This window comes from Stagnimonas sp. FW305-C-60 (genome assembly GCF_058782965.1).
Map to the genome: position 1 here is coordinate 1 of NZ_JBYSYF010000005.1, position 55,671 is coordinate 55,671.

The 55,671-nt window shown below is 66.3% G+C and carries 50 protein-coding genes and 3 tRNA genes (1 of these 53 only partly in view); 23 read left to right on the top strand and 30 right to left on the bottom strand.

Annotated elements, in window-relative coordinates; all coding sequences use genetic code 11:
- Positions 1 to 168: 168 nt before the first annotated feature.
- Both AC3WT6_RS13905 and AC3WT6_RS13910 read right to left on the bottom strand, forming a co-directional pair.
- On the bottom strand, positions 169 to 1,074 hold the full coding sequence (locus AC3WT6_RS13905; protein ID WP_492654204.1) for a DnaJ C-terminal domain-containing protein: 906 nt from the start codon (positions 1,072 to 1,074) through the stop codon (positions 169 to 171).
- An 85-nt stretch (positions 1,075 to 1,159) separates the two neighbouring features.
- Entirely contained in the window at positions 1,160 to 1,594 is a 435-nt protein-coding gene (locus AC3WT6_RS13910) for an Hsp20/alpha crystallin family protein (RefSeq protein ID WP_492654205.1), read from the bottom strand.
- 155 nt (positions 1,595 to 1,749) lie between these two features.
- Between AC3WT6_RS13910 and AC3WT6_RS13915 the strand changes: the two genes are divergently transcribed.
- Positions 1,750 to 2,070, top strand: a complete 321-nt coding sequence (locus AC3WT6_RS13915) for a hypothetical protein (RefSeq protein ID WP_492654206.1) — start codon at positions 1,750 to 1,752, stop codon at positions 2,068 to 2,070.
- A gap of 48 nt (positions 2,071 to 2,118) precedes the next feature.
- On the opposite strand, the gene AC3WT6_RS13920 is transcribed toward AC3WT6_RS13915, so the two are convergent.
- Complete coding sequence (locus tag AC3WT6_RS13920) at positions 2,119 to 2,913, bottom strand: tryptophan 2,3-dioxygenase (RefSeq protein WP_492654207.1); 795 nt, start codon at positions 2,911 to 2,913, stop codon at positions 2,119 to 2,121.
- 39 nt (positions 2,914 to 2,952) lie between these two features.
- Between AC3WT6_RS13920 and AC3WT6_RS13925 the strand changes: the two genes are divergently transcribed.
- Positions 2,953 to 3,537: a lysophospholipid acyltransferase family protein gene (locus tag AC3WT6_RS13925; protein ID WP_492654208.1), complete on the top strand. Its 585-nt coding sequence runs from the start codon at positions 2,953 to 2,955 to the stop codon at positions 3,535 to 3,537.
- Positions 3,538 to 3,551: 14 nt separating this feature from the next.
- On the opposite strand, the gene AC3WT6_RS13930 is transcribed toward AC3WT6_RS13925, so the two are convergent.
- The 9 genes from AC3WT6_RS13930 to AC3WT6_RS13970 form a co-directional block, all read right to left on the bottom strand.
- Positions 3,552 to 4,787 carry an MFS transporter gene (locus tag AC3WT6_RS13930; RefSeq protein WP_492654209.1) on the bottom strand — a complete coding sequence of 412 codons (1,236 nt, stop codon included), beginning with the start codon at positions 4,785 to 4,787 and terminating at the stop codon, positions 3,552 to 3,554.
- 13 nt (positions 4,788 to 4,800) lie between these two features.
- The gene (gene rimI / locus AC3WT6_RS13935) at positions 4,801 to 5,262 is read right to left on the bottom strand and encodes a ribosomal protein S18-alanine N-acetyltransferase (protein ID WP_492654210.1); all 462 of its coding nucleotides are present in this window, start codon (positions 5,260 to 5,262) and stop codon (positions 4,801 to 4,803) included.
- Complete coding sequence (locus tag AC3WT6_RS13940) at positions 5,259 to 6,065, bottom strand: uracil-DNA glycosylase (protein WP_492654211.1); 807 nt, start codon at positions 6,063 to 6,065, stop codon at positions 5,259 to 5,261. The genes rimI and AC3WT6_RS13940 overlap by 4 nt, the downstream gene beginning before the upstream one ends.
- A gap of 80 nt (positions 6,066 to 6,145) precedes the next feature.
- Positions 6,146 to 7,816 carry a 2-isopropylmalate synthase gene (gene leuA / locus AC3WT6_RS13945; protein WP_492654381.1) on the bottom strand — a complete coding sequence of 557 codons (1,671 nt, stop codon included), beginning with the start codon at positions 7,814 to 7,816 and terminating at the stop codon, positions 6,146 to 6,148.
- 249 nt (positions 7,817 to 8,065) lie between these two features.
- A complete protein-coding gene (pssA, locus tag AC3WT6_RS13950; RefSeq protein WP_492654212.1) occupies positions 8,066 to 8,848 on the bottom strand; it encodes a CDP-diacylglycerol--serine O-phosphatidyltransferase in 783 nt (260 codons plus the stop codon).
- Positions 8,845 to 9,462: a phosphatidylserine decarboxylase gene (locus AC3WT6_RS13955; RefSeq protein ID WP_492654213.1), complete on the bottom strand. Its 618-nt coding sequence runs from the start codon at positions 9,460 to 9,462 to the stop codon at positions 8,845 to 8,847. Before AC3WT6_RS13955 ends, pssA begins: the two co-directional genes overlap by 4 nt.
- Before the next feature lie 77 nt (positions 9,463 to 9,539).
- A complete protein-coding gene (ilvC, locus tag AC3WT6_RS13960) occupies positions 9,540 to 10,556 on the bottom strand; it encodes a ketol-acid reductoisomerase (protein WP_492654382.1) in 1,017 nt (338 codons plus the stop codon).
- A 60-nt stretch (positions 10,557 to 10,616) separates the two neighbouring features.
- The gene (gene ilvN / locus AC3WT6_RS13965; protein ID WP_492654214.1) at positions 10,617 to 11,114 is read right to left on the bottom strand and encodes an acetolactate synthase small subunit; all 498 of its coding nucleotides are present in this window, start codon (positions 11,112 to 11,114) and stop codon (positions 10,617 to 10,619) included.
- A gap of 109 nt (positions 11,115 to 11,223) precedes the next feature.
- Positions 11,224 to 12,036: a helix-turn-helix transcriptional regulator gene (locus AC3WT6_RS13970; protein WP_492654215.1), complete on the bottom strand. Its 813-nt coding sequence runs from the start codon at positions 12,034 to 12,036 to the stop codon at positions 11,224 to 11,226.
- A gap of 258 nt (positions 12,037 to 12,294) precedes the next feature.
- Here AC3WT6_RS13970 and AC3WT6_RS13975 point away from each other — a divergent pair, with 258 nt between their 5' ends.
- From AC3WT6_RS13975 to AC3WT6_RS13990, 4 genes are all read left to right on the top strand, one after another.
- Positions 12,295 to 13,791: a ShlB/FhaC/HecB family hemolysin secretion/activation protein gene (locus AC3WT6_RS13975; protein WP_492654216.1), complete on the top strand. Its 1,497-nt coding sequence runs from the start codon at positions 12,295 to 12,297 to the stop codon at positions 13,789 to 13,791.
- Positions 13,792 to 13,962: 171 nt separating this feature from the next.
- A complete protein-coding gene (gene ilvB / locus AC3WT6_RS13980; RefSeq protein ID WP_492654217.1) occupies positions 13,963 to 15,807 on the top strand; it encodes a biosynthetic-type acetolactate synthase large subunit in 1,845 nt (614 codons plus the stop codon).
- Between the two features lie 117 nt (positions 15,808 to 15,924).
- Positions 15,925 to 16,698 carry an enoyl-CoA hydratase gene (locus tag AC3WT6_RS13985; RefSeq protein ID WP_492654218.1) on the top strand — a complete coding sequence of 258 codons (774 nt, stop codon included), beginning with the start codon at positions 15,925 to 15,927 and terminating at the stop codon, positions 16,696 to 16,698.
- A 283-nt stretch (positions 16,699 to 16,981) separates the two neighbouring features.
- Positions 16,982 to 17,692, top strand: a complete 711-nt coding sequence (locus tag AC3WT6_RS13990) for a TetR/AcrR family transcriptional regulator (RefSeq protein ID WP_492654219.1) — start codon at positions 16,982 to 16,984, stop codon at positions 17,690 to 17,692.
- A 74-nt stretch (positions 17,693 to 17,766) separates the two neighbouring features.
- On the opposite strand, the gene fadA is transcribed toward AC3WT6_RS13990, so the two are convergent.
- A complete protein-coding gene (gene fadA, locus AC3WT6_RS13995; RefSeq protein ID WP_492654220.1) occupies positions 17,767 to 18,927 on the bottom strand; it encodes an acetyl-CoA C-acyltransferase FadA in 1,161 nt (386 codons plus the stop codon).
- Positions 18,928 to 18,969: 42 nt separating this feature from the next.
- Positions 18,970 to 21,120 (bottom strand): fatty acid oxidation complex subunit alpha FadB, encoded by a 2,151-nt coding sequence (gene fadB / locus AC3WT6_RS14000; protein WP_492654383.1) that lies wholly within the window; start codon positions 21,118 to 21,120, stop codon positions 18,970 to 18,972.
- A gap of 247 nt (positions 21,121 to 21,367) precedes the next feature.
- On the opposite strand from fadB, the gene AC3WT6_RS14005 reads away from it, so the two are divergent.
- Both AC3WT6_RS14005 and AC3WT6_RS14010 read left to right on the top strand, forming a co-directional pair.
- Positions 21,368 to 22,072: a phasin family protein gene (locus AC3WT6_RS14005; RefSeq protein ID WP_492654221.1), complete on the top strand. Its 705-nt coding sequence runs from the start codon at positions 21,368 to 21,370 to the stop codon at positions 22,070 to 22,072.
- A gap of 74 nt (positions 22,073 to 22,146) precedes the next feature.
- The gene (locus AC3WT6_RS14010) at positions 22,147 to 23,082 is read left to right on the top strand and encodes a methyltransferase domain-containing protein (RefSeq protein ID WP_492654222.1); all 936 of its coding nucleotides are present in this window, start codon (positions 22,147 to 22,149) and stop codon (positions 23,080 to 23,082) included.
- A gap of 9 nt (positions 23,083 to 23,091) precedes the next feature.
- On the opposite strand, the gene dnaQ is transcribed toward AC3WT6_RS14010, so the two are convergent.
- The 3 genes from dnaQ to AC3WT6_RS14025 are packed head-to-tail and all read right to left on the bottom strand — an operon-like array spanning position 23,092 to position 25,018.
- Complete coding sequence (gene dnaQ / locus AC3WT6_RS14015) at positions 23,092 to 23,826, bottom strand: DNA polymerase III subunit epsilon (RefSeq protein WP_492654223.1); 735 nt, start codon at positions 23,824 to 23,826, stop codon at positions 23,092 to 23,094.
- Entirely contained in the window at positions 23,823 to 24,275 is a 453-nt protein-coding gene (rnhA, locus tag AC3WT6_RS14020; RefSeq protein WP_492654224.1) for a ribonuclease HI, read from the bottom strand. Before rnhA ends, dnaQ begins: the two co-directional genes overlap by 4 nt.
- Entirely contained in the window at positions 24,272 to 25,018 is a 747-nt protein-coding gene (locus AC3WT6_RS14025) for a class I SAM-dependent methyltransferase (RefSeq protein ID WP_492654225.1), read from the bottom strand. Before AC3WT6_RS14025 ends, rnhA begins: the two co-directional genes overlap by 4 nt.
- A 39-nt stretch (positions 25,019 to 25,057) precedes the next feature.
- On the opposite strand from AC3WT6_RS14025, the gene gloB reads away from it, so the two are divergent.
- The 11 genes from gloB (at position 25,058) to AC3WT6_RS14080 (ending at position 36,701) form a co-directional block, all read left to right on the top strand.
- Complete coding sequence (gloB, locus tag AC3WT6_RS14030; protein WP_492654226.1) at positions 25,058 to 25,819, top strand: hydroxyacylglutathione hydrolase; 762 nt, start codon at positions 25,058 to 25,060, stop codon at positions 25,817 to 25,819.
- Complete coding sequence (locus AC3WT6_RS14035; protein WP_492654227.1) at positions 25,819 to 26,985, top strand: transglycosylase SLT domain-containing protein; 1,167 nt, start codon at positions 25,819 to 25,821, stop codon at positions 26,983 to 26,985. Before gloB ends, AC3WT6_RS14035 begins: the two co-directional genes overlap by 1 nt.
- Before the next feature lie 70 nt (positions 26,986 to 27,055).
- On the top strand, positions 27,056 to 29,326 hold the full coding sequence (locus AC3WT6_RS14040) for a tetratricopeptide repeat protein (protein ID WP_492654228.1): 2,271 nt from the start codon (positions 27,056 to 27,058) through the stop codon (positions 29,324 to 29,326).
- Positions 29,323 to 32,163, top strand: a complete 2,841-nt coding sequence (locus AC3WT6_RS14045) for a tetratricopeptide repeat protein (RefSeq protein ID WP_492654229.1) — start codon at positions 29,323 to 29,325, stop codon at positions 32,161 to 32,163. The genes AC3WT6_RS14040 and AC3WT6_RS14045 overlap by 4 nt, the downstream gene beginning before the upstream one ends.
- Positions 32,147 to 32,791 (top strand): tetratricopeptide repeat protein, encoded by a 645-nt coding sequence (locus AC3WT6_RS14050; protein ID WP_492654230.1) that lies wholly within the window; start codon positions 32,147 to 32,149, stop codon positions 32,789 to 32,791. The genes AC3WT6_RS14045 and AC3WT6_RS14050 overlap by 17 nt, the downstream gene beginning before the upstream one ends.
- Positions 32,788 to 33,126: a hypothetical protein gene (locus AC3WT6_RS14055; RefSeq protein WP_492654231.1), complete on the top strand. Its 339-nt coding sequence runs from the start codon at positions 32,788 to 32,790 to the stop codon at positions 33,124 to 33,126. The genes AC3WT6_RS14050 and AC3WT6_RS14055 overlap by 4 nt, the downstream gene beginning before the upstream one ends.
- Positions 33,127 to 33,175: 49 nt before the next feature.
- Positions 33,176 to 33,808: a MotA/TolQ/ExbB proton channel family protein gene (locus AC3WT6_RS14060; protein WP_492654232.1), complete on the top strand. Its 633-nt coding sequence runs from the start codon at positions 33,176 to 33,178 to the stop codon at positions 33,806 to 33,808.
- 31 nt (positions 33,809 to 33,839) lie between these two features.
- Complete coding sequence (locus AC3WT6_RS14065; protein ID WP_492654233.1) at positions 33,840 to 34,379, top strand: ExbD/TolR family protein; 540 nt, start codon at positions 33,840 to 33,842, stop codon at positions 34,377 to 34,379.
- Positions 34,376 to 34,897 carry an ExbD/TolR family protein gene (locus AC3WT6_RS14070; RefSeq protein ID WP_492654234.1) on the top strand — a complete coding sequence of 174 codons (522 nt, stop codon included), beginning with the start codon at positions 34,376 to 34,378 and terminating at the stop codon, positions 34,895 to 34,897. The genes AC3WT6_RS14065 and AC3WT6_RS14070 overlap by 4 nt, the downstream gene beginning before the upstream one ends.
- Positions 34,894 to 35,877 (top strand): TonB family protein, encoded by a 984-nt coding sequence (locus AC3WT6_RS14075; RefSeq protein WP_492654235.1) that lies wholly within the window; start codon positions 34,894 to 34,896, stop codon positions 35,875 to 35,877. The genes AC3WT6_RS14070 and AC3WT6_RS14075 overlap by 4 nt, the downstream gene beginning before the upstream one ends.
- 38 nt (positions 35,878 to 35,915) lie before the next feature.
- Complete coding sequence (locus AC3WT6_RS14080) at positions 35,916 to 36,701, top strand: enoyl-ACP reductase FabI (protein WP_492654236.1); 786 nt, start codon at positions 35,916 to 35,918, stop codon at positions 36,699 to 36,701.
- An 18-nt stretch (positions 36,702 to 36,719) separates the two neighbouring features.
- Here AC3WT6_RS14080 and AC3WT6_RS14085 read toward each other — a convergent pair whose 3' ends face one another.
- The 10 genes from AC3WT6_RS14085 to AC3WT6_RS14130 all read right to left on the bottom strand — a co-directional run bounded on the left by AC3WT6_RS14085 (position 36,720) and on the right by AC3WT6_RS14130 (position 46,909).
- The gene (locus tag AC3WT6_RS14085; protein WP_492654237.1) at positions 36,720 to 37,967 is read right to left on the bottom strand and encodes a dicarboxylate/amino acid:cation symporter; all 1,248 of its coding nucleotides are present in this window, start codon (positions 37,965 to 37,967) and stop codon (positions 36,720 to 36,722) included.
- Positions 37,968 to 38,003: 36 nt separating this feature from the next.
- The gene (locus AC3WT6_RS14090; RefSeq protein ID WP_492654238.1) at positions 38,004 to 39,926 is read right to left on the bottom strand and encodes a SurA N-terminal domain-containing protein; all 1,923 of its coding nucleotides are present in this window, start codon (positions 39,924 to 39,926) and stop codon (positions 38,004 to 38,006) included.
- Between the two features lie 95 nt (positions 39,927 to 40,021).
- Positions 40,022 to 40,098, bottom strand: a tRNA-Asp gene (locus AC3WT6_RS14095).
- A gap of 14 nt (positions 40,099 to 40,112) precedes the next feature.
- A tRNA-Val gene (locus AC3WT6_RS14100) sits at positions 40,113 to 40,188 on the bottom strand.
- Between the two features lie 47 nt (positions 40,189 to 40,235).
- On the bottom strand, positions 40,236 to 40,508 hold the full coding sequence (locus tag AC3WT6_RS14105) for an HU family DNA-binding protein (RefSeq protein ID WP_123211606.1): 273 nt from the start codon (positions 40,506 to 40,508) through the stop codon (positions 40,236 to 40,238).
- A 240-nt stretch (positions 40,509 to 40,748) separates the two neighbouring features.
- Positions 40,749 to 43,136 carry an endopeptidase La gene (gene lon, locus AC3WT6_RS14110; protein WP_492654239.1) on the bottom strand — a complete coding sequence of 796 codons (2,388 nt, stop codon included), beginning with the start codon at positions 43,134 to 43,136 and terminating at the stop codon, positions 40,749 to 40,751.
- A 148-nt stretch (positions 43,137 to 43,284) separates the two neighbouring features.
- On the bottom strand, positions 43,285 to 44,553 hold the full coding sequence (gene clpX, locus AC3WT6_RS14115; RefSeq protein WP_492654240.1) for an ATP-dependent Clp protease ATP-binding subunit ClpX: 1,269 nt from the start codon (positions 44,551 to 44,553) through the stop codon (positions 43,285 to 43,287).
- A 118-nt stretch (positions 44,554 to 44,671) separates the two neighbouring features.
- The gene (gene clpP, locus AC3WT6_RS14120; protein WP_492654241.1) at positions 44,672 to 45,349 is read right to left on the bottom strand and encodes an ATP-dependent Clp endopeptidase proteolytic subunit ClpP; all 678 of its coding nucleotides are present in this window, start codon (positions 45,347 to 45,349) and stop codon (positions 44,672 to 44,674) included.
- Positions 45,350 to 45,372: 23 nt separating this feature from the next.
- Positions 45,373 to 46,692 carry a trigger factor gene (gene tig, locus AC3WT6_RS14125; RefSeq protein ID WP_492654242.1) on the bottom strand — a complete coding sequence of 440 codons (1,320 nt, stop codon included), beginning with the start codon at positions 46,690 to 46,692 and terminating at the stop codon, positions 45,373 to 45,375.
- A 132-nt stretch (positions 46,693 to 46,824) separates the two neighbouring features.
- A tRNA-Leu gene (locus tag AC3WT6_RS14130) sits at positions 46,825 to 46,909 on the bottom strand.
- Between the two features lie 145 nt (positions 46,910 to 47,054).
- On the opposite strand from AC3WT6_RS14130, the gene hemP reads away from it, so the two are divergent.
- The 4 genes from hemP (at position 47,055) to AC3WT6_RS14150 (ending at position 52,436) form a co-directional block, all read left to right on the top strand.
- A complete protein-coding gene (gene hemP / locus AC3WT6_RS14135) occupies positions 47,055 to 47,237 on the top strand; it encodes a hemin uptake protein HemP (RefSeq protein ID WP_492654243.1) in 183 nt (60 codons plus the stop codon).
- 85 nt (positions 47,238 to 47,322) lie between these two features.
- On the top strand, positions 47,323 to 48,351 hold the full coding sequence (locus AC3WT6_RS14140; RefSeq protein ID WP_492654244.1) for a FecCD family ABC transporter permease: 1,029 nt from the start codon (positions 47,323 to 47,325) through the stop codon (positions 48,349 to 48,351).
- Positions 48,351 to 49,157 (top strand): heme ABC transporter ATP-binding protein, encoded by an 807-nt coding sequence (locus tag AC3WT6_RS14145; protein WP_492654245.1) that lies wholly within the window; start codon positions 48,351 to 48,353, stop codon positions 49,155 to 49,157. Before AC3WT6_RS14140 ends, AC3WT6_RS14145 begins: the two co-directional genes overlap by 1 nt.
- A gap of 144 nt (positions 49,158 to 49,301) precedes the next feature.
- Entirely contained in the window at positions 49,302 to 52,436 is a 3,135-nt protein-coding gene (locus AC3WT6_RS14150) for an EAL domain-containing protein (RefSeq protein WP_492654246.1), read from the top strand.
- Between the two features lie 14 nt (positions 52,437 to 52,450).
- Here the strand turns inward: AC3WT6_RS14150 and recJ are convergent, their stop codons facing one another.
- The 3 genes in view from recJ to AC3WT6_RS14165 are tightly spaced (at most 10 nt apart) and all read right to left on the bottom strand, a layout consistent with a single transcriptional unit that may run on beyond the window.
- Entirely contained in the window at positions 52,451 to 54,148 is a 1,698-nt protein-coding gene (gene recJ, locus AC3WT6_RS14155; RefSeq protein WP_492654247.1) for a single-stranded-DNA-specific exonuclease RecJ, read from the bottom strand.
- Positions 54,149 to 54,158: 10 nt separating this feature from the next.
- Positions 54,159 to 55,262, bottom strand: coding sequence for a threonine synthase (gene thrC / locus AC3WT6_RS14160; RefSeq protein ID WP_492654248.1), 1,104 nt, complete (start codon positions 55,260 to 55,262; stop codon positions 54,159 to 54,161).
- Positions 55,263 to 55,266: 4 nt separating this feature from the next.
- Positions 55,267 to 55,671 carry the 3' portion of a GNAT family N-acetyltransferase gene (locus AC3WT6_RS14165; protein WP_492654249.1) on the bottom strand. The gene runs 207 nt beyond the window's last position, so 405 of the gene's 612 nt are visible here — the last part of the coding sequence; its start codon lies off the right edge, out of view; the stop codon is at positions 55,267 to 55,269.

Sequence of the window (55,671 nt, forward strand, 5' to 3'; positions counted from 1 at the left end):
TCTTTTGCTGTTGGCATGGCTTGCCATGCCAACCCATTAACTGTTTCTTTGCACAAGCAAAGAAAAGTGAGTCGCCAGGGGGCGAAAAAAAGCTATCAAGCCCTGCAAAGCTAGCAGAGCGCGAACGCGCGAACCACAGCGCTCAAGAGCGAAGACGCCCAGCCGCAATCACCCGCGCGGCTTGAACCCCGCAAACTTCTGCGCCATTTCCTCATAGAGCGCCCGCTGCTCGTCATTCTCCGCCGGCGGCGCCACCACCCGAATCTCCACCAGCTGATCGCCCGGCGTCGCCCCCGGCAAGCCGCGCCCCTTCAAGCGCAGCTTCTTGCCCGACTGACTGCCCGCCGGCAGCTTGAGCTGCACCGCGCCACCCAGGGTCGGTACATCGATACTCGCCCCCAGCGCCGCTTCCCAGGGAGCGACCGCCACCACGCAGCTCAGGTCGCGCTCCTTCACCTCGAATTGCGGGTGCGGGGCGAAGCGGATTTCCAGCAGCAGGTCGCCGCCGTAGCGGCCCTGGCCGTTGAGGCGGATGGTCTTGCCCTCGGTCACGCCCTTGGGAATCTTCACGTCCAGCGTGCGACCGCTGCTCAGCTGCACGCGCCGGCTGCCGCCGTGGAAGGATTCTTCCAGCGACACCGTCAGCACATCACGGGAGTCCTCGGCCTCGGGCGCGAAGCCACCCATGTTGCCGAAACCACCGCCGGCGCCGCCCGCCGCGCCGCCGAACAGCGAGGAGAAGAAGTCGGAAAAATCAGCTCCGCCGCTGAAGCCACCCGCGCGGCCAGCACGAGCACCGCGGCCGCCACCCATCTGGCCGTCCCAGCCCGGCGGTGGTTCGAAGCGCTGGCCGGCGCGCCAGTTGGCGCCCAAGGCGTCGTAGGCCTTGCGCTTCTCGGCATCGCTGAGTACCTCGTTGGCCTCGTTGATTTCCTTGAAGCGATCCTCGGCGCCCTTGGCCTTGTTCTTGTCGGGATGAAATTCGCGCGCCAGCTTGCGATAGGCCTTCTTGATCTCGTCGGCCGAGGCAGAGCGGGCAACGCCCAGAATCTTGTAGTAGTCCTTGTATTCCATAAGACGCCATTCTCTACGAAAAAAGCCGCGCACCCTAGAAGCACGCGGCTTTGCATCAGCAAGCTCCGCCGGCGGCGGAGGCGGCTCAGTGGGTCACGTTGATCCGTCGTGGCTGGCTGGCCGGCCGCTTGGGGATGACGATTTCCAGCACGCCGTGCTTGCCACTGGCGGAAACCGAGTCGCCGTCGATGGTGTCGGGCAGCGCGAAGCGGCGGAAGAAGCGGCCAGTCGCGCGTTCGATACGGCGACGTTCGACACCCGCGGCTTCCACCGCCTTCTCGCGGCTGCCGGCAAGCGTCAGTACGCCGTTTTCGAGCGTGACTTCGACACTGGAAGGATCGACGCCGGGGATGTCGGCGCTGAGCACGAACTTGTCGGCGTACTCGGCGATGTCCACCGACGGCGTCCAGTCGGCGGTGGCGCCGGTACTGGCGTCCTGGTTGTTGGCGTCCAGGGCACGGGTGAATTCATTCAACAGCGCGCGGTGCAAGGACCACGGCTCGTAACGGGTCAGACTCATGTTGGTTCTCCTACATCGGGTTCAGAAGATGGGCTTCTGTGCGCACGACGCAAAACTGGTGTCGCGCATCCTGCTTTCAAGAGCCCGAAATTGGCTGTCAACCAACCGACGCCTGCCGGACTTTAATCACCACAGTTCACCCTCCGGAGATCCCCATGCTACGCAAGCTGATGTTGTCCCTGCCCCTGTCCATCGCCCTGCTGGGCGCGGTCCATGCCGCCGAGTTGACGCCCGAGCAGCAGGACAAGGTGGCCCAGCGCTGTGCCGAAAACCCGGCCCAATGTGAGCAGATGCGCGCCCGCGCTCAGGAGATGAAGGCCAAGTGCGATGCCGATCCAGCCAAGTGCGAGGAGATGAAGCAGAAGATGCAGGAGCGCCGGGCCGAGCTGAAAGCCAAGTGCGAGGCCGATCCCAAGGCCTGCGAGGAGCGCAAGGCGAAGTGGAAGGAGCGCATGGAAAAGCGCCGCGGCGAATAGTCGGGCGCGAGCCCGCCCGAGGTTTTCTGGCCTCGGGCGGGTCCAGACCTAGAGCATCGACCGGATCGCCCAGAGATCCGGAAACAGCGGCTTGAACAGGGTCGCCCGCAGATAGTCGGCGCCGGCCGAGCCGCCGGTGCCGGGCTTGGCGCCCAGGGTGCGCTCGACCATCTTCACGTGGCGGTAACGCCACTCCTGCAAGCCCTCGTCGAGATCGACCAGGCGCTCGCAGACTTGGGCGGCGAAGTCATTGCGGCGGTAGATGTCGATCAGCAAGGCCTGAACCGCGGCATCCGGCGCCAGCGGCGCCTGTGGATCGCGCGCCAGCGCGGCAGCCGGCACCGCCCAGCCCAGCGCCCGCAGATAGCGCAGAAAGCCATCCCAGGCGCAGGGCGCGAGCAGCGCCGCCTGTAGCCGCTCGCGCTCGCCGCTGCCCTCGGGGTAGTGCGCCAACAGCGCCGGCCGCTTGTGGCCGAGGCGGAATTCCAGCAGGCGGAACTGCGCCGACTGAAAACCGGAGCTGGCCTCCAGCCGTGCCCGGAAGGCATTGAAGGAGAGCGGGGTCATCGTCTCGATCACATCCACCTGCTGCACCAGGGTCTTGAGGATGGTGAGCATGCGCTTGAGCGCCGCCAGCGCCTTGGGACTGTCGGCGGCGGCAAAAGCGCGCTCCAGGCCGTCCAGCTCGTGCAGCAACTGCTTGAACCAGAGCTCGTAGACCTGGTGGATAATGATGAACAGGGTTTCGTCGTGCTCCGGGCCTTCCGACAGAGGCTTCTGCAAGGCCAGCAGCGCGTCGATCTGCAGATACGACGAATAGGTGACGGGTTTGGGCGTGGTCATGGCCACATGCTAGCGCCCCCGTACACCCGGACAAGGTGCATGGACGGAGCAAACCTGGGCTTTCCCCGCGGCGGCAACGCCGTTTCGCGATTCATTGGTCGCGCCGTGCTGCGCGCTTTCGGCTGGCGGCTGGAAGTGCAGCTGCCAGCGCTGCCGCAGGCGGTCATCACCGCCATTCCTCACACCTCCAACTGGGATTTCGTGTTCGGCATGGCCGCGATTCTGGCCCTGGGCCTACGGGTGCGCTGGTTCGGCAAGCACACGCTGTTCTCCGGGCCGCTGGCGCCGCTGATGCGCACCCTGGGCGGCATTCCCATCGACCGCAGCGTCTCCGGCGGCGTGGTGGCGCAGACCACCGCCGCCTTCCGCCAGCACCCGCAACTGGTGCTGGGCCTGGCGCCCGAGGGGACCCGCCACTACAACCCACGCTGGAAAAGCGGCTGGCAGCAGATCGCCCATGCCGCCGGCGTACCGGTGCTTCCGGCCTATATCGACCATGGCCGCAAGTGCATCGGCCTGGCGCCGGCGTTCCGCACCAGTGGCGACTACGAGGCCGACCTCGCCCGCCTGAAGAGCTGCTACCGGCGCGACATGGCCAGAAACCCCGAGCTGTTCGCGCTCTAGTACCCCGTGCGGGCTCAGGCCTGCTGCGGCCGTACCCGCGCCAGCAGCAGCATGCCGGCGGCGAAGAAGAACACCAGCACGAAGATCGCCAGCCGGGGATTGCCGGTGAGGCTGGCGGTGAGGCCCACCACCAGGGGCCCCAGCACCGCCGCGAACTTGCCGAGCATGTTGTAGAAGCCGAAGAATTGCCCGGCGGATTCCTTCGGGATGAGGCTGGAATAGAAGCTGCGCGACAGTGACTGCACGCCGCCCTGCACCAGCCCAACCGCAGCCGCCATCAGGTAGAAGTCGGCCTCGGTCTGCATGCTCAGCGCCCAGAGGGTGACGCCGATATAGATGCTCAAGCCCAGGTAGAGCCCGCGCTGGGCACCGAAGCGCTCGCCGATGCGGCCGAAGGCGATGGCGGCCGGGAAGCTGACGAACTGCACGATCAGCAGCGCCTTGATCAGCGCGCCGGGCTCGAAGCCGAGCTTGATGCCGAAGTCCACCGCCATGTTGGCGACGGTGTTCACCGCATCGATGTAGAGCCAGTAGGCGAACAGAAACAGGTACACCGGGCGGTAGCGGGCGATCTGCTTCATGGTTGCCCAGATCGCGGCCCAGCCGAGGACGCCGACATCGTGCACGGCGCGCGATTCGCGGACGTTGCGGAACAAGGGCCAGGAAAACAGCAGCCACCAGATCGCGACGCTGACGAAGGCCCATTTGCCGGCTTCGGCGGCATTGGCAAGCGCGAACCATTCCGGCTTCTGCACCATGCTGACGTTGAGCACGAACAGCAGGCCGCCGCCGAGATAGCCGAGGCCATAGCCAAGCGCGGAAACCCGGTCGCGCTCGGCCGGCGCGGCGACGTTGACCAGCAGCGAATCGTAGAAGCCCAGGCCGCCGAAGAAACCGACTCCGCCCAGGGCAAACAGGGCGATGGCCAGCTGCCACTGCCCCTCGCCGACCAGCATCAGGCTAGCGGTGGCACTGGCGCCCAGCAGGGTGAAGAACAGCAGCAGGCGCTTCTTCCAACCGTGCTTGTCGGCGAGTACGCCCAGCCAGGGCGCCATCAGCATCACCAGGAAGCTGGGCAGGGAGTTGCCGTAGGCGCCCAGGTAGAACGTGCTGATGCCGGGCTCGACGCCAGCGGCGTAGTACTTGTTGAACAGAATAGGAAACAGGCCGACCAGCACGGTGGTGGCAAATGCCGAATTGGCCCAGTCGTAGAAGGCCCAGCTGAGTTGCTGCTTGCGGTCCGGCGCCATCGGCGGGTCTCGGTCAGAGGATTTCGTAGCCCAGCACCAAGGCATCTTCGCGGCTGTTCTCGGCCGCCGGATAGTAGCCCTTGCGGATGCCCAGGGTGTTGAACCCGAGGCTCTCGTAGAGCCGGCGCGCCGCGTTGTTGGAGCGCCGCACTTCCAGCAGCACCACGGTGCACAGCTCCTCGCGCGCCAGCGCCAGCAGGTGCTGCATGAGGTAGCGGCCGATGCCCTGCCCCTGCTGCGCCGGGTCGACGCAGATGTTGAGCACATGCGCCTCGCCCACCGCCATGCTGAAGAAGGCATAGGCCAGCAGCTGGTCGGCCGGATTCAGCACGCCCCAGCAGGCAGTGCCGTGGCGCAGGCTGTCGCGGACGATCTGCTCGGTCCAGGGAAAGGGATAGCCGCGTCGCTCGATGTCGAGAATTTCCGGCACGCGGCCGGCGTCGAGCCGCTGCAGGCGCCAGAGCTCCGCCATCATTGGCTGGCGTGGAGGTGCTGCCAGACCTTCTTCAAGTCTTCCCAGCTCTTGGCTTTTTCCTTGGGGCTGCGCAGCAGGTAGGCCGGGTGGTAGGTGACGAACACCGGCGTCTGGAACTTGCCGTACTGGTGCAAGGGGCCGCGCAGACGCGACAGCGGCTGGTCGGTGGAGAGCAAGCGCTGCGCCGCGATGCGTCCCAGGGCGACGATCAGCTTCGGCTGCAACAGCTGGATCTGCATGTCCAGATACGGCCGGCAGCCTTCCACCTCGTCGGGCTCGGGGTCGCGGTTGCCGGGTGGTCGGCATTTCACGACGTTGGCGATATAGGTGTTGTCGGCGCGCGAGCGGCCGATGGAGCGCAGCATCTCGTCGAGTAGCTTGCCGGCGCGGCCGACGAAGGGCTCGCCCTGGGCGTCCTCGTCGGCGCCCGGCCCCTCGCCCACCACCATCAGCGGCGCACTGGTGTTGCCGACCCCAAACACGGTCTGCGTGCGGGTCTTGCAGAGCTTGCAGCGCTGGCAGCCGCTGACCAGCTCGCGCAGCGCGTTCCAGTCGGCCGGGACTTCGAGCGCGCTGGCGCCGTTCATGGTGCTTATCACTGGGCTGTTTCCCGACACCGGCGCGGGCACCGCCGCAGGTCGCGGGCCGGAGACGGCCGGGGTGCTGGCGGCGGCGATCACCGCTGGCGGTGGCGGCGCGACAGACGGCATTTCCGGAATCGCGAGGCCGGAGGTGCTGGCGCCCTTGGCCTGCCAAGTCTCGATGCCGAGGGCGTCGAGCACCTTTTTTCGTTTGCCGTTCATGCCGCTATTGTCGGGGCGCGGCGAGCGCGATGCCAGCCGCCAGAAGGCGGCCGGTATCGCTGCCCAGCCATTGCCGCGGACTAGCCGCGGCGGGCAACGCGATTGAGCGCCGAGAGGATGGCCTTCAGCGAGGCGGTGACGATGTTGCCGTCGATACCGACGCCGAACACCGGCCGACCTTCGCCGACCTTGAGCTCGATATAGCTCACCGCCTTGGCATCGCTGCCGGCGGTGACCGCGTGCTCCTGGTAGTCGGCCACCGACAGCTTGCGGCCGCTCAGCGCCGCGAGCGCGTTGACGAAGGCGTCGATGGGGCCATTGCCCTGGCCGTCCAGGCGTTGCTTCTCGCCGTTGACCGCAACCTCGGTGACCAGCTTGACCTGATCCAGCGTGGAGTCCTCGACCAAGTGATGCGCCAGATAGCTGTAGGGTTCATTGGCGCTCAGATACTCGCGCTGGAACAGCGCCCAGATGTCGGCGGCGCTCACCTCCTTGCCGGACTCGTCGGTCACCGCCTGCACGGCGGTGCTGAACTCGATCTGCAGGCGGCGCGGCAGGGTCAGGCCGTACTCGGACTCCAGCAGATAGGCGATGCCGCCCTTGCCGGACTGCGAGTTGACGCGGATCACCGCCTCGTAGCTGCGGCCCAGATCCAGCGGGTCGATCGGCAGGTAGGGCATCTCCCAGATGTCGTCCGGCTTGCGCAGGGAGAAGGCCTTCTTGATCGCGTCCTGGTGGCTGCCGGAGAAGCTGGTGAACACCAGGTCGCCGACATAGGGATGGCGCGGATGCACCGGCAGCTGGTTGCAGTACTCCACGCACTGGCGGACTTCGTCGATATCGCCGAAATCCAGGCCGGGATGGACGCCCTGGGTGTAGAGGTTCAGCGCGATGTTGACCAGATCGACATTGCCGGTGCGCTCGCCGTTGCCGAACAGGCAGCCTTCGATGCGATCGGCGCCGGCCATCAGGGCGAACTCGCCGGCGGCGGTGCCGGTGCCGCGGTCATTGTGGGGATGCACGCTGATGACGATGGACTCGCGGCGCGCCAGATTGCGATGCATCCACTCGACCATGTCCGCGAAGATGTTGGGCGTGCTGTGCTCGACGGTGGCTGGCAGGTTGATGATGCAGGGCTTTGCCGGCGTCGGCTGCCAGACCTCGGTGACGGCATCGACGATGCGCTTGGCGAAGTCCAGCTCGGTGCCGGAGAACATCTCCGGCGAGTACTCGAAGGTCCAGTCGGTGTCCGGGTGCTCGGCGGCCAGCTGCTTGATCAGCCGCGCGTGCTGCACCGCCAACTGGTCGATCACCTCGTCCTGGCTGAGGTTGAACACCACCCTGCGCATCACCGGCGCGGTGGCGTTGTAGTAGTGCAGGATCACCTTCTTCGCGCCCTTCAGGGCCTCGAAGGTCCGGCGGATCAGGTGCTCGCGCGCCTGGGTCAGCACCTGGATGCTGACGTCGTCGGGGATCAGATCGTTTTCGATCAGGTGGCGGATGAAATCGAACTCGGTCTGCGAGGCGGAAGGAAAGCCGACCTCGATTTCCTTGAAGCCCAGCTTCACCAAGAGCTGGAACATGCGCAGCTTGCGCTCTCGGTTCATCGGCTCGATCAGCGCCTGGTTGCCGTCGCGCAGGTCGACGCTGCACCAGATCGGCGCCTGGCTGAGCACGGCGTCCGGCCAGCGCCGGTCGCGCAGGTGGACGGGGGCGAAGGAACGGTATTTGGTGGCGGGGTTTTTCAGCATGGCCATGTGACAGCACTCCGGCCCGCAGGCAGCGGACCTTATCAATCAATAGGGGGATGGTGAGTAGAGTCTCATCACGGTTTATCCCCCGTGCGGGCGCGTGCCGGTGTCCTGGCCTTCAAGCCAGGACGAGCACGCAGTTGCTAAGTCGCGCAGGCAGCCTCAGGCGCGCCGAGTCGGCACGGGGGGCGGTAATGATGGCGCGGCAAGTAAACATGGCGAGGCAGGATAGCCGCGAACCGTGGGAAATCAAGTGCCCGGGGTTTGAGCGGTAGGTTTGCGCAGTCGGCGCCAGAGCGTGCTGACCGGGCCGGACAGGGCATAGCCCAGGAACACCAGGAACAACACCTGCGGCGGATTGATCGCCACCAGGGTCAGCAGGCCGACCACCGCGGCAAAGGGCAGAAACTTCATCCGCCCGGCCAGGTTGAGCTTCTTGAAACTGTTGTAGCGGATGCTGCTGACCATAGCCAGCGCGGTCAGCAGGGTGAGTGGCGCGGCCACCAACAGCACCTCGCTACCGGCGACGCCCCAGACATCCACCGCGCTCCAGACGAAGAAGGTCACCAGCGCCGCCGCCGCCGGGCTGGGCAGCCCGAAGAAATCCTTGCTGCCACCGGCGATATTGGCCAGCACGTTGAAGCGCGCCAGCCGCAGCGCCGCGCAGGCGGCGTAGGTGAAGGCGATCACCCAGCCGAGCTTGCCGCCCAGCCAGCGGTATTCAGCCAGGCCCGAGAGGCTGTAGGCATAGACGACGATGGCCGGAGCAACGCCGAAGGCGACCATGTCGCAGAGCGAGTCGTATTCCTTGCCGAAGTCGGTGGAGGTATTGGTGAGCCGGGCGATGCGGCCGTCGAGACCGTCGGCGACCATCGCCACCAGGATGCCGATGCAGGCGTGGTCGAAGCGCCCACCCATCGCCATGACGATGGCGTAGAAGCCGCCGAACAGGGTGCCGGTGGTGAACAGGTTGGGCAGCAGGTAGATGCCCTTGGTCGGCCCCTTGCGGCGCGGTGTTGCGGTGTCGCTCATCGTTCGGTTCTCCGCAGCAGCGTGGCGAGGACGGTCTCGCCGCATCTTATCGTTTGCCCGAGCGCGACTTCCACGCGCGAACTGGCCGGCAGGTATACATCAACGACCCGTGCCAAGCGCCGCACCCCGCAAGGCCGCCCCTGCCCCACCCGCTCACCAAACGGAATCCACACTGGACGCGCACCGAGCAGCCAGCCGCGTGCAGCCACCACCAGCACGTCCTCGCCTTCGTCGGTCTGGATGCGACTGACCCGGCGCGAGGCGCCCGGTACCGCCAGCACCTCGCCTTCCACCGGCGCGCGCAGCAGGTAGTTGCCCCAGACCGAAACCCGGATGCCGAGACGGATCGCCTCGCGCCCCAGATAGGGGTCGTGGCATTCGCGCCTGAAGCTCACCACGCCGTCCACCGGCGCCAGCACGCCCAGGGGCTTGGCCGGGCTGCGGCGGGTGCGGTCCTGAAACCAGAGCAGTGCCACCGGCACCAGCAGGGCTGGGATCAGCGCCAGCTGCCAGAGGCCCAGGCCCCAGAGCAGCAAGGCCAGCAGCGCCAACAGGGCGCAGCTGATCCAGCCTTCGGGGACGATGCGAAGGATCGGAACGTAGGCGCTACGCATGGCGGAACTTTCGCTGCGGTGAAAACAGAACGGCGCGATTCATCTTAAGGATGAATCGCGCCGTGCCTGTAGCTCGCTTAGTTCTTGGTCTTGTCGACCAGCTTGTTCTTGGCGATCCAGGGCATCATCGAGCGCAGGCGGGCGCCCACTTCCTCGATCTGATGCTCGGCGCCAATGCGGCGGCGGGCCTTGAGCATGGGCTGGCCGGCCTGGTTCTCGAGCACGAAGTCGCGCGCGAACTTGCCGGTCTGGATGTCGGTGAGGACGCGCTTCATCTCCTTCTTGGTCTCTTCGGTGACGATGCGCGGGCCGGTCACGTAGTCGCCGTACTCGGCGGTGTTGGAGATCGAGTAGCGCATGGTGGAGATGCCGCCCTCGTACATCAGGTCGACGATCAGCTTGAGCTCGTGCAGGCACTCGAAGTAGGCCATCTCCGGCGCGTAGCCGGCTTCCACCAGGGTTTCGAAGCCGGCCTGCACCAGCGCCGAGGCGCCGCCACAGAGCACCGCCTGCTCGCCGAACAGATCGGTTTCGGTTTCCTCGCGGAAGTTGGTCTCGATGATGCCGGCGCGGCCGCCACCGTTGGCGCTGGCGTAGCTCAGGGCAATCGCCTTGGCATTGCCGGTGGCGTTCTGGTGGATGGCGATCAGGCTGGGCACGCCGCCGCCCTGGGTATAGGTCGAACGCACCGTGTGGCCGGGGCCCTTGGGCGCGACCATGATCACGTCGAGGTCGGCGCGCGGCTCGATCAGCTGGAAGTGGATGTTGAAGCCATGGGCAAAAGCCAGGGTGGCGCCCTTCTTCAGATTGGGGGCGACCGACTCTTCGTAGATCTTGCGCTGGTCCTGGTCGGGGGCGAGGATCATCACCAGGTCGGCAGCCTTAACGGCGTCGGCGACTTCGGCGACCTTGAGGCCGGCGTTGGTGGCCTTCTCCCAGCTCTTGGAGCTCTTGCGCAACGCCACGGTGACATCGACGCCGGAGTCCTTGAGGTTCAGCGCGTGGGCATGGCCCTGCGAACCGTAGCCGACGATGGCGACCTTCTTGCCCTGGATGATGGAAAGGTCTGCGTCTTTGTCGTAGTAGATGGAGATGCTCACGGTCGTGGCTCCGATGGGGCGTGGATGAAGGGAAAAATGCTTTGAAAAAAACTCTCAGGCTTTGTGCAGCACGCTCTGGCCCAGCGCCAGCGCGGCGACGCCGGAGCGCACCAGTTCCAGCACGTTCGAGATCTTCGCCAGATCGGCGATGAAGGCCTCGACCTGCGCGGCGGTGCCGGCCAGCTGCGCGGTGCGGGTGTTTTCGCTGCCATCCAGGGCGGTGGCGTGGTGGTCGCGCACGCAATGGATGAAGGCATTGGCCTGCTGCGGCAGCAGTTCGATCTTGATGATCAAGAGCTCGCACTCGACATGGTCGGTCGCCGAGAGATCGGCGATATCGACGACATCGACCAGCTTGCGGGTCTGACCGACGATCTGCTCGATCACCGCGTCGGAGCCGGTGGTGACCAGGGTCAGCCGGGAAACCGCCGAGTCGTGGGTCGGCGCTACGCAGAGCGACTCGATGTTGTAGCCACGGGCGGAAAACATGTTGGCCACCCGCGCAAGCGCGCCGGCCTCGTTCTGCAGGAGGATCGAAACGATATGTCGCATTGACCGTGGAACCGTACACCCGGTCTTTCGGGGACGCGAACCTTAGCGTCGCACCGCAGCAAACGCAATGATTCCGCGACCAAAGGCGGCCAAAAATCAGCTGCCGGGGCTAGCCGCGGCCGTACTGCTTGTGCACCCACTCCACCAGCTGCGCCCGGCGACGGATGCCCAGCTTGTCGTAGAGGTTATAGGCGTGGGTGGAGACGGTGGAAGGAGCCAGACCCAGATCGCGGGCGATCTCCTTGAAGGTCATGCCTCCGGCCAGCTTGCGCGCCACCTGCAACTCACGGCCACTGACACTGGGCGCGCGGCGGTCACGGCGGACCCGCACATGGCATTTCTCGCCGAAAGGATCGAGCCGGTAGAACAGGCCGCCGTGGGGGATGCCCTGGGTATAGGCCTTGGCTTCCAGTGACAGCGGAAACGGCAGGTGCCTGCCGTCCCAGTCCTCGTTGGCCCGGCGCAGGTAATCCTCGAAGACCCGGTCAGCGGACTCGATGCGCCCCTCGGCGTTGACGATGGCGAAGCCCACCGGCTCAGGATCACCACCCCGCGCCTGACGCAGCAAGCCCTGCAAGCGGCGCGACAGCCGTTCGGCATTGACCAGGTGCTCAAGGTTTTCCTGCAAAAAACGCCGCTCTTCGTCGACGAAGCTGGACGGCAGCGCCCGCTGCCAGGTGAACTCGTGGCGGGTGTTTTCCACCGGCTCCAGCACCTCGATGCGCAGTGTCGAGAATTCGGCCTCGGGAGCGCTCGAGGCCAGACCGGCCATGCAGATCTCGCGGATGCCGGAAGGGGTAAGCAGACACCAGCGCGCCTGTGACATCGGCAGGCGCTCGACCAGGCAGGACAGCCCCCAGCTGGCGAACTGCTCCTGCTGCTCGAAAACCCCGGAATACAGTGTGGCTGCAAGACTAGGCATCGCGACTCTCCCCAGGGGATTTCCGCCGGAAACAAGCACAAGGTTGTTGCTGTATTCGGTATTCTCGGCGCAGCCCGGCGACCTAGCTATCGTATTTATTAAGTAACACTCCCTGTTTATACGAGGCCTAGTAAGTAATCGGCAGGCAGGGTGCCTAGTGGCGCCGCTGGCCGCACCCAAGGCACTGAGGGCGCGGGACCCACAGCTTTCCAAGTCTCCCCGGCCCCCCCAATAATGGCCGCCTGCCAGCCCGCTCCCATGCCCGTCGACCTTCCCCTACCCGCTCCGCCCGAGCCCACGCTGGTTGCGCCCGCGCGCCGCGCCGCCGGCCGCGAGTTGGCGGTGCGGCTAGACGGCCGGAGCATGAAGATTCAGGCCCCGGCCGATGTCGACCTGAGCGAGCTGCGCGCCAACCTGCTGCAGGCCAGCAGCGCCGATGACGCCTTGCGGCGCCTTCCCTACCTGATGGTCGCGGCCGGCTATCTGAGTTCGCGCACCTACTACCTTGAGGAAGCCGACGGCAGCCTCCGGGTGTGGCTGGTCCCGGTCAAGCTGACCCGCGTCGAGGGCCAGCCACCGTTGCTGGACTACTTCCAGCCGCTGGCTACGGTCAAGCAGCCGCTGCGGGCCGCCGACCTGGAGCCGGCACGCACCCTCGCCGGCCTGCATGCCGACCGCGCCGGCCTGCATGCCGGTGCCCGCCTGCTGCCGGACGGTGAAGGCCTGTTGATGGATGTCTACAGCTACCCACAGGGCAACCGCGGCAAGGTTCGAGTGGCGGTGGGCAATCCCGGCAATCGCTACGTCGGCCGGCGCTTCATCGATCTCGAGGTCAAACTCGACAGCCGCTCCGGCGCCGAGCTGGGCCTGTTCTGGCGCGAATCGGACCGGCTGTTTCAGGGCAGCAGCGCCGACTACCACGAGCAGGGGCTGTCGGCCAGCCTGTTCCGGCCGCAGGGCGCGTTCACGCTGAGCGGCCGCCGCTTCGACTACCGTGTCCACGATCCGGCCGGGCTGCTGGACGGCGAGCAGAACTACTTCGAGCTGAGCTGGCTGGCGGTGCCCAGGGCCGATTTCCGCGCTCGCTGGACCACCGAGCTGAAGCTCGATCTGACCCAGCAGTCGCTCTATCGCAACTCCGACCAGCAGCTGTTGCGCCGCGAGCACTACCCCTCGCTGGCCGCCACCGTGCAGCGCACCGCCACCGCCACGGCGCTGGGCAAGCGCCTGGACTACGACGGCAGCCTGCTGTTGCGGCAGGGCCTGGGCGGTGAGCCAACCCCGGCCGGTGCCTCCAGCCTGGACTACCAGCTGACCCGCCTGGGTTTCGGCGCCCGCTGGCGCCTGCTGCCCTCACTTGCCCTGGAAACCCAGCTGGCCGGCCAGTGGAGCGACGACCGCCTGCCCGACGCCCAGCTCTGGGCCCTCGGCGGCCCGCAGTTCGTCCGCGCCTATTACCCCGGCGCGGCGCTGGGCGACCGTGGCGCCTACGCCCGGCTGTCCAGCCTGTTCCCGCTGCCCGCCTACCGCGACCTGCAACTGACGCCGGCGCTGCACGTTGAATGGGGACGCAGCGACCGCGAGGACAGCCCGGACGGCACCCTGGCCGACATCGCGCTGTCGCTGGACCTGCGCTTTCGCCGCGGCTGGTCGGCCAGCCTGAGCAGCGGCCTGCCGTTCGTGGAGCGTGGCGACCCGCGCCTGATCGAGGGCGCCCGCGCCGGCCTGTTCTTCCGGCTGCTGGCCGACCTCTGAGACGGTCGGCCGCAGCCGCCGAGGGCCCGGCATTTTTGCCGCCGACCCGGCGCCGCCGGTCGCCAGGCCCACTGCGGCAACAGCCCGGAAATGCTATAAACCGCGCCCCCAAGCAAGCAGCCTGATCCGCTGCAGATCCGGCCCGGGTCTGCGGCAAACACCGAGACCGTCATGAACGCCGCCACCCCGCTCTCCCAGCACCCCAAATCCGGTCAGACCATGACGGGTGCCGAGATCGTCGTCCAGATTCTGGCCGACGAGGGCGTCGGTGCCATCTTCGGCTATTCCGGTGGCGCCATCCTGCCCACCTACGACGCGGTGTTCCGCTACAACCAGCAGAACCTCGACGCCGATGGCCGCGAGACCATGCCGCTGATCGTGCCGGCCAACGAACAGGCCGCCGGCTTCATGGCCGCCGGCTATGCCCGCGCCTCCGGCAAGGTCGGTGTCTGCCTGGTCACCAGCGGCCCCGGCGCCACCAACACCGTGACACCGGTGCGCGACTGCATGGCCGACTCGATTCCGATCGTCGTGCTCTGTGGTCAGGTGCCCACCGCGGCGATCGGCTCCGACGGCTTCCAGGAGGCGCCGATCAGCTCGATCATGGGCCCCTGCGCCAAGCATGTGTTCCTGGTCACCGACGCCAGCCAGCTCGAAGCCACGGTGCGTACTGCCTTCGAGATCGCCCGCAGCGGCCGCCCCGGCCCGGTGGTGGTGGATATCCCCAAGGACGTGCAGAACTGGAGCGGCAGCTTCCGCGGCCAGGGCGTGCTGGCCATCCCCGGTTATCGTCAGCGGCTGGCGGCGGTGACCGAGAGCCGGCTCTCGGAAACCAAGAAGGCGCAACTGGCCGAGCTGCTCAGCGAGGCCCGCAAGCCGCTGATCTACGCCGGCGGCGGCGTCATCCACGGCGAGGCCAGCGCCGCGCTCACCGCCTTCGCCGACGCCTATGGCATCCCGGTGACCACCACACTGATGGGCATCGGCGTCTACGACACCACCGCGCCGCGCGCCCTGCACATGCTCGGCATGCACGGCACTGCGTTTGCCAACTACGCGGTGGACGATTGCGATGCCCTGATCGCCATCGGCGCCCGTTTCGACGACCGCGTCGCCGGCGTGCCTTCGAAGTTCGCGCCCAACGCGAAGTGGATTGCCCACTTCGACGTCGACCCCAGTGAGATCAACAAGGTCAAGCGCGTGCAGTGGCACCACGTCGGCGAGCTGAACAACGCGCTTGACGAGCTGCGCGCCTATCTCGATGCCCACGGCTTTCAGCCGGACTACAGCGACTGGCACCGCCACATCGCCATGCTCAAGCAGACCCATGCGCTCAACTACGAGCGCGGCGGCGACTACATCCAGCCGCATGCGGTGATCGAGGCCCTGAACGCGATCACCCAGGGCGAGGCGGTGGTGGCTACCGGCGTCGGTCAGCACCAGATGTGGGCGGCGCAGTACTTCGACTTCAAGCACCCGCGGCTCTGGCTCACCTCCGGCTCGATGGGCACCATGGGCTTTGGCCTGCCGGCCGCCATCGGCGCCGCCTTCGCGCGTCCTGACAAGGTGGTGATCGACATCGACGGCGATGCCTCGATCCGCATGAACCTGGGCGAGCTGGAAACCGCCACCACCTACAACCTGCCGGTGAAGGTGGTGGTACTCAACAACAACGGCGACGGCATGGTCAAGCAGTGGCAGCGCTTGTTCTTCGAGAGCCGCTACTCGGGCTCCGACAAGTCGCTGCACCGCAAGGACTTCATCAAGGCGGTGCAGGCCGATGGCTACGAGTTCGCCCGCCGGGTCGAGAAAAAAGAAGACCTCGCGCCCGCTGTCGCCGAGTTCCTGGCCTTTCCCGGCCCGGCGTTCCTGGAAGTGGTGATCGATCCCATGGCCAGCGTCTACCCGATGGTCGGCCCCGGCATGAGCTACGGGCAGATGATCACCGGCCCCTGGATTACTGCCCGCACCAGCAGCGCACAGCCGGAAAAGCAGGACAAGGCCGATCTGTTCTGAACCATCGGCAACACCTGGGCCGCCTAGCGCGGCCTTTTTGTTGCCCCGAACGGATCAGGTGCCGCACAGTCGCCTCGGCCAAAATCCCGTCATCCACACACCCACCTGAGGAAACCCATGTCCGAGGCCCATATCGTCACCACGCTGGCAGACCGAGTCCTGACGGTCCGCTTCAACCGCGCGGACAAGAAGAACGCCCTGACCGGCGCGATGTACTCGGCGCTGGCCGAGGCCTTCACCGCCGCCAACAGCAACCCCGAAGTGCGGGTGGTGCTGATCCTCGGACAAGCCGACTGCTTCACCGCCGGCAACGACTTGGCCGACTTCCTGGCGGTGCCGCCGAAAGGCCCGGACAGCCCGGTGATGCGCTTCATGCACTCGCTGGCCAATCTGGAGAAGCCGGCGGTTGCCGGCGCCAGCGGCATTGCCGTCGGCGTTGGCGTCACCCTGCTGCTGCATTGCGACCTGGTCTATTGCGGCGAGCAGACCAAGCTCAACATGCCCTTCGTCAGCCTGGGCATCTGCCCCGAGTTCGCCTCCAGTTACCTGCTGCCGCGTCTGCTCGGTCATGCCCGCGCCGCCGAGTTGCTGCTGCTGGGCGAAGGGTTCAGCGCCAAGAAGGCCTTGGAGTACGGCCTGGTCAACGCGCTGCTGCCCAACGCCGAGGTCGAGGCCACCGCGCTCGCCAAGGCCCGGCAGATCGCCGCCATGCCGCCGCGCTCCAGCCGCATCGCCAAGATGCTGCTCAAGAAATGGAGCCGGGCAAGGGTCGACGAGGCCATTGACTTCGAGGCCGAGCATTTCATGGCGATGCTGCACGACCCCGAGGCGCGCGAGGCGCTCACCGCCTTCACGCAGAAGCGCAAGCCGGATTTCTCCGCCTTCAGCTAACCGTCTGCAAGCTTTTTGCTGCGCCGCGGCAGCCACCGCCACGGCGCAGCAAAGAGGCCCGAATCCTCCTTGACGATGGCGCGCTCCAAAGCGCAGCATCTGCCCCATGCAAGCGCTGCGGAGGAGCCTGAAATCGCATGAGTCACAGGGTGCTGGTTCTAGCCTCGCGCAAGCGCATCGCCCAAGGCGGGCCGAGCCGCCTCGGTCAGCCTGCCGAGGTCAGCCTCAGCCACCTTGGTGCGTTTGAGTTGGCCACGCCACCCGCTCCTGCCAAGCCCCTTTGATGGCCAAGAAAGCCGCAGCCACTGCCAGCCCGCCCCAGGAGCCGCAGGCCGTTATCAACGGCGTCGGCAAGCGTGAGCGCAACAAGCTGGCAAACCGCGAAGCCATCCTCGAAGCCGCACGCAAGTGCTTTTTGAAACAAGGCTACGACGCGGTCACGGTGCGCGACGTGATCCGCATGACCGGCCTCGCCGCCGGTACTTTCTACAACTACTTTCCGGACAAGGACACGCTGTTCCGGGCGGTGCTGGAAACCCGCATGAACGGGCTCAATGCCGCCATGCACGCGGTGCGTGGCGAGGCCTACACCATCGACAGCTTCATCCGCGGCGCCTTCCTGACCCTGTTCACCCGCATCGCCGACGATCCCGGCTTCTTCCGTCTGATCATGCGCAACGAGCACGCAGTGCGCACCCTGTTCCAGGACAGCGTGGTGGGCATCCCGATGCGGGCGCTGAAGGCCGATCTGAGCGACGCCATCGAGCGCGGCATCTTCCCGCCGCTGGACGTCGACCTGATGACTTCGGCCTTCTTCGGCGTCGGCTTCGAGATCGGCCGCACCCTGTCGGTCGCCAAGCGTCCCGACCCGGAGGCCGCCGCCGCCTTCGCCTCTCAACTGATGACTGCCGGCGTGCAGGCCTTCGGCATCCAGCAGGGCTCTTCGGCGCGGCGCAAGAAGGGCGAGGTGGCGATTCGCGGCTCCTTGCCCTAGCCCACGCATCCGGAGCGCTGCCCAAGAAAAAGGCCGGGAAGACCCGGCCTTTTCTTTAATGCTTAATGACCGACTCAGTGCACGCGCTGCAGCACGGTCGCGACGCCCTGGCCCATGCCGATGCACATGGTCGCCAGGCCGTACTCGCCGCCGTTTTCCTTCAGCACATGCGCCAGCGCGCCGGTGATGCGCGCGCCGGAGCAGCCCAGCGGGTGGCCGAGGGCGATGGCGCCGCCCTTGAGGTTCACCTTGTCGATGCGGTCGATGATCTTGAGATCCTTCATCACCGCCAGGGACTGCGCGGCGAAGGCCTCGTTCAGCTCGAAGAAGTCGATCTGGTTGATGTCCAGACCGGCGCGCTTGAGCGCCTTCTGGCTGGCCGGCACCGGACCGATGCCCATGATCGAGGGGTTGCAGCCGGCGGCGGCCACCGAAACGATCTTCGCCATCGGCGTCAGGCCCAGTTCCTTGGCCTTGTCGGCGGACATCACCAGCACGCAGGAAGCGCCGTCGGAAATCGCCGAGGAGGTGCCGGCGGTGACGCTGCCCTTGGGGTTGAAGGCCGGCTTGAGCTTGGCGAGATCGGCGAGGTTGGCATCGGGACGCACCACCTCATCGTGCTCGACCAGGATCGGCGTGCCGTCGGCGTCGTGGCCCGGCGTCGGCACCACTTCGTTCTTGGTCTTGCCTTCCTGGATCGCGGCGTAGGCCTTCTGATGGCTGCGCAGGGCGAACTCGTCCTGCTGCTCACGCGTGATCTGATGGGTCTGGGTCAGCATTTCCGCGGTCAGGCCCATCATCGCCGCCGCCTTGGCGGTGTTCATGCTCATCGCCGGCGCGCCATCGAAGCCGTGGGTCATCGGCACATGGCCCATGTGCTCGACGCCGCCGCAGATGTAGACGTCGCCAATGCCAGCCTGGATGTTGGCGAAGGCGGTGTGGATAGCGGACATCGACGAACCGCAAAGGCGGTTGACGGTCTGGGCGGAAACGCTGTGCGGCAGGCCGGCCATCAGGCTGGCGTTGCGGGCAATGTTGAAGCCCTGCTCCAGGGTCTGACCGACGCAGCCCCAGATCACGTCTTCGACATCGGCCGGCTTGAGCGCGGCATTGCGGGCGAGGATGGCCTTGATCACGTGCGCCGAGAGCTCCTCGGCGCGGACATTGCGGTAGACGCCACCCCGGCTGCGGCCCATGGGGGTACGGACGGCATCAACAATCACGACATCAGTCATGGAAAATCTCCTAAACGGTAATTCGGCAGTTCGTGTGGTGACTTACTTCGTGTAGTAGGTCTTGCCTTCGGCGGCCAGTTTCTTCATCGACTCGGTGGGCTGGTAGATCTTGCCCAGGTGCGCGTACTTGGCGCACTTCTCGATGATGGTGGCGAGGCCGACGGTGTCGGCGTACTTGAGCGCGCCGCCACGGAACGGCGGGAAGCCGATGCCCAGGATCAGGCCCATGTCGGCCTCCTGCACGGTCTCGACGATGCCCTCGTCGAGGCAGCGCACGGTCTCGATGATCATCGGCAGCATCAGACGGTCGACGATCTCCTCGTCGCTGAAGTCCTTCTGGCCTTCCGGCTGCACGGCCTTGAGCAGCTCGTAGGTGTCGGCGCTGACTTCCTTCTTCGGCTTGCCCTTGGGGTCGGTCGAGTACTTGTAGAAGCCGATGCCGTTCTTCTGGCCGTAGCGCTTGGCCTCGTACATCACATCCATGGCGGTGCGGAAGGTCTTGGCCATGCGGTCCGGATAGCCCTCGGCCAGCACGTCGCCGACGTGGTGGCCGGTGTCGATGCCGACCACGTCCTGCAGATAGGCCGGGCCCATCGGCCAGCCGAAGGTTTCCATTACCTTGTCGATCTTCTGGAAATCGGCACCGTCGCGCATCAGCGCGGCCCAGCCGCCGAAGTAGGGCGAGAGGATGCGGTTGACCAGGAAGCCCGGGCAGTTCTTCACCACCACCGCGCTCTTGCCCATGGCGGTGGCGTAGGCCACCACGGTGGCAATCGCCTCCTTGCTGGTCTTCTCGCCGTAGATCACTTCCACCAGCGGCATCTTGTGCACCGGGTTGAAGAAGTGCATGCCGAGGAAGTTCTCCGGCTTCTTCAGCGCGGTGGCCAGCTCGTCGATGGAAATCGAGGAGGTGTTGGAGGCGATGATGGTGCCTTCCTTGACGATGCCCTCCACCTCGGCCAGCACGCTCTTCTTGATCTTGGGATTTTCGACCACGGCCTCGACGACGATGTCGACGCCGCCGAAATCACCGTAGTTCAGGGTCGGACGGATGGTGCCGAGGATCTCGCCAGCCTTGGCCGGAGTGAGCTTCTTGCGGTCGACCTGGGTGGACAGCAGCTTGTTGGCCTCGCCCATGCCGAGTTCCAGCGACTTCTCGGCGATGTCCTTCATGATGATCGGCGTGCCGCGGGAGGCGCTCTGGTAGGCGATGCCGCCGCCCATGATGCCGGCGCCCAGCACCGCCGCGTGCTTGACCGGACGGGCGATCTTGCCGGCGGCCTTGGCCTTCTTCTTCAGCAACTGGTCGTTCAGGAACAGCGCGATCAGCGCGTCGGAAACCGTGGTCTTGGCCAGCTTGGCGAAAGCCGCGGCTTCGATCTTCAGCGCATCGTCACGACCCTTGGTCGCGGCCTTCTCGATGGCGGACACCGCGGCGACCGGCGCCGGGTAGTTCTTGCCCGCCTTGCCGGCGATGAAGCCCTTGGCGGTGGAGAACACCATCATGCCGCTGAGGTTGTCGAGGTTGAGCTTGCTCTTCTTCTGCTCGCGGCGCGCCTTCCAGTCGAACTGACCGGCCTGGGCGGCCTTGAGCAGCTTGAGCGCGGCGGCCTTGAGCTTGTCACCCGCCACCACGCCGTCCACGGCGTGCACCTTGAGCGCGGCGGCAGCCTTCTGTTGCTCGCCGCCGGCGATCCATTCGATCGCGTTGTCAGCGCCAATCAGGCGCGGCAGGCGCACGGTGCCGCCGAAGCCGGGGATGATGCCCAGCTTGGTCTCCGGCAGGCCGATCTGGGCCTTGTCGCTCATCACGCGGTAGTCCACCGCCAGGGCCATTTCCAGGCCGCCGCCGAGGGCGATGCCGTTGATGGCGGCCACCGAAGGCACCGGCAGGTCTTCGATGGTGTTGAAGATCTGGTTGGCTTCCAGCGCCCACTTGGCGATCTCTTCCTCGGACTGCTGGAAGTTCTTGCCGAATTCGGTGATGTCGGCGCCGACGATGAACACATCCTTGCCGGAGCTGACCAGCAGGCCGGTCAGGCTGCTGTCGGCGGCCAGCACCTTGGCCGCTTCGGAAAGCTCGGTGACGGTGCGCAGGTCGAACTTGTTGACGGAGTCCGTCTTGTTGTCGAAGCAGAGTTCGGCGATCCCGCCGTCCAGCTTCGTGACCTGGATTGATTGGCCTTGATACATGGGCACCTCGGGTGGTTTAGAGAAATCGTTGCCGGCGAGACCGCCCCATTTGCAGGGCATGCCGCCATGAAGGTGCGCGACTTTAACGCGCAGCCTGCTCCCCGGCAATGCGGTAACCAACCGTGCGGTATGCGAGAAAACTGGGCCATCCAGGGAGAAAAACCGTCGCTTTGACGATAACTTAGCCAATTCTCTAGAATGCGCGGCGAAGGTCCAACTAGACGTCTTTCTACAAGGGGAGTTCGACATGACCAAGCCGTTTGACCAAATCAAGACTTCGCTCGACAAACTGCGCCGCGAGTCGCTCGATGTCGTCGGTCAAGCCAATCGCATCGTCAGTCAGGGCGTGCACCGCCTGGCCGAGCATGAGTTGAAGGCGCTCAACGACACCTACCGCACGGTGTTGTCTGCCCTCAAGGACGCCAAGAAAGGCGATTCCATCAAGGACGTCGCCGGCAAGCAGCTCGATGTCATGCAGGACAGCGTCAACCGCCTGATCGCCAGCACCCGCGAATCGCTGGCGATCCTCTCCGACACCCGCCAGGAGCTGAGCGGCCTGGTCAGCGGCGGCCTGAAGACTGGCGCGGTCGCCGAAGCCGAACTGGCCAAGGTCGCCGACAAGGCCAAGAAGGCAGTGGCCGGCGTCAAGACCGCCGCCGCCGACGCCCAGAAGAAGGCGGGTCAGGTGACCGCTCAGGCCAAGGCCTCGGCCGACAAGGTGGCCGCCAGCGTCAAATCCGATGCCAAGAAGGTCGCCGCGGCGGTCAAGAAGGACGTCAGCGTCGCCCGCCAGCGCGTCGGCTCGGTGCTCGACATCAAGCACAAGGGTGCGCCGGTGAAAAAGCCGGTGGTGGCGGTAAAACCTTCCGCCAATTCCCGCGCCAACCGCGCCACCAGCAAGGCCAAGAAGGCGGCCTCCTCGGTGGTCGAGACGGTCAAGAAGATGGGCTAAACCGCCCAGCGCTGCACCCGAAGCCCGCCACCCGGCGGGCTTTTTGTTGAACGTCGCGGCACACTTTGAAACCTATGCTCAGTCTTCAGGAAAGTACCGACATCTGCCGCCTATTGGCCGACTCCAGCCGCCAGCGCCTGCTGCTGCTGCTGGAAGCGCATGCCCTGTCGGCGGCGGAACTCAACGAGATCACCGGTCTCGCCCAGAGCCGGGTCTCCACCCATCTCGCCAAGCTCAAGCAGGCCGGACTGATCCAGCCCGAGCGTGGCGAAGGCGCAGCGCTCTACTCCGCCCGCCAGCCGGAGGGCGCGGCGGCCGAGTTGTGGCGTTCGCTGCGTCCGCAGCTGGACGATGCGCAGACCCGGGTCGATCTGGAACGCGCCGAGCAGGTGCTGCGCACCCGCCACAGCGGACAGACTTGGGCGGAGTCGGTGGCCGGCCGCATGGAGCGGCATTACTCGCCGGGCCGCACTTGGGAAACCACCGCCCATGCTCTGATCGGCCTGGTGCGCCTGGGCCGGGTGCTGGACCTCGCTTCCGGCGACGGCGTACTCGCGGAGTTGCTGGCGCCGCGCTCGGAGCAGGTCACCTGCCTGGACATCAGCGAGACCGTGCTGGCGGCAGCCCAGCGGCGGCTCGCCGGTTTCGCCAATATCGATCTCAAGCGCGGCGACATGCACGAGCTGCCCTTCGCCGATGCCAGCAGTACCAGCGGCTTCGACGTGGTGTTCGCCCTGCATGCCCTGGCCTATTCCAGCCAGCCGGAAAAAGTGCTTGCCGAGGCGGCGCGGGTGCTCAAGCCCGGCGGCCAACTGGTGGTCGCGGCGCTGCGCCAACATCCGCATGCAGAGACCATGCGCGCCTACGACCACGTCAACCTGGGCTTCGAGCCCGAGGCCTTGCGCACATTGATGCAGGCCGCCGGCCTGCGGGTGGAGAGCTGCCAGGTCACCTCGCAGGAAACCCGCCCCCCTTATTTCGAGGTGATCACCGCAGTGGCGCGGCGCTGAGCACAGGGCTCAGTGCTCGGGCAGCTCAGCCGCCCACAGGCATTTGCCGCCGGTTTTCTTGGCGATGCCCTTGAGCCGCTCCTGGTGCGCGGCCAATTCCGCCTCGCTGGCGCGTGGCACCGACAGCGGCAGGCCAGCGGCGTCGACCCGCAACTGCTCCAGCAGACGCGAGCGCCGCGGCTGGTTGCTGCCGTCGCCGGGGCCGTCCAGCACCAGACGCGACTGTCCGCCGGTCATCGCCAGGTAGACATCGGACAGCAGGCGGGCGTCGAGCAGCGCGCCGTGGAATTCGCGGCTGGAGTTGTCGACACCGTAGCGGCGGCACAGCGCGTCCAGGTTCACCTTCTGGCCTGGGTGCAGCTTGCGCGCCATGCTCACCGTGTCGGTGACGGTGCAGACCTCGGCCAGCGGGGTGTCGATACCGCAGCGCTGAAACTCGCGATTAAGAAAGCCGACGTCGAAGGCGGCGTTGTGGATGATCAGTTCCGCGCCGCTGAGGTAATCCCAAAGTTCCCGCGCCAGTTCGTGAAAACGCGGCTTGTCGGCCAGGAAGGCGTTGGTGATGCCATGCACCTGCACCGCGCCGGCGTCGATCTCACGGTCCGGGTTCAAGTACTTCCAGTAGTTGTTGCCGCTGGGCCGGCGGTTGATCAGCTCCAGGCAGCCGATCTCGATGATGCGATGGCCCTGGTCGGCTTCCAGGCCGGTGGTTTCGGTGTCGAGGACGATCTGGCGCAGGCTCATGCCGACAGGCTCCGGTCCAGCCCCAGGTTGGCCAGGCGGTCGGCGGCCTCGTTGCCGGGATCGCCGGCATGGCCCTTCACCCAGCGCCAATCGACCTCGTGCGCGGCGGCGGCGGCATCGAGCCGCTGCCAGAGATCCTGATTCTTCACCGGCTTCTTGTCAGCGGTGCGCCAGCCCTTGGCCTTCCAGCCCTTGAGCCATTCGGAAATGCCGGAGCGCACGTAGTTGGAGTCGGTGTAGAGCGTCACCCGGCAGGGCTCCTTCAAGGCTTCCAGCGCCTGGATCGCCGCCATCAGTTCCATGCGGTTATTGGTGGTGTCGTCTTCGCCGCCGCAAAGCTCCTTGACCTTGCCCTTAAACTCCAGCCGCGCGCCCCAGCCGCCTGGCCCGGGGTTGCCGCGACAGGCGCCATCGGTGTGGATCAGCACCGTCTTGCGTGCCGCTCTCACTGGCCGCCGTCCCGATGGGCGGCGACACCGGACAGGCCGATCAGCGGTTTGACCTGCGCACGACTGCGTTGCCCCACCAGGGTCAGCGGCGTCACCCGCTTCTTGGCCGCGACCAGATAGGCCTCCGAGAACGGCTGCAACAGCGCCGCCGGGGTGAACGGACTGCCATCATTGCGTGCCGGCAGCCAGGGGAAGCCGATGCCAAACCGGCGAACCTCCACCACCTCGAAGTCGAGCAGGCTCAGCCAGTCACAGACCCGGCCCGGCGAGTAGTAGCGCGCGAACGGCGGCAGCGCGCGCGGCGCCAGGCCCAGGCGGCGGCGCCAGGCCAGGCTGCCCCAGGGGCTGAAGCCGACCAGCAGCAGACGGCCACGGTCGCTGAGCACCCGCGAGGTCTCGCGCAGCAGCTGGTGCGGCGAGGCGACCGATTCCAGGGTGTGTGGCAACAGCACCGCATCCACCGACTTGCTGGCCAGCGGCAGGTGCTGGGCATCGACCCGCGCCTGCGCGCCGCCCTGCTTGCCGACCGCGAGCACCGCCCGGTGCAACATCTCCGAGCCCTGCAGCCAGTCGCCCTCGCCGCCCCAGGCGCCGATCTGCAGGAAGTGGCGGCCGAACAGCTCCGGCAGATGCCGGGCCACCTCCTCGCGCTCCAGCGTGGTGAGACGGCGGCCGTGCGTGGACTCGGCCCAGCGCAGCGCCGGGTCGATCTTGCTCGGGTGGGGGGAAGAGGCTAGAGGCATGATTGACGGCCTGGAATTCGCACGCGACCATCGGCCGCTATGGGCACAATATCTGCCATTCCGGCCTTTGAGGACAACTACATCTGGGCCTGGCGGCGCGGTGCCGAGGCCCTGATCGTCGATCCGGGCGATGCCGCGCCGGTGCTGGCCTGGTTGCAGTCCGAAGGCCTGAGCCTGAACAGCATCCTGCTCACCCATCACCACCCCGACCACATCGGTGGCGTCGCCGAGTTGGTCCAGCAGACCGGCGCCTGCGTCTACGGCCACGCCGGGGATCGCCACCGCCTGCCGGCACTCGATGTCGCACTCACCGAGGACGATCGTATCGAGGTGCTGGGCGGAGATTTCCAGGTGCTGGTCACCCCCGGCCACACGCTAGGCCACATCTGCTATCACGGCGCAGGCCTGCTGTTTTGCGGCGACACCCTGTTCTCGGCCGGCTGCGGGCGCATGTTCGAGGGCAGTCCGGCGCAGTATCTGCACTCGCTGCAAATGCTCGCCGCTCTGCCCGGCGACCCGGCAGTCTGCTGCGCGCACGAGTACACCCTGGTCAATCTGGCCTTCGCCGCCCAGCTGAGCCCGGCCGATGCCGAACTGGCCGGAGAGCTGGAAAGAGTGCAGGCGTTGCGCGCCGCCGGCGAGATCAGCCTGCCTTCACGGCTGAGCTGGGAACGCCGCTACAACCCCTTCCTGCGTTGCCATGACGCCGCGCTGGCCGCCGCGCTGGACTGCTCCGGCGCCGACCCGATCAGCGTCTTCGCCGCCATGCGCAAGGCCAGAAATCACTTCCGCCTGCACTGATGCGCCTCTCCCACCTACTGCTGATGCTGGTCTTGGCACTGTGCTGCGGTCGGGCCTTCGCCAACCTCGACCCCGCCGACGACAGCATCTGGCCGCGCATCGCCCAGGGCATGCGCCTGGGCGGCGAGCAGCGGCCGGAGGTTCAGCGCTGCATCGCCAGCTATACCGAGAACCCAGCCTTTCTCAGCCTGATGCTGGAACGCGCGGCCCCCTTCCTCTGGTTCATCGTCGAGTCCGCCGAGATCCGCGAGCTGCCGCTGGAACTGGCGCTCCTGCCGGCGGTGGAAAGCGGTTTTAATGCCCATGCCCGCTCGGCCTCGGCGGCACTGGGGCTCTGGCAGTTCATTGCGCCCACCGGTCGCGCCTATGGCCTGGGCGAGAACCCCGGCTACGACGCCCGCCGCGATCCGGTCGCATCCACCCGCGCCGCGTTCTCCTATCTGTTGGAACTGCATCGCGAGTTCGACGACTGGCTGTTGGCGCTGGCTGCCTACAACGGCGGCGGCGTGCGTCTGCGCGCCGCCATCAGCGCCGCCGGTGGCAGTCGCGACTTCTGGCAGCTGCCGCTGCGCACCGAGACCCGCGACTACGTGCCGCGCCTGCTGGCGCTGGCCGCCATCGTCCGCGAGCCCGAGCGCTACCGGGTGCGGCTTCCGACCATCAGCAACCGCCACGCCGCCGAGATGGTGGCGATCGACGCCCTGCCAGCGCGAGCCCTCCAAGCGCTAGGCAAGGTCGATCAGGAGCTGCTGCACCGCTACAACCCCGGCCTGAAGAAGCTCAATGCCCAGGCCCGCCTGCCGACCCTGCTGCTGCCACCGAGCGAGGCGCTGCTGCTGCGTGCGGAGCTGGCCGATGGCGAGGCCAGGCTGAACACGCGCAGTCCGGCGCTCAGCGAAAACTGGCTGCTGAGCAGTCCCGAGGTCACCGACTCTCTGCGGCTAGCGACGATTTCCGTCGGCTTCCCTCAGGACCCTCTGCCGAAGCATCAGCAGGAACCATTGCCGGCGACGCCCGGTCTGCATCGGGTGCGTCAGGGCGAAACGCTGTACTCGGTGGCACAGCAGTACGGCCTGAGTGTGCAGCGTCTGCGCCAATACAACCGTCTGAAGGCCAACGCGGTGCTCGAAGCAGGACGCAACCTGAAAATCCCCTCAGTTCAATGAGCCGACGATGCGCAGTTTTCATTTGCTACACTCGGCCCCCGCTCGATTTCTTCCTGGCATCCACCACTGCATGCGCCTAAGACTGACCGTCCTCTCGCGGCCAAGCTGGCTGTTGGCTGCGTTCCTCTGGACGCAGGTCGCGCTGGCGGCTGAGCCGCCGCAGCCCACGGCGGAAGCTATTGCCCTCGACGAAGCGATCCAGGGCCTCAAGGACGAAACCCTGGAGCTCAACCGCGAGCTCCAGCAGTTGGAAGACAACTACGCCTACCCGCCGCACAGTGCGCTGTCGGTGTACGTGGGCTCGGTGGCACCGAGCAGCTTCCTCGGCGATATCGCGGTCAGCATCGACGACGGCCCCTACACCCGCTACGCCTACACCGAGCGCGAGGCGCGGGCCTTGTTCGACAAGGGCCTGCACCGGGTGCTGCGCGCCAATCTAGAGCCGGGCCCGCACCGCATCCGCGTGGAGATGAACGGCCGCTCCTTCAAGGACAGCGCCGCGCCGCCGTTCAGCGAGCGCGCCGAAGGCGTGTTCGAGAAGGGCGAGCGCGAGGCCGAGATCGAGATCAGCTTCGGTCGCGGCGGCAAGGTGCAGGCCCTGCGCAACTACAAGCCGGGCAGCAAGGACGACCCGCGGGTGCGGGCCGCCGATTTCCTCAACGGTGACGAGCGTCACTTTTCGGCGGCGACGACGCTCCTGCAGCTGCGCCAGGAGCAGGAGGGCCAGAAGCTGCCCGCCGACTACCAGTGGCGGCTGGCCGAGAGCTATCTCGCCTTCGGCATGCGCAGCCGCGCCGAGGCGCTGTACCGCGAGCTGGCGGTGACCACCACCGATCACCTCGCGCTGGGCCGTGCCCGGCTGCGATTGGCGGAATTCCTTTACGAGCGCGGTTTCCTGCAGGAATCGGCGACCTCGCTGCTACGCATGCGCGAGAAGTTGCCCGAGCCCTTGCAGCTGCCCTGGCAGGATCTGCTATCCCGTGCGCTGATGTCGCAGGGCCGCTACGGCGATGCCGTGGAAGTGCTCACCGAGATGAAGAACGGCGACAAGCAGTCGCCCTACACCCGCTACAACCTCGGCGTGGCGATGATCAACGACGGCCGGGTGACCGATGGCGAAACCCTGCTTGATCGCGTTGGCCGCCTACCACCCACCGATACCGAGAACCTGGCACTGCGTGACAAGGCCAATCTCACGCTGGGCTTCCACTTTCTGCGCAAGCAGCAGGGCGGCACCGCCAAGCCGCTGTTCAGCCGCGTGCGGATCACTGGCCCCTACTCCAACCGCGCGCTGCTGGGCCTGGGCTGGGCGGAGCTGGCACCACAGGGCGAGAAGCAGAAGAAAACCGCCATCGCCGACCCCGAGCCGGAGGACAACCCGCTCAAGGGCCTGGCGACGCTGGGCATCCTGATCAACCCGGCGCGACTGGAAGGCGACGTCTACAAGCGCGTCGGCCTGCGCAGCTTCAAGCTGGAAAAGGTCAAGAAGGAAGACGAGGACGCCCTGCGCAAGGCTCTGGTGCCCTGGGCCGAGCTGATCAACCGCGACCCCATGGACCCGGCGGTGCAGGAGGGCATGCTCGCCATCCCCTTTGCACTGGAGCGCATCGGCGCGCACATCCAGGCACAGCAGTTCTATGAGAAGTCGGTGGAGCTGCTGGAGGAAAGCCGGCGCCGCATCGACAGCGCCAGCCAGCAGATTCGCCAGGCGCGCATGGTGGAAACCATCGTCCGCCGCGACATCGACTCCGAAGCCGGCTGGAACTGGCGCCTGCGCGATCTGCCCGACGCGCCGGAAACCTTCTACCTGCAGAGCATCATCGCCGAGAACCGTTATCAGGAGGCGCTGAAGAACTACCGCGATGTGCGCTTCCTGGCGCGCAATCTCGACGGCGTGAAGGCGCGCATCGCGGCGGTGGAAGCGCTCAGCCAGAGCCGCCCGGAAGCCAGCGTCTCAGCGACCCAGCTGATCGAACGCGCCCGCGGCATCCGCAAGCAGGACAAGCCACAGATCAAGCTGAAGCTGCGCATGGACGTGCTGCTCACCGCGCCCTACACGCCGCCCAGCGTCCCCGGCACGCTGCCGCCGCTGCAACTGCGCCTGGCCAGCGCGCCGCCGCGCTTCAATGGCGTGCGTGAGCGCTCCGAGCAGCTGCGCCAGCGGTTGTCGGCGCTACGCGGCCTGATCGACGACGCCGGCAACGAGCAGTCCGAGGTGCTCAAGGACATCGCGCTGAAAGAGCTGGCCGGCCAGAAGAAGACGGTGGAGAAGTATCTGGTCGAATCGCGCTTCGCCCTCGCCCGCATCTACGAAGACCGCCTGAAGGGAGACGCCCCGTGAACCGCCTCCAGCTCAGCAGTCTGGCGATCGGTGTCGCCGCCTTTCTCGCCGCCTGCGGCTCGCCAGCCAACCTGCGTCCGCAGGACAAGAGTCCGCAGATCCGCAGCCTGGCCAAGCAGAAGGCGCCGGACCAGAACAAGCTGCCGATCATCCTCAGCGATCCACTGACCCCGGACCCCGAGAAGGCACTCGACAACTACCGCAAGATCCTCGAGCTGGCGCCCGACGAGGCGATGCGCGCCGAGACCATGCGCCGCATGGCCGACCTGCAGGTGCAGGTGGACGATGCCACCGGTGGCACCGGCGAGAGCGAGAAGCTCCTGGCCGAGTCGATCAAGCTGTATCGCCAGCTGATCGAAGAACGCCCCGACGATCCCAACAACGACCGTGTGCTCTACCAGCTGGCACGTGCCTACCAGAACGCCGGCAAGCCCGAGCTGTCGGTGGCGACACTCACCGAGCTGACCGCGCGCTATCCGGACTCGCCGCTCAATGGCGATGCGCACTTCCGCCGCGCCGAGCTGCTGTTCCGCCTGGGCAACTACGCCGAGGCGGAGAAGGAATACCACTACGTCATGGGCCTGGCGGCGGCGACGCCGTTCTTCGAGCCCTCGCAGTACAAGTACGGCTGGTCGCTGTTCAAGCAGTCGAAGTTCGACGACGCCCTGCCGGTGTTCTTCGCCATCCTCGACCGCGAGCTGCCGCCCGGCGAGTTGCAGGATGTCGAGGCCTCGCTCAACGCGGTATCGCAGGGCAAGGCCGATCTCGCTAAGGATTCGCTGCGGGTCACCAGCCTGACCTTCGCGGTGATGGGCGGCGGTCCGGCGATGAACCAGTATTTCGCCAGCCATCCGGAACCGCGCTTCTACCCGCTGCTGTACACCGCGCTGGGCGAGATGTTCCTCGACAAGCTGCGCTACACCGACGCCGCCGGCGCCTTCGCCGCCTTCAACGAGCGCCACCCCGGCCATCCGACCGCGCCGCAGTTCCAGGCGCGGGTGATCGAGGTCTACAAGCAGGGTGGCTTCAACGATCTGGTGGCGCGCGAGAAGGAGCGTTACGTCAACGCCTACGCGCCCGGCGCGCCCTACTGGGCCGGTGCCACTCCCAGCGCCGAGGTGATGACCGCGCTGCGCGGCCATCTCGAAGACCTCGCCAAGCATCACCACGCCTTTGCCCAGCAGGATCCGCAGGCCAACCAGGCGGCCTATCTGGTCGCCGCCGGCTGGTATCGCCGCATCCTCGACATCTTCCCCAGCGACCCGCGCGCGCCGGAGATCAATTTCCTGCAGGCCGAGGCGCTGGAAGACGGCGGCAAGCTGTTCGACGCCGCCCGCGAGTTCAGCCGCACCGCCTACGACTACCCGCCGCATGCGCGCGCGCCGGACGCCGCCTACGCCGCGGTGCTGGCCTACCACCGCAACGTCGAGACCATCCCGGCGGCGCAGAAGAACGACGCCCTGCGCGTCGCCATCGACGCCAGCCTGAAGATGGTCGATACCTTCCCTGCACATCCGCAGGCGCTGGCAGTGCTCACCCGCACCGCCCGCGATCTCTACGACATCGGCGCGCAAGCCGAGGCGGTGAGCACCGCCCAGCGGGTGCTGGCCTACACGCCGCCGCCGACGCCGGAGCAGCGCCGCATCGTCCAGGGCGTGCTCGGCGACAGCTACTTCGCGCAGAAGGACTATCCGAAGGCGGAAGTCGCCTATGCCGACCTGCTCAAGCTGACGCCGGCGGCCGACCCGCTGCGCGCCAATGTCATCGAGCAGCTCGCCGCCTCCATCTACAAGCAGGCCGAGGCGGCGCGCGCCGCCGGCGATCTCAAGACCGCGGCGCAGGGCTTCCTGCGCGTCGGCCAGGTCACGCCGCAGGCGAGCATCCGCGACACCGCCGACTACGACGCCGCCGCCGCCCTCATCGGTCTGCAGGACTGGGGCAGCGCCGCGGTGGTGCTGGAAGGCCTGCGCAACCGCAACAGCGTCCGTGGCAGCGGCTGGCCGCTGGAGACTGACGTCGACAAGAAGCTGGCGCTGGTCTACGTGAAGGACAACAAGCCGGTCGACGCCGCCGCTGCCTACCGTCGCATCGCCGCCCGTGTCACCGAGGCGCCGGAAGTGCGCCGCGAGGCCGGCTGGCAGGCCGCCAAGCTGTTCGACGACGCCAAGCGTCCCGCCGATGCGATCAGGGCCTACGAGTTCTACGTCGGCGCCTTCCCCAGCCCGCTGGAGCCGGCCGTCGAGGCACGCCGTCGCCTGGCCGATCTCTACCGCGCCAAGCCCGATCCCTACCGCGCCCTGTTCTGGCTGCGTGATCTGGTGGCCGCCGACGACCGCGCCGGCAGCCAGCGCACCGAGCGCACCCGGGTACTCGCCGCGCAGGCGGCGCTGGACATCGGCCGTGCCGCCGCCGCCGATGCCGCGCGCATCCGCCTGAGCCTGCCGGTGGAACGCAGCCTGCCGATGCGCAAGGACGCGGTGGAAAACGCCATCCAGGCGCTGGAGAAGGCGGCGAGCTACAACTACGCCGAGACCACCACCGCCGCCGCTTACGAACTGGGCATGGTCTACCAGTCCTTCGCCAAGGCGCTGATGGACTCCGAGCGGCCGCGCAATCTCGCCGGCGAGGAGCTGGAGCAGTACAACCTGCTGTTGGAGGAGCAGTCCCTGCCCTTCGAGGAAAAAGCCATCCAGGCGCACGAGACCAATCTCAAGCGCGTCGGCCAGGGCCTCTGGGACCCGGCCATCGCTGGCAGCGTCGCCGCCCTGGGGGCACTGTCGCCGGCCAAGTACGGCAAGCGCGAAACCGGAGCCGAAGTCTATGAAAGCCTCAAGTAAGCGCCTGCTGCTGGCCGCGCTGGCCTTGAGCCTGGCCGCCTGCGCGGGGCCGAAGCGGCGCGAGCCGCTGCCCGAGCGGCCGGTCGAAGAAGCCCCCACGACGCCGGCCCAGGCTGCTGCTGCTGCGGCACCGGTGAAAGACCCGCAGACCCGTTTCGACGAAGCCCTGGCCGCCTACAAGGCCAAAAACTTCAAGCTGGCGCGCGAGGGCTTCACCTCGTTGGCCAAGGAGCATCCGGAACTGTCGGGGCCGCTCACCAATCTCGGCATCCTCGACGCCAAGGCCAACAACCGCCCGGCCGCCATCGCGCAGTTCGCCCGTGCGGTGGCCGCCAACCCGGAAAACGCCATTGCCTACAACTGGCTGGGCATCCTCTATCGCGAGTCGCGCGACTATGCGCGCGCCGAGCAGGCCTATCTGCGCTCACTGACGCTCAAGCCGAACGAGCCGGCGGTGGTGCTCAACCTCGGCATCCTCTACGACGTCTACCTGAAGCGCCCGGCGCAGGCGCTGGAGCGCTACCGCGAATACCAGCAGCTGACCGGCGGCAAGGAGTTGAAGGTGACGGCCTGGATCAAGGCGCTGGAAGCCACGCAGGCGCCGGCCGGCGCCGAGGTGAAATCATGAGCCGCCTGACCATCTTCGCCTGCGCCAGCTTGCTGCTGGCCGGCACTGCCTACGCCCAGTCGACCGCGGAAGAGCCGCAGGCCCTGGTGCGCCCCAGCGGTGAGCGCGAGGGCACCACCATCGTCGGCGAACGCGAATCGCCGATCGGCCTCTACATCACGCCCTGGCGCAATGCCGCGCCGGAGAAAGAGCTGGACCGCCCCGCCCGTTTCCTCGACGAGGCACTGATGCCGCTGGACCCGGAAGTGTTCCGCCGCCAGCTTGAGTACTACAACACCATCACCGATCACCTGCGGTCGCGCACCGCTCAACCGGCGGCCGCTGCTCCTCGCTGAGCGGCGACGGCTATCCTTTTTAACTTTCCAGCACAGATAGAGAAACCAGATGGACTTCTTCGGCTCAATCGCCCATTTCTTCCAGGCGGGTGGACACTTCATGTATCCCATCCTCGCCGTGGCCGTGGTTGGTCTTTCGATCACCATCGAGCGCGTGCTTTATCTGCGCAAGGCCAAAGCGGAAAACCGCAAGCTCTGGTCGGAGCTGATCCCCCTGGTCAACAAGGGTGATCTGGCTGGCGCCGAGTCGCTGGCGATGGCCTCCGACTCCGCCATCGCCCGCATCTTCGGCTACGGCATCGCCCGCTCGCGCACCTCCAACAAACGCGAAGACGTGGAGATGTCGATGGAGGAAAGCCTGATGGAGGTGTCGCCGCTGCTCGAGCGCCGCACCCACTATCTCGCCACCTTCGCCAACGTCGCCACCCTGCTCGGCCTGTTGGGCACCATCATCGGCCTGATCAACGGCTTCGCAGCCGTGGGCACCGTCAACCCAGCGGAAAAGGCCGACCTGCTTTCGGCAGCCGTCTCCGAGGCGATGAACTGCACCGCCTTTGGCCTCTTGGTCGCGGTGCCGCTGCTGGTCATCCACGCCTGGCTGTCCTCGCAGACCAACGAGCTGATCGACAGCCTGGAAATGGCCTCGGTGAAATTCCTCAACGCGCTCGGCCTGAAGGGCTGAACTCGACGCCCGCCGCCAAGACGAGAGGCCTATGAGAGGTTTATCCCGTTCGGCCCGGTTGGCCCTGCGTCGCGAGCGACGCAGGAAGGAAGCCGGCGAACTCAATCTGGTGTCGATGATCGACATCCTGACCGTGCTGGTGTTCTTCCTGCTGGTGAACTCCACCGGCGTGTCGATCCTGGGCCTGAACCTGCCCGACGCCAGCAAGCTCGCCGAACCCGATCCCAATCGCCGGCCGCTGACGGTCGTGATCCGCAACGACGGCATGCTGCTCAACGAAGGCGGCAGCGAGCTGGGCCGTTACGGCAACGCCGCCGAGGGCTACGACTACAAGGGTCTGACCCAGCGCCTGTTGCAGGTGAAGGACGCCCACCCCGACGAAACCCGTATCACCCTGCTGCTGGAGCCCAGCGTCAGCCACGACACCCTGGTGCAGACCATGGACGCGGTGCGCATCACCCCCGCCGAAGGTGGCCGTGTGCTGCGTGATCTGTTCCCGTCGATCTCGCTGGGCGACGCGCCCAAGCGCGCGGATGCGGCGCCAACCGCGCCGGCGGGAGACGCGCCATGAGCCTGCGACTCTCGCGTCGCGCCAAGCGCATCCTGCGCCGCCACGCCCGCAAGCCCAGTGTGGTGCCGCTGAATCTGGTGTCGATGATCGACGTCTTCACCGTGCTGGTGTTCTTCCTCTTGGTGACCACCGCCAGCGTCGACAACCTGCGCAATCCGCGCGAGCTGTCGCTGCCCGCCTCGCTGTCACTGGACCAGCCACCGACCGCAGCGCCGGTGATCACCCTCACCAAGCAGGCGGTACTGATCCAGGGTGAGCAGGTGATGACTCTGGAAGAAGCCGTGGCGGCACCGGAAGGCAAGCCGATCCCGCAGCTGCGCGCGGAGCTGCTGAAGGTGACCCTGCTGCAGGTGCAGGGCGCCACGCCCGGCGCCACCACCCGCGGCGAGATCAATGTGATGGCCGACAAGGACATCCCCTACTCGGTGCTGAAGAAGGTGCTGGCCACCTGCGGCGAGCTGAAGTTCGCGCGCATCGCGGTCTCGGTGGCGCATGCCTCCAAGCGGGGTGGGCAATGAGCGCCTACGCCATCCGCTGGGACGGCTATGACTACGCCGAGGAATCCGACCGGCGCTTCCGCAAACTGCTGCTCGGCGTCGCGGTTCCCTTCCTGCTGCTGGTGATCCTGAGCCTGGTCTACAAGGTCGAAGGCCAGAAGCAGGGCGGCGGCACCTACAGCGCGCCAGCCACTGTCGAGTTGCTGCCGGCCGAGGTCGCGCCGCTGGCTGAACAGGTCGAAGAGCCGGCTCCCGCCAAGGAAGACTCCAAGGAAGAGCCGCAGGAAGCGGCACCGAAGAAATCCGAGACGCCGGTGCCCAAGCCAGTCCCGAACGCCGAGCCGGTACCCGATCCGGTGGAGACCGCGCGGGAGGTGGCCAAGCGCTCCGGCGTGCTGGCCTTCTCGCAGGCCTTGAGCGAGATGCGCAGCAAGGGTGATTCGCTGAATTCCGACCAGCCGCTGCTGTCCTCCAAGGGCGCGGCCAGTACTGCTAGCGGCGGCGCCTCCGGTGGCGGGGCCAACGACGCCGATGTGGCCGCTGCGGCAGCCGGCTCCAGCGGCATCGGCGGCGCCGGTGCCGCCGGCGTGACCCGCACCCAGAGTGGCAGCGGCTTGGGCAAGCGCCGGACCACCACGGTGCAGTCGCCGGTGGGCTTCGGCCGCGATGCCAGCAAGGCCGGTGAAGGTGGCAACAAGCGCAATGCCTCGCGCACGCTGGAAGAAATCCAGCTCACCTTCGACCGCGCCCAGGGCTCGTTCTACGCGATGTACATCCGCGCCCTGCGCGAGTCGCCAGGCTTGTCCGGCAAGGTGGTGATCAGCCTCACCATCGCCCCCAGCGGCAAGGTGACCTCGGCGGAGATCGCTTCCAGCGAACTGGGCGACCCGGAGCTGGAGAAGAAGATCATCGCCCGGGTCATGCTGCTCGACTTCGGCGCCAAGGATGTTCCGCCCTTCACCTATCCCAATTATCCGATCCGCTTCAAGCCACCGGCTTAACGCGGGCATCCAGGGCATCACCAGGAGGAGTACAGAACATGGGCTTTTTGTCCGGCAAGAAGGCGCTCATCACCGGCGTCGCCAGCGAGCGTTCCATCGCCACCGGCATCACCGAGGCCTTCGCCCGCGAAGGTGCGGAGCTGGCCTTCACCTATCAGGGCGACAAGCTCAAGCCGCGGGTGGAGGAGCTGGCGCATACGCACGGCTCGGAGCTGGTGCTACCGCTGGATGTCACCCGCGACAACGAGATCGAGGCGGTGTTCAGCTCGCTCAAGGAAGTCTGGGGCGGCATCGACATCGTCATCCATTCCATCGGCTTCGCGCCGCGCGAGCTCTTGCAGGGTGGCTATCTGGAAAGCGTGACCCGCGAGGGCTACGCCCTGGCCCATGACATCAGCGCCTATTCCTTCGCCGCGCTCGGCAAGGCTGCCCGGCCATTGATGCAGGGTCGCGATGCCAGCCTGCTCACCCTCACCTACCTGGGCGCGGTGCGCGCGGTGCCGATGTACAACGTGATGGGCCCGGCCAAGGCCTCGCTGGAAGCCAATGTGCGCTTCATGGCGGCGGAACTCGGCGCCGAGGGCATCCGCGTCAACGGCATTTCCGCCGGCCCGATCAAAACGCTGGCCGCCGCCGGCATCAAGGGCTTCCGTGGCATGCTTGGCGCCGCCGAGAAGATGAGCGCGCTGCGCCGTAACGTCACCATCGAGGAAGTCGGCAACACCGCCGCTTTTCTCAGCTCCGACCTGGCTTCGGGCATCACCGGCGAAATCCTCTATGTGGATGCCGGCTACAACATCATGGGCATGAGCCTGCCGGAGTAAACCGGGAACTCCGCGAGCCTAGCCGGCGCTCTTCAACGCCGGCTGGCCCAGAACCCCGTCCTCGCCGGAGAGACGCGCCACCACCACCGTGGCGGAGGCGTCGCCGAGCACGTTGAGCGCGGTTCGGCACATGTCCAGCACCCGATCCACCGCCAGGATCAGGCCCACGCCTTCCAGCGGCAGGCCGATGGCCGAGAGGATGACGGTGATCGCCACCAGGCTGGCCGAAGGGATGCCGGCGACGCCGATAGCGGTGATCAGCGCCAGCGCCACCACCGTGAACTGCGCGCCGAAACTGAGATCGAGGCCGTAGGCCTGGGCGATGAAGATCGCCGCGACGCACTCGTAAAGCGCCGAGCCATCGGTATTGACGTTGGCGCCGATCGGCAGCACGAAGCCACTCACCCGGCGCGGCACCTTGGCCTTGTTCTCGATGCAGTCCATGGTCAGCGGCAGCGTGGCGTTGGACGACGACGTCGAGAACGCGGTGAGCAGAGCCGGGGCCATGGCCCGGTGCAGGCCGTAGGCCGGCACCCTGGCGACAAATTTCAGCACTAGAGGCAGCACCACGAAGGCGTGGGTAAGCAGACCGGCGATCACCACCAGCATGAACACCGCCAGCGGCTGCAGGGCGGCGATGCCGGTCTTGGCCACGGTGCCGGTGACAATGGCGAACACACCGATGGGCGCTGCCTGCATCACCAACGCAGCAATCCGCGTCATCGCCTCGTAAACACCCCGCCAAAACGCCGCCTGGGTATCACGCAGATTGCCCGGCAGCTGCGACAAGGCCCAGCCGAACAGCAGGCCGAAAGTCACCAGGCCCAGCATGTCGCCGGTGGCGGCGGCGCCGATCGGGTTGGTCGGCACCAGACGCAGGATCACGCCCCAGAGATCCTGCGCGCCCTTTTCCTGAACTTGGGCGACGATGGCGTTGGCATCGCCGGACAAGCCCAGCAGCGGCGCCGCCGGGGCGCCATCGACGATGCCCGGCGTCAGCAGGTTGGCCCAGGCCAAGCCCGTGAGGATCGCCAGCAGGCCGGTGCCGACGTAGAAGCCAAAGGTGAGCGCCCCCAGCCGGCCCAGGCCGCCTTGCTCGGCGCCACCGATCAGGCCGTTCATCAGGGCCGCCAGGATCAGCGGCACGATCAACATCTTCAGCGCATTGAGAAACAGCGCGCCGACCATGCCGCAGGCCTTGAGGAAGGCTTCAGAGTCGCCGAATACGACTCCCGCCACCACTGCCGCCACAAGGGCGATCAACATGCGCCAATGCAGCGGTAGCTTCATAGCCTGCGGCCTTTAGGGTTTTTCGGCGATGGTCTCGACCGGCGGTAGTGCCTTGCGGTCCACGCCCAGATCTTTCTCGACGCTGGCGCGGAAGCCCGCAAACTCCGCTCCGGAAAGCGCGTCACGCAGCTGCGCGCCTTGACGCTGGAACTCCGGGTCCTCCGGCATCGGAGTGCCATCGCGAACCCCCGACAGTGCCAACACCACGATGTCGCCGTTGTCGAGCTGGGTCTTGCCGATCTGCAGCTTGCTGGCGGCTGGCCGCGGCAGCTTGAACAGCGCGGAAAGGATCTGACGGTCCAGACCCTCGGCATCCCTGCGCACCGAGCCCGGGCTGGTGGCAGCGAGCTGACGCTCGCTAAGGGCAGTCTCGAACACCGCGCCTTCGGAGAGCTGCTTCACCAGAGCATCGGCGTCTGCCGACGCCTTGGCGCGGGCCGCCTGCAGCTTGAGTTCAGTACGGATGGTCTCCGCTACCTCCTCGAACTTGCGTGGGCGTGCCGACTCGTACTCGGCCTTGCGGAACACCACCTGACGGTTCTCCCCGGCGGCCAGCGGCTTGCTGTTTTCGCCGTCGCGGATGATCTCCGGCTCAAAGGCTGCCTTCAGCACCTCCGGATTGGCGGCGATACCGGTGCCGCCGGTGCGGCCGAACCAGTCGCTGGTCTTGAGCTCCAGCTTCAGTTCCTTGGCCACAGGCTCCAGCGAGGTCGCGTTTTCGAAAGCCAGCTGCCCGAGCTTATCTGCCAACTCTTGGTAGCGCTGCTGGGCATCGCGCTGACGATAGGTTTCCAGCAGTTCGGCCTGCACCGCGGGATCGGTGAACGGCTTGGTCTGCGCGGCCTTGATCTCGGAGAGCTTGATCAGGTGCCAGCCAAACTCGGTTTCCACCGGCGCAGAAACCGCGCCCGGCTTGAGTTCGAACAGAGCCTGCTCAAACTTGGGTGTCATCAGACCGTGGCGCACCCAGCCTAGATCGCCGCCGGCAGTCTTGGACCCCGGGTCGTCCGAAGCCTCACGCGCCAGCGCCGCGAAATCGGCACCGCTGTCGAGACGCGCCTTCAGAGCCAGCGCTTTCTTTTCCGCGGCGTCCTTGTCGGCGCCAAAATTCACCAGGATATGACTAGCGCGCCGCTCTTCGGGCGTGGAGAAACGAGCAACATCGGCGTCGTACACCGCCTTAAGCACGGCCGTTTCCGGCTCCGCGGCTGGTGGCAACTCGTCCAGAGCCAGCTCCAGGTACTGCAGTTTCAGGCGCTCTGGCGCGCTGTAGCGGGCACTGTTGTCGGCAAAATACTTCTGCACTGCGTCGTCGCTGACGGTCACCGTCGGCTCGTAGCTGGCCGCCTTGAAGCTCACATAGGAAAAAGTGCGCTCCTGGCGAGCCAGGCGCCAAGCGGCCGCGGATTCCGCCGAGGTGACAAAGCCGCTCCCCAGCACGCTCTCGCGCACCTGGTCGATGGTCAGCCCGTCGCGCAACTGCGCTTCAAAGCTCTGCGGCGTCATGCCCTGGCGGGCCAGCGCTTCCTTGTAGGTCTCGGCGGAGAACTTGCCATCCTTCTGAAACGCCGGAATGGTGTTCAGCGTGGTCAGCAACGCCGCATCGGTGGCGGTATAGCCGGCCATCTTGGCATGCTGACGCAGAGTGGTCTCCTGGATCATTTCCTGCAGCACGCCTTCGCGGAAGCGTTGCGGCTCGATCATGTCGGCACGAAAGCTCTCGCCCAGCATCTGCTGAAGCTGGCGCATGCGCTGGTCGTAGGCGGCCTGCAGCTGCGCCTCGGTAATCTTCTGATCGCCCACCTTGGCGACGGTGGGGTCGCCACCGCTGCTCTGGAACGATTCCACGCCCCAGAATGCGAAGGGGATGGCAATCAGCGCCACGATGACCCAGACGATGGGGCCGGACAGACGATCACGGATGGATTGCAACATGCTGGGGCTGCGTGCCTGGTTGAACGGATGATTAAGTACCGCCGAAACGGCAAAACAAAAAAGGCGCTCACGTGGAGCGCCCTTTCAACTTAAAGTGGCGGAGCGGACGGGGCTCGAACCCGCGACCCCCGGCGTGACAGGCCGGTATTCTAACCAACTGAACTACCGCTCCGCGCGGTTGACTCTTGGTGGGTGCTGACGGGCTCGAACCGCCGACCTGCGCCTTGTAAGGGCGACGCTCTACCAACTGAGCTAAGCACCCGGCCTTGATCGAAGTTCGCTAAACCTTAAAGCGTCCCAGCGAGTCAGCTACTTTATCGCATCCTTGAGCGCTTTGCCAGCCTTGAATGTCGGATTTTTGCTGGCGGCGATCTTCAAAGGAGCACCGGTCTTCGGGTTGCGGCCAGTGCGTGCGGCACGCTTGCGGACGGCGAAGGTACCGAAGCCGACCAGAGAAACTTTGTCATTCTTCTTGAGCGCCTTGGCGATGACTTCCACCAGGGAGTCGAGCGCGCGGCCGGCGTCGGCCTTGGAGATCTCGGCCTTGTCAGCAACGGCGTTGATCAGATCAGACTTGTTCATTAAAAAAAATCCCCTCTTCAGTGGCTACGCGATATAGCCGGGTGGCGGTCCCTAGAATCGATTCCAACTCGGCATTTGGCTGGCAGTCCAAGCACCCGCACGCGCACTGTTGGTACGAGGTGCTTTATAGCAAGCGATTTTGGCGAGCGTCAACAAATTTACGACCCCAACGCCCGCCAAGGCTGCGTCATCAAAACGCAGGCTCGACGGCAGCACCGCTCACATCAGACAGCCGCGGCTTCAGTGCGCGCGCGCGGGCTCTTCGCTCCCCGCCTTGGCAGCCGCCGCCGCGGATTCAGGCAGTGCCTCCGGCATGCGTTCAAGCGCGTGCCGGAGCACGTCTTCGATCCAGCGCACCGGTTCTATATTCAGCTGCGCCTTGATGTTGTCGGGAATGTCGGCCAGATCCTTAACGTTCTCGTGCGGAATCACCACAGTTTTGATGCCACCGCGCTGCGCCGCCAGCAACTTCTCCTTGAGGCCACCGATCGGCAGTACCTCGCCACGCAGGGTGATCTCACCGGTCATCGCGACATCAGCCCGCACCGGAATGCCGGTCAGCACCGAGACCAACGCAGTGCACATGGCAATACCTGCGGAGGGTCCGTCCTTGGGCGTCGCGCCCTCGGGCACATGCACGTGAAAGTCGTATTTCTCGTGGAATCCCGGCTCGATGCCCAAGCTCCTAGCACGCGAGCGGACCACGGTGAACGCCGCCTTGATCGACTCCTGCATGACATTGCCGAGGCTGCCGGTCAGCGTCATTGCGCCCTTGCCGGGCGCAGACGCGGCCTCAATGGTCAGCAACTCGCCGCCCACCTCGGTCCAGGCCAGGCCAGTGATCTGGCCGACCTGGTTTTTCTCTTCGGCGCGTCCGTAGCGGAACTTCTGCACGCCCAGATACTGATCCAGATTGTCGGCATCGACCGTCACTGCATGCTGCTTGGGATCCAGGAGCAACTGCTTGACCACCTTGCGGGCGATCTTGCTGATCTCGCGCTCCAGATTGCGGACGCCGGCTTCTCGGGTGTAATGCCGGATCATCCCGGTGATCGCCGCATCCTGCAGCTCCATTTCACCCAGCTTGAGGCCGTTGTTCTTGAGCTGCTTGGGTAGCAGGTACTTCTTGGCGATGTTGAGCTTTTCGTCTTCGGTATAGCCGGGAATCCGGATCACCTCCATGCGGTCCAGCAAGGGACCGGGGATGTTCAGGGTATTCGCGGTGGCGATGAACATGACGTCGGACAGATCCACCTCCACTTCCAGGTAGTGATCCTGGAAGGTCGAGTTCTGCTCCGGATCCAACACCTCCAGGAGCGCCGAAGATGGATCGCCACGGAAGTCCTGGCTCATCTTGTCGATCTCATCGAGCAGGAACAGCGGATTCTTCACCTTCACCTTCGCGAGGTTCTGCACCAGCTTGCCGGGCATGGAGCCGATATAGGTGCGGCGATGACCGCGAATCTCCGCCTCGTCACGCACGCCGCCCAGCGACATCCGCACAAACTTGCGGTTGAGCGCCTCGGCGATCGAGCGCCCCAGACTGGTCTTGCCCACGCCCGGAGGGCCGACCAGGCAGAGAATGGGGCCGTTGAGCTTCTTCACCCGTGATTGCACAGCGAGATACTCGACAATGCGTTCCTTCACCTTGTCCAGACCATAGTGGTCTTCGTCGAGCTTGGCCTGCGCCAGAGGCAGGTCGATTCTGGACTTGGTATGCGCCTTCCAAGGGACCTGAGTCAGCCAGTCCAGGTAAGTGCGCACTACCGTCGCCTCGGCGGACATCGGCGGCATCATCTTCAGCTTGTTCAGCTCGTGACAGGCCTTGTCCTTGGCTGCCTTGGGCATGCCGGACTTCTCAATCTTGCGCGCCAGCTCGTCCTGCTCATTGGGAGCTTCGTCTCCCTCGCCGAGCTCCTTCTGGATCGCCTTCATCTGCTCGTTGAGGTAGTACTCGCGCTGGTTCTTCTCCATCTGCTGCTTGACCCGGCTGCGGATCTTTTTCTCGATCTGCAGCACGTCGATCTCGCCTTCCATCAGCGCCAGCACCAACTCCAGTCGCGCCTTGGCATCCAGCGCCTCCAGCACCCGCTGCTTGTCTTCCAGCTTCAACGACAGATGCGCGGCAATGGTGTCGGCAAGGCGGCCGGCAGAATCCATTGCCGTCAGTGAAGGCAGAAGCTCCGCCGGCACCTTCTTGTTGAGCTTGGCGTACTGCTCGAACGTCGAGACTGTCGAACGCATCAAGGCGTCGAGTTCGTGCTCAGAGCCCGGATTCTCCGGCTCGGCGACCGGTTCGTAGCTGGCCGTCAGAAATTCGCCAACCTCGTTGATCTCGGTGACCGCCGCACGCTGACCGCCCTCGACCAGCACCTTCACGGTGCCGTCCGGCAGCCTCAACATCTGCAGCACGCTGGCCAGAGTCCCTACGGCATAGAGGTCGCTGATCGCCGGCTCGTCAGTATCGGCCGACTTCTGCGCCACCAGCAGGATGCGCTTGTCATCCTGCATGGCCGCCGACAGGGCCTTGACCGATTTTTCCCGGCCGACAAATAGGGGGATAGCCATGTGCGGATAGACGACGACATCACGCAGAGGCAGCACGGGGGCGGTATTGGTAGCGCTCATCGAAACGTCCGTTGGTAGCTGTAAAGGAGTATGCCTTAAGCACTAGGTGGTGATGTACCGGCGCCATTCAAGCTGCAAGCATCACCGATCAGGCAAACGAAAAGGCCCCGCAATGCGGGGCCTCTCGAATCCACCAATCGACTTCGTCTCAAGCAGACTGTTTGGCCGCAACTTCCTTGTTCTCGTAGACGATGATCGGCTTGGCATCGCCTTTCGCCACCGCCTCGTCGACCACAACCTTGCCGACGTTCTGCATCGACGGCAGGTCGTACATGGTGTCGATCAGGATCTTTTCCAGGATGGTGCGCAGGCCACGGGCGCCGGTCTTGCGTTCCCGGGCCCGCTTGGCCACCGCCATCAGGGCATCCTCGCGGAACTCCAGGGTGACACCCTCCATCTGGAACAGCTTCTGGTACTGCTTGATCAGCGCGTTCTTGGGGTCACGCAGGATCGCGATCAGCGCCTTCTCATCCAACTCGTCCAGCACAGCCACCACCGGCAACCGACCGATGAATTCTGGGATCAGGCCAAAGCGCACCAGATCATCAGGCTCCAGCTGCCTGTAGGTATCGTTCAGCGCCTTGGAGTCCGACTTGCTCTTGACCTCGGCACCAAAGCCGATGCCCCCCTTGTCGAGGCGCTGGTGAATTACCCGATCCAGACCCGCAAAGGCGCCACCGCAGATGAACAGGATGTTGGCGGTGTTGACCTGCAAAAACTCCTGCTGTGGATGCTTGCGGCCGCCCTGCGGAGGCACCTGGGCGATGGTGCCCTCGATCAGCTTCAGCAGCGCCTGCTGCACACCCTCGCCGGACACATCGCGGGTTATGGAGGGGTTCTCGCTCTTGCGGGCGATCTTGTCGATTTCGTCGATATAAACGATGCCGCGCTGGGCCTTTTCGACGTCGTAATCGCACTTCTGCAACAGCCGGGCAATGATGTTCTCGACGTCCTCGCCCACGTAACCGGCCTCGGTCAGCGTAGTCGCGTCGGCAATCGCGAAAGGCACGTCCAGCAGGCGCGCCAGCGTTTCGGCGAGCAGAGTCTTGCCGGAGCCGGTGGGGCCGATCAGGAGGATGTTGCTCTTGGCCAGTTCGACGTCGCCATTGCCCTGGGCCTTGGTCGAAAGACGCTTGTAGTGGTTGTAGACCGCCACCGACAACACCTTCTTGGCCTGCTCCTGGCCGATCACGTACTCGTCGAGCACGGCACGAATCTCGTGCGGCTTGGGCAGCCCCTTGACCTGTGGCTTGGCGTGAATTTCCTCGCGAATGATGTCGTTGCAGAGATCGACGCACTCGTCACAGATATAAACCGAGGGGCCCGCAATCAGCTTGCGCACCTCGTGCTCGCTTTTGCCGCAAAACGAGCAATAAAGCACGCGGCCATTGTTCGAACTGCGCGTATCGGAACTCATCGTCGTCCTTCTATTACGTCCAAAACCACTGCAACAGCCTTATAACACGCTGTCACGACACCGCAAAACCGCCCCCAAGGCCCTGCAAGCGGCATGCGAGCAAACCATCCAGTCGCCTTTAGGGCTGCGGGTTGGCAGCTGCCACCCGACGGCTGGAGATCACCGAGTCGATGAGACCATAGTCACGCGCGGCATCGGCCGACATGAAATTGTCGCGCTCCATATCGCGCTCGATCTTTTCCAGCGGCTGCCCGGTGAACTCGACGTAGAGCTTGTTCAGCAGCTCGCGCGTCTTCAGGATTTCGCGCGCATGAATCTCGATGTCGGTGGCCTGGCCCTGGGTACCGCCGGAAGGCTGGTGAATCATCACCCGCGCATTGGGCAGAGCAAAGCGCTTGCCCTTGGCGCCTGCCGCCAGCAGGAATGAACCCATGCTGCAGGCCTGACCGATGCATAGCGTGGAGACATCGGGCTTGATGAAGCGCATGGTGTCGAAAATCGCCATGCCGCTGGTGATCACGCCGCCCGGCGAGTTGATGTAGAGGCTGATGTCCTTGTCCGGATTCTCCGACTCCAGGAACAGCAGCTGCGCCACGATCAGATTCGCCATGTGGTCATCAACCGGACCCACCAGAAAGATCACCCGCTCCTTCAGCAGACGCGAATAGATATCGAAGGCGCGTTCGCCACGGGCGGTCTGCTCGACCACCATGGGCACCAGATTGGCTTGCGGACGGAAATTCAAGGCACTCTCTCCAGAAAATAATAAGGGGTGACGGCCGCTGTCGGTCGCCACCCCGGGAACAGCATCCGATTTGATCAGGCCTGCGCCTGAGGATTCAAGAGCTGCTCCAGCGTCTGGCTGACCTCACTGATGGCGGCGTCGGCCGCCAGCACATCGACGACCTGGTCTTCCAGCACCACTGCGCGCAGGCCCTGCATCATGTCCGGGCGGGAGCGATAGAACTGCTGAACCTGTTCGGGCTGCTCGTAGTCGGCGGCCATCTCGGCCAGAGCCTGCTCAACGCGGGCGCTGTCCAGTGTGATGCTCTTGGTCTTGATCACTTCACCGATCAACAGGCCCAATGCCACACGGCGCTTGGCAGTAGCCTCGAACAGCTGATCGGGCAGCAGTTCCTTGGCCTTGTCGGCCTTGATCTTGCCCATGTTCATGCGCGCGGTCGCCTCCTCGCGCAGGCGCGGCAGCTCCTGCTCGATCAGGCTGGCGGGCACTTCGATCGGGTGGGCGGCAAGCAGCTGATCCAGCACCTGGCTCTTCAGCCGCGCCTTCACCGCCTTGTTGCGCTCGTTCTCAAGCGCCTGACGGGCCTTGGCACGCAGCGCCTCGGCGCCCTGCTCGGGTGTCAGGCCATGCGCCGCCAGAAACTCGGCGTCGTCGGCGGCCGGCAGCTGCACTTCCTTGACCGCCTTGATGGTGACCGTGAACTGAGCGGTCTTGCCCTTGAGGTTTTCGGCACGGTAATCGGCGGGGAAGGCGACATCGACCGTGAAGGTCTCGCCCGCAGCGTGGCCGATGATGCCGTTTTCGAGGTCAGGCAGGAACTGGCCGGCGCCGATCTCGAACTCGACGTCCTCACCCTTGCCGCCGGCGAAAGTCTCGCCATCGAGCTTGCCTTCGAAATCGACCTTGACCGAATCGCCGTTGGCGGCGGCGCGGCTCACGTCCTGGAAGCTACGACGCGCCTTGCGCAGGTTGTCCACCAGCTTGTCGATATCCGACTCGCTGATCTCGACCACCGGCTTACTGACCTGCAGGCTGTTGAGCTTGTCGAGCACGATGATCGGATAGACCTCGAAACTGGCCACGTACTCGAAGCCGTCGCCCTCGGCGCCGGTGATCTCGAACTGCGGATAGCCGGCGGGTTGCACCTGGGCCTGATCCACCGCTTCGGGATAGGTCTCGCGCACCAGGTCGTTGATCGCCTCGTAGCGGGCGGAGTCCTTGTACTGGGCCTCGATCACCTTCATCGGTGCCTTGCCCGGACGGAAGCCCGGCAGCTTGGCGCGACTGGCAATGGTCTTCAGGCGCTTGGCGACAGCGTTGTCGATACGCTCGGCCGGGATCTGCACGCGGAGGCGGCGGGCCAGGGCGCCGGTGGTTTCGAGGTGGACTTGCATGGTTTGGGGGGGCTGTATCGTGAGATTTCTGAAAACACGGACTCCAGAATCTGGAGGCCACGCCTGCGCTGCGCTTCGGAACCTGCCGACACCGCGATCCTTGGAAAGGATTGCGGCGACCGTCTAGCAGGCTGGTGCGAAAGGCGAGACTCGAACTCGCACGCCTTGCGGCGCTGGAACCTAAATCCAGTGCGTCTACCAATTCCGCCACATTCGCCCGAAACGGGTCGCGCAGTATACCAGCGTGCGCAGGCTCGGCTGGCGCTGGACGACTGGAGCGGGCTCAGGCCGATCAGAGTTGCGTTTTAAATGCGAATGATTATTATTTGTTGGCGATTGCCAACCCACCGGAGTTTCCCGCCATGAGCACGCTCACCCTGCCGCAGCTCGCCGCGCCCGCGCTCACGCCGCGCAGAGAACCCGCCAAGCCGCGGCTGCGCAGCGAAGACCTGTTTCGCAATAACCACGAGTTGATCATCGAACATCGCGGCGAGGAATACCGCCTGAAGCTCACCCGCAACGACAAGCTGATCCTCAATAAATAATCGCCGGCAAGGATTCAGCGGAAAGGCAACCCGCAGGCTTGCGGCCGCGCATAATCGGCAGCTCGCCTTCCTGACTGCCGTGTTGATGCGCCGCCTTCCGCGCCCCCTGCTGCTGCCCCTGCTTGCCATATTTCTGGGGATGGCCGTCGTTCAGGCTCTGCTGGCAGGGCCACTGGCCTTGAACCTCGGTGATTTGATTTCCGCCGGCGGACTGGGCGCCCGGCCCCTGCCCGACTACGCCGGCGCCGTGCTGATAGAGATTCGCCTGCCGCGCATAGCCAGCGCGCTGCTGATTGGCGCGGCGCTGGCAGTTTCCGGCGCCGCCATGCAGGGGCTGTTTCGCAATCCGCTGGCCGACCCAGGGCTGATCGGCGTATCCGCCGGCGCCGCGCTGGCAGCCACCCTCTGGCTGGCGTTCAAGACCACCTTGCTGCCCGGCTTGTCTGCGGCCTGGGTGCTGCCGCTGGCCGCTTTCGGTGGCGGCGCCCTTGCCGCCCTGCTCGCCCTGCGCCTTGGTCAGCGCGAAGGGCAGACCAGCGTTGCCAGCCTCTTGCTGGCCGGCCTGTCGATCAACGCCATCGCGCTGGCCGGCATCGGGCTGCTGCAGCAGCTCACCGACGACGCCACCCTGCGCGACATCACCCGCTGGATGCTGGGCAGCCTGGGCAAGTCCGGCTGGACCGAGATCGCTGCCGCGACGCCCCTGCTGCTGCTGCCGGTGATCTTGCTGCCGCGCGAAGGCCGGGCACTGGATGCCCTGCTGCTGGGCGAAGCCGAAGCCGGCCATCTGGGTGTGGATGTCGAGGCGCTGAAGCGCCGTGTCCTGCTGCTGGCGGTTCTAGCAGTCGGGGCCAGCGTCGCACTGGCCGGCATGATCGGCTTTGTCGGCCTGCTGGCACCGCATCTGGTGCGCCTGCTGATCGGCCCTGGGCACCGTCTGCTGCTTCCCGCCTCGGCCCTGCTGGGCGCGCTGCTGCTGCTGCTTGCGGACACGCTGGCACGCACGGTGGCAGCACCGATCGAGTTACCGGTGGGAGCCCTGACCGCCCTGCTCGGGGGGCCGTTCTTCCTTTGGCTGCTGGCCCGCCTGGGCGGCCGCGCCGGCCTGCTCTGATGCTGACCGGCCACGATCTGCATTGGCAGGCTGGCGGGCGCCAGCTGCTCGGCGGCGTTTCCATCGAAGTCCGCCCGGGTGAGCTGCACGCGGTGCTCGGCGTCAATGGCGCCGGCAAGTCGACACTGCTGAAGCTGTTGGCCGGCGACCTCCGCCCCAGCCTGGGCGAGGTGCGCTTGAACGGCCGCGAGATTCGGTCCTGGCCCTTGCGCCCAAGAGCGCGCCTGCGCGCCGTGCTCCCCCAGGGCGACAACCTGCGTTTTGCCTTCAGCGCCCGTGAAGTAGTCGCGCTGGGGCGGCAGGCCGCGTTCAGCGGCTCGCCGGAGCAGGAGTCCGCGGTGGTGGCCGCCGCGATGGCCGAAGCCGATGTGCTGCCGCTGGCGGAGCGCAGCTACCTGCAGCTGTCGGGCGGCGAGCGGCAGCGGGTGCAGTTGGCGCGGGTACTGGCGCAGCTGACCCTGCTCCCTGGTCAGTCGCCGACGCCCCGCTATCTGCTGCTCGACGAGCCCACCGCCGCACTCGACCTCGCGCATCAACATGCCTGCATGGCCCTGCTGCGGCGCGGCCTGGGCAGTGGCTTGGGAGTGCTGGCGGTACTGCACGACATCAACCTCGCCAGCAGCTACGCCGATACCATCAGCCTGCTGCATCAGGGCCGCCTGTTGGTCCAGGGTCCGCCCGCGGTAGCGCTGACGCCGGAGCTGCTGGGCCAGGCTTATGGCGGCAGTCTCAGATTCCTGCCCCTGGGCGATCGCATGCGTCCCCACTTCGACATCTCGGCGGTTGAAACCCCGGCGGGCGTCTAGCCGAAGCCGGCCGGCGGTCGGGCCGATCCGTTCATCAAGGCTTTGTCACCTGAAAGTGACCGCTAGCCTTGAGGTCACCCGCGGCCCATACTCCGGCCATTCAACCCACTGATTTCTGCCGCTTTCCAACGCAAAAGCATGGCTGTGCCCAAGACGACCAAGGCCATCCGCCCCGGCAGCGCCGATCACCTCGGTCTGGAATGGCACCAGGGCCTGCAGTTCAAGCTGGCGGTGCTGTTTCTGCTGCTGTTCGTCCTGCTGTCGGTGGGCGCGCTGTGGAGCAGCCGCACGCTGGTACAGCAAAACCTGCTGGTCGACAGCTACCGCTACGACGAGGCCTCCGGTCAGCAGCTCGCCAGCGGCCTGCGCGCGCTCAGCGACGACGCCCAGACCCTGGCCGGCAGCCTGGCGCAGCTGGCCGCCACGCCCGGCCTCAGCCAGGAGGCCCTGCGTAGCGCCGCGCCACGTCTGCTGCGCGGCCGCCCCTATGCCGCGCTGATCGCCGATTTCGGCATCTGGCCGGAGCCCAATGCGCTCTACCCGGGGCAGGAGCGGGCCAGCCTGTTCTGGACCCGCCACGACGGCAAGTCGGAGCTGCGCAGCGACTACAACGACCCGCGCAGCGTCCCCTACTACCACGAGAAGTGGTACACGCCGGGCCGCTATGCCAGCGAGGAGCGCGGCTACTGGACCGGCATCCGGACCGAGACTCTCAGCAAGCAGACGGTGCTCACCGTCGGCATTCCCATCCGCGACAGCCGTGGTTTTCTCGGCGTGGCGACCGTCTCGCTGGCGCTCGAGGCCCTGTCCAGCTACGTCGCCGGGCCGGCCAGCCTGGGTAGCGGCTACAGCCTGCTGCTGGACGAGAACAACCGCCTGCTCGCCGCCAGCGGCACCCCGGCGCCACTGACGCCGGGTACGCCGCTGGCCGAAATCGCCCAACGCCAGGCCAACTACTCCGCCCTGGCGTTGGCGCTGCACAAGCTCGACGAACAGCGGCACAGCGAAATCAGCAAGGCCTCGCTCTACGACGCCAGCCAGGTGTCGGCCCTGCGTGACGGCAGTCGCGAACTGTCTCGCCAGGAGGCCGAGGAGATCCTCGGCGGGATCTGGCGCGGACTGCTGCCCGGCGCCGATCACGCCAAGGCGCCGCTGCGCCTGGATCTGGCGCAGGCGCCGCCGGACGGCGAACCGGCCTACAGCATCCTGTTCGAACTGGCGGGCACCAACTGGAAACTGCTGCGCATCACCTCCACCGTCGAGGGCTTCGCCGGCGCCAATCACCTGTTCCAGACCTCGCTCTTGGTCAGCCTGGCCCTGGTCGCGATGGCGCTGTTGGCGGTGCTGCTGGTGGTGCGCATCCTGCTGGTGCTGCCGCTGCAACGCATGACCCGACAGCTCGCCAACAGCGCGACGCTGGACGAGGCGCTGAATCTGGTGCTGGATGAGTCCCCGCGCAACGAGGTTGGACTGCTCGCGCACTGGCAGAACGAGCGGGTGCGCCAGCTGCGCGAATCCATCGACAACGCCCGCAGCGCGCGGGTGCAACTCAGCGCCGAGTCCAACGAGCGCAAGAGCATGCAAGAGCAGCTGCTACGGGCGCACGAACGCACCGCGCTGGCCTTGCAGGCGGTATCGGACGCGATCATCACCACCGACGAACGCGGCGTGGTCGACGACATGAACCCGGTCGCCGAACTGCTCACCGGCATGTCCCTGCGCGAGGCTCGTGGCCGGCGCCTGGAGGAAGTGCTGCGCTTGCAGCAGGCCGGTGCCGCTGAAACCTCCGAGAACCTCGCTGAGCAGACCATGCGCCGCGGCACCCGCCTGGATCTCGGCGAGGGCCTGCGGATGAAGCCGCACAACGCCGCCGAGCGCGACCTGGTGCTGAGGGCGGCGCCGATCCGCGCGCGCGGCCGCCTGATGGGCGCGGTGCTGGTGTTCCACGAACGCCTGCGCCGCGAGCTCTCCGCTGGCGACAGCTTCGGCATCGGCCAGGAACTGCTCGACCCCTTGACCGGCTTGCGCACCCACGCTGCCTGCAAGCGCCGGGTATCCAGCCTCATCGAGCAATCGACGCAGAACAACCAGGGCCACGCCCTGCTCTACCTCGATCTTGATCACCTCAAGCGCATCAACGATCTCGGCGGCGTGCCCGCCGGCGACGACGTGCTGATCCGGGTTGCCGAGACCCTCGCCAACGCCGCGCCGGTCAGCCACGACGTCTACCGGCTGGCCGCCGATCAGTTCGCGGTGGTGTTGGAAGCGGTGGACGAGGCCAGCGCGATGGCGGTGGCCGAACAGCTGCGCGCCAGCCTGCTCAGCGCCCGCTTCTACTGGGAATCGCAGCCGCTGGCGATCACCACCAGCATTGGCGTCTGCTGCTTTGACCGCCAGCTCACCGCCCTGGAAGTGCTGCGCCGCGCCGACGACGCCTGCGTCGCCGCCAAGCGCGCCGGCCGCAACCGGGTGATGAACTACAACAACGCCATGGACCGCGACGTGCGCGCGGTGGACGACGATGCCTGGGTGCGCTGCATCCAGCGCGGGCTGGACGAAGACCTGTTCCATCTGCGCTCGCAATGGATCGTCGCCAGCAGCGACTACGCCGCCGAGGGCCATGCCTACGAGATGCTGCTGGCCCTGGAGGACGACGAAGGATTCTGGGCCGGGCCGGCGGCCTTCATGCCCACCGCCGAGCGCCACCAGCTCACCCCCACCATCGACCGCTGGGTGATCTCGCAGACCCTGCGGCATTTGCAGGAGCGGCCGGAACTGGTCGAGAGCCTGGCTTTTGTCAGCATCAATCTGTCGGCGCTGAGCCTGGTGGACCACGGCTTCCTGGAATTCCTGGCGCTGAAGCTGGAGCCCTTGCCACAGCTGGCCGGCAAGCTCTGCTTCGAAGTGCGGGAACAAGGCTTGAGCGAGCACCCGCAGGCGGCCATGCTCACCTGCGAGGTGCTGCACCGCCTGGGTTGCAAGATCGCCGTCGATCACTACTTCGGCCGGCACATGGCCGAGCTGGAGCTGCTGCGCAAACTGCCGGTGGACTTCGCCAAGGTCGACGCGCAGACCTTCAAGAACCTTGGCAGCGACCCGGTCGAGCAGATCCTCGCCGAATCAACCCTGCGCATGGTGCGCCAGCTGCGCCGCCGAGTGGTGGTCTACAACATCGACGACCTGAAGATGACTGAAACCTGGCGCAAGCTGGGTGCCGATTACTTCCAGGGCTACGCCTTTGCCAAGCCCTCGCCGGTGCTCTTCCTGCCGCCGGGCTGAGCCTTACGAAGGCTTTAGGCCGGCTCCAGGTGCACCAGCCTCAGTTGCAGCGCCTCGCTGCCGTTCCAGCGGTTGACGCTGAGCTGGTAGACCGCTTGCAGCCAGACACCCGCCGCCAGCGCCCGCTCGGCGCCACCGAAGTCCACCGCCTCCAGCTGCACGCTGCCGGCCTCCAGGCGATAACGCACATGCTGCTGTTCGCTGCCCATCAGCCGCAGCGAGGCGACGCGGAAGGCGCCCGAAAATTGCGGCTCGGGAAAGCCCGCGCCCCAGGGGCCAGCCTGCTCCAGCAGCTTGGCGGTGGCCAGACTCAACTCGCTGGCGGACAAGGCCCCGTCGGTTTCGATCACCCGCTCCAACTCCACCGGGCTCAGCCGCTCGCGGCAGGCCTGATCGAAGGCGGCGGCGAATTCCGGATAGCGCGCCTCGCTCAAGCTCAGGCCGGCCGCCATGGCATGGCCGCCAAAGCGCTCGATCAGCCCCGGATGCGCGGCATCGACCGCCGCCAGCACATCGCGGATGTGCAGACCGGGAATGCTGCGCGCCGAGCCTTTCAGCACTCCGGCCTCCTGGGCGCGGGCGAAGGCGATGGCGGGCCGGTGGTGGGACTCCTTCAGCCGCGCCGCCACCAGGCCGACCACGCCCTCGTGCCAGCTCTCGTCGAAGGCGCACAGGCCGACCGCGCCGTCGTCCTCGACCAGCAGCTGCGCCTCCTCGCTCATCTGGCTGGTGAGGGCGCGGCGCTCGCGGTTGAGCCGGTCCAGCTCCTGCGCCAGCGGTCGCGCCATCTCCAGGCTGTCCGCCAACAGGCATTCGATGCCGGCGCGCATATCGTCCAGGCGGCCGGCGGCATTCAGGCGCGGCCCCAGCACGAAGCCAAGATCGGTGGCACTGAGCGCCGCCAGCGGCCGGCCGGCGGCTTCCAGCAGCGCCAGCAGACCGGGCCGGCCACGGCCGCCGCGCAAGCGGCGTAAACCCTGCTCGACCAATACCCGGTTGTTGGCGTCCAGCCGCGCGACGTCGGCGACCGTGCCCAGCGCGACCAGATCCAGCCAGTTGGCCAGATTCGGTTCGCTGGCAAGCTGGCCGCGACGACGCAGTTCGGCGCGCAATGCCATCAGCAGATAGAACATCACCCCGACGCCGGCCAGCGCCTTACTGGCAAAGCCGCAGCCCGGCTGGTTGGGATTGACGATGGCATCGGCCGCCGGCAGCTCGGCGCCGGGCAAGTGGTGGTCGGTGACGATCACCCCCAGGCCCAGTGCCTTGGCGTGGGCGACGCCGGCCAGGCTGGCGATGCCGTTGTCGACGGTCACCAGCAGCTGCGCACCCCGCTCGACGGCAAGATCCACCAGCGCCGGCGACAGCCCATAGCCCATGCGGAAGCGGTCCGGCACCACGTAATCGACGCGGCTTGCACCCAGGGCGCGCAGGCCCAGCACCGCCAGTGCGGTGCCGGTGGCACCGTCGGCGTCGTAGTCACCGGCGATCACGATCTGCCGCTGGCTGGCGATGGCATCGGCCAGCAGCGCGGCCGCCCGGTCCAGGCCGAGCAGTCCATCGGGTGGCAGTAGGTTCTTCAGCTCCAGCGTCAGCTCGGCGGGAGCGACACCACGCGCCGCGTAGACACGGCGCAGCACCGGGTGCAGTTCGGCCGGCAACAGCTCCGGCTGGCCGGCCGCGCGTGCCTGGATACGCGGCGCGGTGTTCATCGTGAGCCGTTCAGCGCAGCTGCGAAACGATGGCCTGCTCGACCGCGCCGCGCTCCGCCGCCACCTGCACCAGGCCCTTGAGGCCAGCCTGGATGACGATGTCCGGGTCCTTGAGACCATTGCCGGTCAGCGTGCAGACCACGGTGGCGCCCTGGGCGATCTTGCCGCTCTTGATGTCGCGCAGCGCGCCGCACAGCGAGGCCGCCGAGGCCGGCTCGCACCAGACGCCTTCCTGCTCGGCGAGCAGGCGCTGGGTGGCGAGGATCTCGGCGTCGGTGCACTCGTCGAACCAGCCGCCGGACTCCTTCTGCGCCGCCCAGGCGTGATCCCAGGACTGCGGATCGCCGATGCGGATGGCGGTGGCGACGGTCTCGGGATTGGCGACGCGGCCGCCGCGCAGGAAGGGCGCGGCGCCAGCGGCCTGGTAGCCGGCCATCTTCGGCAGATTGTTGCTGAAGGCCTCCAGCGAATAGCCGCCCATGCTGGCGGTGGCGCGCTGGCCGGTCGCTTCCTTGTAGCCCATCCAGTAGGCGCTGATGTTGCCGGCGTTGCCCACCGGCAGACAGTGGTAGTCGGGAGCGCGGCCCAGGGCCTCGATGATCTCGAAGGCGGCGGTCTTCTGGCCCTGCAGGCGATAGGGATTGATGCTGTTGACGATCGCCACCGGCGTGGTCTGCGCGACCTCCTTCACCAGCCGCATACCGTCGTCGAAATTGCCCTGGATCTGCACCACTACCGCCCCATGCACCACCGCCTGGGCGAGCTTGCCGAGCGCGATCTTGCCGTCCGGAATCAGCACGAAGGCGGTGATGCCGGCGCGCGCCGCATAGGCCGCCGCCGCCGCGCTGGTGTTGCCGGTGGAGGCGCAGATGATCGCCTTGCTGCCCTCGTGCACCGCCTGCGTGACGGCGGCGGTCATGCCGCGGTCCTTGAACGAGCCCGTGGGGTTGAGGCCCTCGAACTTGACCAGAATGCGCCCCTCGAAGCCGGCCCGCTTGGGGATGTTCACCAGCTCGATCAGCGGCGTGTTGCCCTCGTTGAGAGTCACCGCCTTCACTTCGGGAGCGAAGGGCAGACGCGAGCGGTAGCGATTGACGAGACCGGTGTAGTGCATGGGATCAGACCTGTACGGGTGCGGCGGGATGAAAGGGTTGCGCCAGTAGGACGTCGAGGTGCGTGCGCACCCGTGGCCATTCCTCGCGGATGATGCTGAACCACACCGAGTGCCGGATCGAGCCGTCGGGCATCAGCATGTGGTTGCGGAAAGTACCTTCTTCGGTGGCGCCGATGCGGACTAGCGCGGCGCGCGAGGCGGCGTTGCGGGAGTCGGTCTTGAACTCGATGCGATTGAGTCCGAGCCGTTCGAACCCATGCGCCAGCAGCAGCCGCTTGCACTCGGTATTGACCGGTGTGCGACGCGCCGAGGCCTGGAGCCAGGTCCAGCCGATCTCGGCGCGTTTGTGTGCTGGGTCGAAGGCAGCGAAACGGGTGGCGCCGACGATGCGGTCGTCGGCCACATCGCG

What these genes read in the sequence shown, in the direction of transcription:
- AC3WT6_RS13905 (WP_492654204.1), bottom strand. Translation starts at nt 1,074, where the DNA reads ATGGAATACAAGGACTACTACAAGATTCTGGGCGTTGCCCGCTCTGCC.
- AC3WT6_RS13910 (WP_492654205.1), bottom strand. Translation starts at nt 1,594, where the DNA reads ATGAGTCTGACCCGTTACGAGCCGTGGTCCTTGCACCGCGCGCTGTTG.
- AC3WT6_RS13915 (WP_492654206.1), top strand. Translation starts at nt 1,750, where the DNA reads ATGCTACGCAAGCTGATGTTGTCCCTGCCCCTGTCCATCGCCCTGCTG.
- AC3WT6_RS13920 (WP_492654207.1), bottom strand. Translation starts at nt 2,913, where the DNA reads ATGACCACGCCCAAACCCGTCACCTATTCGTCGTATCTGCAGATCGAC.
- AC3WT6_RS13925 (WP_492654208.1), top strand. Translation starts at nt 2,953, where the DNA reads ATGGACGGAGCAAACCTGGGCTTTCCCCGCGGCGGCAACGCCGTTTCG.
- AC3WT6_RS13930 (WP_492654209.1), bottom strand. Translation starts at nt 4,787, where the DNA reads ATGGCGCCGGACCGCAAGCAGCAACTCAGCTGGGCCTTCTACGACTGG.
- rimI (WP_492654210.1), bottom strand. Translation starts at nt 5,262, where the DNA reads ATGATGGCGGAGCTCTGGCGCCTGCAGCGGCTCGACGCCGGCCGCGTG.
- AC3WT6_RS13940 (WP_492654211.1), bottom strand. Translation starts at nt 6,065, where the DNA reads ATGAACGGCAAACGAAAAAAGGTGCTCGACGCCCTCGGCATCGAGACT.
- leuA (WP_492654381.1), bottom strand. Translation starts at nt 7,816, where the DNA reads ATGCTGAAAAACCCCGCCACCAAATACCGTTCCTTCGCCCCCGTCCAC.
- pssA (WP_492654212.1), bottom strand. Translation starts at nt 8,848, where the DNA reads ATGAGCGACACCGCAACACCGCGCCGCAAGGGGCCGACCAAGGGCATC.
- AC3WT6_RS13955 (WP_492654213.1), bottom strand. Translation starts at nt 9,462, where the DNA reads ATGCGTAGCGCCTACGTTCCGATCCTTCGCATCGTCCCCGAAGGCTGG.
- ilvN (WP_492654214.1), bottom strand. Translation starts at nt 11,114, where the DNA reads ATGCGACATATCGTTTCGATCCTCCTGCAGAACGAGGCCGGCGCGCTT.
- AC3WT6_RS13970 (WP_492654215.1), bottom strand. Translation starts at nt 12,036, where the DNA reads ATGCCTAGTCTTGCAGCCACACTGTATTCCGGGGTTTTCGAGCAGCAG.
- AC3WT6_RS13975 (WP_492654216.1), top strand. Translation starts at nt 12,295, where the DNA reads ATGCCCGTCGACCTTCCCCTACCCGCTCCGCCCGAGCCCACGCTGGTT.
- ilvB (WP_492654217.1), top strand. Translation starts at nt 13,963, where the DNA reads ATGAACGCCGCCACCCCGCTCTCCCAGCACCCCAAATCCGGTCAGACC.
- AC3WT6_RS13985 (WP_492654218.1), top strand. Translation starts at nt 15,925, where the DNA reads ATGTCCGAGGCCCATATCGTCACCACGCTGGCAGACCGAGTCCTGACG.
- AC3WT6_RS13990 (WP_492654219.1), top strand. Translation starts at nt 16,982, where the DNA reads ATGGCCAAGAAAGCCGCAGCCACTGCCAGCCCGCCCCAGGAGCCGCAG.
- fadA (WP_492654220.1), bottom strand. Translation starts at nt 18,927, where the DNA reads ATGACTGATGTCGTGATTGTTGATGCCGTCCGTACCCCCATGGGCCGC.
- fadB (WP_492654383.1), bottom strand. Translation starts at nt 21,120, where the DNA reads ATGTATCAAGGCCAATCAATCCAGGTCACGAAGCTGGACGGCGGGATC.
- AC3WT6_RS14005 (WP_492654221.1), top strand. Translation starts at nt 21,368, where the DNA reads ATGACCAAGCCGTTTGACCAAATCAAGACTTCGCTCGACAAACTGCGC.
- AC3WT6_RS14010 (WP_492654222.1), top strand. Translation starts at nt 22,147, where the DNA reads ATGCTCAGTCTTCAGGAAAGTACCGACATCTGCCGCCTATTGGCCGAC.
- dnaQ (WP_492654223.1), bottom strand. Translation starts at nt 23,826, where the DNA reads ATGAGCCTGCGCCAGATCGTCCTCGACACCGAAACCACCGGCCTGGAA.
- AC3WT6_RS14025 (WP_492654225.1), bottom strand. Translation starts at nt 25,018, where the DNA reads ATGCCTCTAGCCTCTTCCCCCCACCCGAGCAAGATCGACCCGGCGCTG.
- gloB (WP_492654226.1), top strand. Translation starts at nt 25,058, where the DNA reads ATGGGCACAATATCTGCCATTCCGGCCTTTGAGGACAACTACATCTGG.
- AC3WT6_RS14035 (WP_492654227.1), top strand. Translation starts at nt 25,819, where the DNA reads ATGCGCCTCTCCCACCTACTGCTGATGCTGGTCTTGGCACTGTGCTGC.
- AC3WT6_RS14040 (WP_492654228.1), top strand. Translation starts at nt 27,056, where the DNA reads ATGCGCCTAAGACTGACCGTCCTCTCGCGGCCAAGCTGGCTGTTGGCT.
- AC3WT6_RS14050 (WP_492654230.1), top strand. Translation starts at nt 32,147, where the DNA reads ATGAAAGCCTCAAGTAAGCGCCTGCTGCTGGCCGCGCTGGCCTTGAGC.
- AC3WT6_RS14055 (WP_492654231.1), top strand. Translation starts at nt 32,788, where the DNA reads ATGAGCCGCCTGACCATCTTCGCCTGCGCCAGCTTGCTGCTGGCCGGC.
- AC3WT6_RS14060 (WP_492654232.1), top strand. Translation starts at nt 33,176, where the DNA reads ATGGACTTCTTCGGCTCAATCGCCCATTTCTTCCAGGCGGGTGGACAC.
- AC3WT6_RS14065 (WP_492654233.1), top strand. Translation starts at nt 33,840, where the DNA reads ATGAGAGGTTTATCCCGTTCGGCCCGGTTGGCCCTGCGTCGCGAGCGA.
- AC3WT6_RS14070 (WP_492654234.1), top strand. Translation starts at nt 34,376, where the DNA reads ATGAGCCTGCGACTCTCGCGTCGCGCCAAGCGCATCCTGCGCCGCCAC.
- AC3WT6_RS14075 (WP_492654235.1), top strand. Translation starts at nt 34,894, where the DNA reads ATGAGCGCCTACGCCATCCGCTGGGACGGCTATGACTACGCCGAGGAA.
- AC3WT6_RS14080 (WP_492654236.1), top strand. Translation starts at nt 35,916, where the DNA reads ATGGGCTTTTTGTCCGGCAAGAAGGCGCTCATCACCGGCGTCGCCAGC.
- AC3WT6_RS14085 (WP_492654237.1), bottom strand. Translation starts at nt 37,967, where the DNA reads ATGTTGATCGCCCTTGTGGCGGCAGTGGTGGCGGGAGTCGTATTCGGC.
- AC3WT6_RS14090 (WP_492654238.1), bottom strand. Translation starts at nt 39,926, where the DNA reads ATGTTGCAATCCATCCGTGATCGTCTGTCCGGCCCCATCGTCTGGGTC.
- AC3WT6_RS14105 (WP_123211606.1), bottom strand. Translation starts at nt 40,508, where the DNA reads ATGAACAAGTCTGATCTGATCAACGCCGTTGCTGACAAGGCCGAGATC.
- lon (WP_492654239.1), bottom strand. Translation starts at nt 43,136, where the DNA reads ATGAGCGCTACCAATACCGCCCCCGTGCTGCCTCTGCGTGATGTCGTC.
- clpX (WP_492654240.1), bottom strand. Translation starts at nt 44,553, where the DNA reads ATGAGTTCCGATACGCGCAGTTCGAACAATGGCCGCGTGCTTTATTGC.
- tig (WP_492654242.1), bottom strand. Translation starts at nt 46,692, where the DNA reads ATGCAAGTCCACCTCGAAACCACCGGCGCCCTGGCCCGCCGCCTCCGC.
- hemP (WP_492654243.1), top strand. Translation starts at nt 47,055, where the DNA reads ATGAGCACGCTCACCCTGCCGCAGCTCGCCGCGCCCGCGCTCACGCCG.
- AC3WT6_RS14140 (WP_492654244.1), top strand. Translation starts at nt 47,323, where the DNA reads ATGCGCCGCCTTCCGCGCCCCCTGCTGCTGCCCCTGCTTGCCATATTT.
- AC3WT6_RS14145 (WP_492654245.1), top strand. Translation starts at nt 48,351, where the DNA reads ATGCTGACCGGCCACGATCTGCATTGGCAGGCTGGCGGGCGCCAGCTG.
- recJ (WP_492654247.1), bottom strand. Translation starts at nt 54,148, where the DNA reads ATGAACACCGCGCCGCGTATCCAGGCACGCGCGGCCGGCCAGCCGGAG.
- thrC (WP_492654248.1), bottom strand. Translation starts at nt 55,262, where the DNA reads ATGCACTACACCGGTCTCGTCAATCGCTACCGCTCGCGTCTGCCCTTC.